This window comes from Delftia sp. ASV31 (assembly GCF_016428765.1).
Classification (GTDB): domain Bacteria; phylum Pseudomonadota; class Gammaproteobacteria; order Burkholderiales; family Burkholderiaceae_C; genus Comamonas; species Comamonas acidovorans.
This window is the reverse complement of the sequence record NZ_JAELTK010000017.1, coordinates 1-56984: the sequence shown is the minus strand read 5'-3', so window position 1 is coordinate 56984 and position 56984 is coordinate 1. Positions and strand designations below refer to the sequence as shown.

The 56984-nt window shown below is 67.1% G+C and carries 46 protein-coding genes, 1 pseudogene and 1 CRISPR repeat array (1 of these 48 running past the window's edge); of the genes and pseudogenes, 30 read left to right on the top strand and 17 right to left on the bottom strand.

The annotated features are described in order from the left end of the window. Together cas1c and cas2 are read left to right on the top strand one after the other, a co-directional pair. Nucleotides 1–831 carry the 3' portion of a type I-C CRISPR-associated endonuclease Cas1c gene (cas1c, locus tag JHD82_RS08745; RefSeq protein WP_199136020.1) on the top strand. 210 nt of this gene lie to the left of the window's left edge, so the window shows 831 of its 1041 coding nt (coding positions 211–1041); its start codon lies beyond the left edge, outside the window; the stop codon is at nucleotides 829–831. Nucleotides 832–960: 129 nt separating this feature from the next. Then, complete coding sequence (gene cas2 / locus JHD82_RS08740; protein WP_016453846.1) at nucleotides 961–1251, top strand: CRISPR-associated endonuclease Cas2; 291 nt, start codon at nucleotides 961–963, stop codon at nucleotides 1249–1251. Between the two features lie 182 nt (nucleotides 1252–1433). Then, nucleotides 1434–5431: a CRISPR direct-repeat array (repeat unit 32 nt; unit sequence GTCGCGCCCCGTGCGGGCGCGTGGATTGAAAC). Between the two features lie 160 nt (nucleotides 5432–5591). Here the strand turns inward: cas2 and JHD82_RS08735 are convergent. After that, nucleotides 5592–6392, bottom strand: coding sequence for an IclR family transcriptional regulator (locus tag JHD82_RS08735; RefSeq protein ID WP_199136018.1), 801 nt, complete (start codon nucleotides 6390–6392; stop codon nucleotides 5592–5594). Nucleotides 6393–6669: 277 nt separating this feature from the next. On the opposite strand from JHD82_RS08735, the gene JHD82_RS08730 reads away from it, so the two are divergent. The 10 genes from JHD82_RS08730 to JHD82_RS08685 all read left to right on the top strand — a co-directional run bounded on the left by JHD82_RS08730 (nucleotide 6670) and on the right by JHD82_RS08685 (nucleotide 16675). Then, a complete protein-coding gene (locus JHD82_RS08730; RefSeq protein ID WP_199136053.1) occupies nucleotides 6670–7674 on the top strand; it encodes a sugar ABC transporter substrate-binding protein in 1005 nt (334 codons plus the stop codon). 17 nt (nucleotides 7675–7691) lie between these two features. After that, nucleotides 7692–9221, top strand: coding sequence for a sugar ABC transporter ATP-binding protein (locus tag JHD82_RS08725; RefSeq protein ID WP_233174670.1), 1530 nt, complete (start codon nucleotides 7692–7694; stop codon nucleotides 9219–9221). Then, nucleotides 9211–10227 carry an ABC transporter permease gene (locus JHD82_RS08720; protein WP_199136015.1) on the top strand — a complete coding sequence of 339 codons (1017 nt, stop codon included), beginning with the start codon at nucleotides 9211–9213 and terminating at the stop codon, nucleotides 10225–10227. Before JHD82_RS08725 ends, JHD82_RS08720 begins: the two co-directional genes overlap by 11 nt. 64 nt (nucleotides 10228–10291) lie before the next feature. Further along, nucleotides 10292–11041 carry an SDR family oxidoreductase gene (locus JHD82_RS08715; RefSeq protein WP_199136014.1) on the top strand — a complete coding sequence of 250 codons (750 nt, stop codon included), beginning with the start codon at nucleotides 10292–10294 and terminating at the stop codon, nucleotides 11039–11041. Nucleotides 11042–11059: 18 nt separating this feature from the next. Continuing rightward, nucleotides 11060–11950 carry a fumarylacetoacetate hydrolase family protein gene (locus JHD82_RS08710; RefSeq protein ID WP_199136013.1) on the top strand — a complete coding sequence of 297 codons (891 nt, stop codon included), beginning with the start codon at nucleotides 11060–11062 and terminating at the stop codon, nucleotides 11948–11950. A gap of 7 nt (nucleotides 11951–11957) precedes the next feature. Continuing rightward, nucleotides 11958–13235, top strand: coding sequence for an L-fuconate dehydratase (locus JHD82_RS08705; RefSeq protein WP_199136012.1), 1278 nt, complete (start codon nucleotides 11958–11960; stop codon nucleotides 13233–13235). Between the two features lie 3 nt (nucleotides 13236–13238). Further along, nucleotides 13239–14156: an amidohydrolase gene (locus JHD82_RS08700; RefSeq protein WP_199136011.1), complete on the top strand. Its 918-nt coding sequence runs from the start codon at nucleotides 13239–13241 to the stop codon at nucleotides 14154–14156. Nucleotides 14157–14172: 16 nt separating this feature from the next. Continuing rightward, complete coding sequence (locus JHD82_RS08695) at nucleotides 14173–14949, top strand: SDR family oxidoreductase (protein ID WP_199136010.1); 777 nt, start codon at nucleotides 14173–14175, stop codon at nucleotides 14947–14949. Nucleotides 14950–14965: 16 nt separating this feature from the next. Continuing rightward, nucleotides 14966–15313: an L-rhamnose mutarotase gene (locus JHD82_RS08690; RefSeq protein WP_063326822.1), complete on the top strand. Its 348-nt coding sequence runs from the start codon at nucleotides 14966–14968 to the stop codon at nucleotides 15311–15313. A gap of 306 nt (nucleotides 15314–15619) precedes the next feature. Continuing rightward, complete coding sequence (locus tag JHD82_RS08685; protein ID WP_199136009.1) at nucleotides 15620–16675, top strand: porin; 1056 nt, start codon at nucleotides 15620–15622, stop codon at nucleotides 16673–16675. A gap of 23 nt (nucleotides 16676–16698) precedes the next feature. Here the strand turns inward: JHD82_RS08685 and JHD82_RS08680 are convergent, their stop codons facing one another. The 4 genes from JHD82_RS08680 to JHD82_RS08665 all read right to left on the bottom strand — a co-directional run bounded on the left by JHD82_RS08680 (nucleotide 16699) and on the right by JHD82_RS08665 (nucleotide 22629). Beyond that, entirely contained in the window at nucleotides 16699–18096 is a 1398-nt protein-coding gene (locus tag JHD82_RS08680) for an efflux transporter outer membrane subunit (protein WP_199136008.1), read from the bottom strand. 1 nt (nucleotide 18097) lies between these two features. After that, nucleotides 18098–20044: a MacB family efflux pump subunit gene (locus JHD82_RS08675; protein ID WP_012204236.1), complete on the bottom strand. Its 1947-nt coding sequence runs from the start codon at nucleotides 20042–20044 to the stop codon at nucleotides 18098–18100. Nucleotides 20045–20046: 2 nt separating this feature from the next. Further along, nucleotides 20047–21228 carry an efflux RND transporter periplasmic adaptor subunit gene (locus JHD82_RS08670; RefSeq protein ID WP_199136007.1) on the bottom strand — a complete coding sequence of 394 codons (1182 nt, stop codon included), beginning with the start codon at nucleotides 21226–21228 and terminating at the stop codon, nucleotides 20047–20049. A 189-nt stretch (nucleotides 21229–21417) separates the two neighbouring features. Then, a complete protein-coding gene (locus tag JHD82_RS08665) occupies nucleotides 21418–22629 on the bottom strand; it encodes an ABC transporter substrate-binding protein (protein WP_012204238.1) in 1212 nt (403 codons plus the stop codon). Nucleotides 22630–22951: 322 nt separating this feature from the next. Between JHD82_RS08665 and JHD82_RS08660 the strand changes: the two genes are divergently transcribed. Both JHD82_RS08660 and JHD82_RS08655 read left to right on the top strand, forming a co-directional pair. Continuing rightward, entirely contained in the window at nucleotides 22952–23638 is a 687-nt protein-coding gene (locus JHD82_RS08660) for a helix-turn-helix transcriptional regulator (protein ID WP_199136005.1), read from the top strand. Further along, nucleotides 23619–24155 (top strand): DUF6036 family nucleotidyltransferase, encoded by a 537-nt coding sequence (locus JHD82_RS08655; protein ID WP_012204240.1) that lies wholly within the window; start codon nucleotides 23619–23621, stop codon nucleotides 24153–24155. Before JHD82_RS08660 ends, JHD82_RS08655 begins: the two co-directional genes overlap by 20 nt. A gap of 43 nt (nucleotides 24156–24198) precedes the next feature. Here JHD82_RS08655 and mog read toward each other — a convergent pair whose 3' ends face one another. Together mog and yjgA are read right to left on the bottom strand one after the other, a co-directional pair. Continuing rightward, nucleotides 24199–24804 carry a molybdopterin adenylyltransferase gene (gene mog, locus JHD82_RS08650; protein ID WP_065346464.1) on the bottom strand — a complete coding sequence of 202 codons (606 nt, stop codon included), beginning with the start codon at nucleotides 24802–24804 and terminating at the stop codon, nucleotides 24199–24201. After that, on the bottom strand, nucleotides 24797–25474 hold the full coding sequence (gene yjgA / locus JHD82_RS08645) for a ribosome biogenesis factor YjgA (protein WP_034391380.1): 678 nt from the start codon (nucleotides 25472–25474) through the stop codon (nucleotides 24797–24799). Before yjgA ends, mog begins: the two co-directional genes overlap by 8 nt. A 66-nt stretch (nucleotides 25475–25540) precedes the next feature. Here yjgA and pmbA point away from each other — a divergent pair, with 66 nt between their 5' ends. Further along, a complete protein-coding gene (pmbA, locus tag JHD82_RS08640; protein ID WP_012204243.1) occupies nucleotides 25541–26950 on the top strand; it encodes a metalloprotease PmbA in 1410 nt (469 codons plus the stop codon). A 54-nt stretch (nucleotides 26951–27004) separates the two neighbouring features. On the opposite strand, the gene JHD82_RS08635 is transcribed toward pmbA, so the two are convergent. After that, nucleotides 27005–27844 carry a fumarylacetoacetate hydrolase family protein gene (locus JHD82_RS08635; RefSeq protein ID WP_199136003.1) on the bottom strand — a complete coding sequence of 280 codons (840 nt, stop codon included), beginning with the start codon at nucleotides 27842–27844 and terminating at the stop codon, nucleotides 27005–27007. A 358-nt stretch (nucleotides 27845–28202) separates the two neighbouring features. On the opposite strand from JHD82_RS08635, the gene JHD82_RS08630 reads away from it, so the two are divergent. After that, complete coding sequence (locus JHD82_RS08630) at nucleotides 28203–29930, top strand: methyl-accepting chemotaxis protein (protein WP_199136001.1); 1728 nt, start codon at nucleotides 28203–28205, stop codon at nucleotides 29928–29930. A gap of 54 nt (nucleotides 29931–29984) precedes the next feature. Here the strand turns inward: JHD82_RS08630 and JHD82_RS08625 are convergent, their stop codons facing one another. Next, on the bottom strand, nucleotides 29985–33356 hold the full coding sequence (locus JHD82_RS08625) for a mechanosensitive ion channel domain-containing protein (RefSeq protein WP_199136051.1): 3372 nt from the start codon (nucleotides 33354–33356) through the stop codon (nucleotides 29985–29987). A 372-nt stretch (nucleotides 33357–33728) separates the two neighbouring features. Here JHD82_RS08625 and JHD82_RS08620 point away from each other — a divergent pair, with 372 nt between their 5' ends. The 3 genes from JHD82_RS08620 to JHD82_RS08610 are packed head-to-tail and all read left to right on the top strand — an operon-like array spanning nucleotide 33729 to nucleotide 38591. After that, entirely contained in the window at nucleotides 33729–35651 is a 1923-nt protein-coding gene (locus JHD82_RS08620) for a PrkA family serine protein kinase (protein ID WP_012204247.1), read from the top strand. A 46-nt stretch (nucleotides 35652–35697) separates the two neighbouring features. Then, complete coding sequence (locus JHD82_RS08615) at nucleotides 35698–36966, top strand: YeaH/YhbH family protein (RefSeq protein WP_199135999.1); 1269 nt, start codon at nucleotides 35698–35700, stop codon at nucleotides 36964–36966. Next, nucleotides 36963–38591, top strand: coding sequence for a SpoVR family protein (locus JHD82_RS08610; protein WP_012204249.1), 1629 nt, complete (start codon nucleotides 36963–36965; stop codon nucleotides 38589–38591). The genes JHD82_RS08615 and JHD82_RS08610 overlap by 4 nt, the downstream gene beginning before the upstream one ends. Nucleotides 38592–38603: 12 nt before the next feature. Here the strand turns inward: JHD82_RS08610 and JHD82_RS08605 are convergent, their stop codons facing one another. Together JHD82_RS08605 and JHD82_RS08600 are read right to left on the bottom strand one after the other, a co-directional pair. Continuing rightward, entirely contained in the window at nucleotides 38604–38912 is a 309-nt protein-coding gene (locus tag JHD82_RS08605) for a hypothetical protein (RefSeq protein ID WP_012204250.1), read from the bottom strand. Nucleotides 38913–38974: 62 nt separating this feature from the next. After that, nucleotides 38975–40315 (bottom strand): ammonium transporter, encoded by a 1341-nt coding sequence (locus JHD82_RS08600; protein WP_199135997.1) that lies wholly within the window; start codon nucleotides 40313–40315, stop codon nucleotides 38975–38977. 229 nt (nucleotides 40316–40544) lie between these two features. Between JHD82_RS08600 and blaOXA the strand changes: the two genes are divergently transcribed. Beyond that, a complete protein-coding gene (blaOXA, locus tag JHD82_RS08595; protein ID WP_269848135.1) occupies nucleotides 40545–41345 on the top strand; it encodes a class D beta-lactamase in 801 nt (266 codons plus the stop codon). A 46-nt stretch (nucleotides 41346–41391) separates the two neighbouring features. On the opposite strand, the gene JHD82_RS08590 is transcribed toward blaOXA, so the two are convergent. From JHD82_RS08590 to JHD82_RS08580, 3 genes are all read right to left on the bottom strand, one after another. Next, on the bottom strand, nucleotides 41392–42132 hold the full coding sequence (locus tag JHD82_RS08590; protein ID WP_199135995.1) for an SOS response-associated peptidase: 741 nt from the start codon (nucleotides 42130–42132) through the stop codon (nucleotides 41392–41394). Nucleotides 42133–42201: 69 nt separating this feature from the next. Next, the gene (locus JHD82_RS08585) at nucleotides 42202–43005 is read right to left on the bottom strand and encodes a PhzF family phenazine biosynthesis protein (protein ID WP_199135993.1); all 804 of its coding nucleotides are present in this window, start codon (nucleotides 43003–43005) and stop codon (nucleotides 42202–42204) included. 201 nt (nucleotides 43006–43206) lie between these two features. Next, on the bottom strand, nucleotides 43207–44871 hold the full coding sequence (locus JHD82_RS08580; protein WP_199135991.1) for a hypothetical protein: 1665 nt from the start codon (nucleotides 44869–44871) through the stop codon (nucleotides 43207–43209). A gap of 176 nt (nucleotides 44872–45047) precedes the next feature. Here JHD82_RS08580 and JHD82_RS08575 point away from each other — a divergent pair, with 176 nt between their 5' ends. The 10 genes from JHD82_RS08575 (at nucleotide 45048) to JHD82_RS08530 (ending at nucleotide 53941) form a co-directional block, all read left to right on the top strand. Continuing rightward, nucleotides 45048–46016, top strand: a complete 969-nt coding sequence (locus JHD82_RS08575) for a LuxR C-terminal-related transcriptional regulator (protein WP_199135989.1) — start codon at nucleotides 45048–45050, stop codon at nucleotides 46014–46016. Between the two features lie 82 nt (nucleotides 46017–46098). Then, a complete protein-coding gene (locus JHD82_RS08570; RefSeq protein ID WP_199135987.1) occupies nucleotides 46099–46698 on the top strand; it encodes a TetR/AcrR family transcriptional regulator in 600 nt (199 codons plus the stop codon). 78 nt (nucleotides 46699–46776) lie between these two features. Continuing rightward, nucleotides 46777–47967, top strand: a complete 1191-nt coding sequence (locus JHD82_RS08565) for an FAD/NAD(P)-binding oxidoreductase (protein WP_016449746.1) — start codon at nucleotides 46777–46779, stop codon at nucleotides 47965–47967. Nucleotides 47968–48018: 51 nt separating this feature from the next. Then, entirely contained in the window at nucleotides 48019–48447 is a 429-nt protein-coding gene (locus JHD82_RS08560) for a DUF1641 domain-containing protein (RefSeq protein WP_099751647.1), read from the top strand. Between the two features lie 184 nt (nucleotides 48448–48631). Beyond that, on the top strand, nucleotides 48632–49543 hold the full coding sequence (locus JHD82_RS08555; protein WP_013803501.1) for an O-acetylserine/cysteine exporter: 912 nt from the start codon (nucleotides 48632–48634) through the stop codon (nucleotides 49541–49543). A gap of 255 nt (nucleotides 49544–49798) precedes the next feature. Beyond that, nucleotides 49799–50125 carry a DUF3649 domain-containing protein gene (locus JHD82_RS08550; protein WP_012204261.1) on the top strand — a complete coding sequence of 109 codons (327 nt, stop codon included), beginning with the start codon at nucleotides 49799–49801 and terminating at the stop codon, nucleotides 50123–50125. Beyond that, nucleotides 50122–51765, top strand: a complete 1644-nt coding sequence (locus JHD82_RS08545; protein WP_199135985.1) for a PepSY domain-containing protein — start codon at nucleotides 50122–50124, stop codon at nucleotides 51763–51765. The genes JHD82_RS08550 and JHD82_RS08545 overlap by 4 nt, the downstream gene beginning before the upstream one ends. Continuing rightward, nucleotides 51762–52094, top strand: a complete 333-nt coding sequence (locus JHD82_RS08540; protein WP_199135983.1) for a DUF3325 domain-containing protein — start codon at nucleotides 51762–51764, stop codon at nucleotides 52092–52094. The genes JHD82_RS08545 and JHD82_RS08540 overlap by 4 nt, the downstream gene beginning before the upstream one ends. 481 nt (nucleotides 52095–52575) lie before the next feature. After that, nucleotides 52576–53571 (top strand): HAF repeat-containing protein, encoded by a 996-nt coding sequence (locus tag JHD82_RS08535; RefSeq protein WP_307838083.1) that lies wholly within the window; start codon nucleotides 52576–52578, stop codon nucleotides 53569–53571. 43 nt (nucleotides 53572–53614) lie between these two features. Beyond that, nucleotides 53615–53941, top strand: coding sequence for an EF-hand domain-containing protein (locus JHD82_RS08530; protein WP_199135981.1), 327 nt, complete (start codon nucleotides 53615–53617; stop codon nucleotides 53939–53941). A 25-nt stretch (nucleotides 53942–53966) separates the two neighbouring features. Here JHD82_RS08530 and hpaI read toward each other — a convergent pair whose 3' ends face one another. From hpaI to JHD82_RS08515, 3 genes and pseudogenes are all read right to left on the bottom strand, one after another. Next, nucleotides 53967–54773 (bottom strand): 4-hydroxy-2-oxoheptanedioate aldolase, encoded by an 807-nt coding sequence (hpaI, locus tag JHD82_RS08525; RefSeq protein ID WP_199135979.1) that lies wholly within the window; start codon nucleotides 54771–54773, stop codon nucleotides 53967–53969. 30 nt (nucleotides 54774–54803) lie between these two features. Next, a complete protein-coding gene (locus tag JHD82_RS08520) occupies nucleotides 54804–56303 on the bottom strand; it encodes an NAD-dependent succinate-semialdehyde dehydrogenase (protein WP_199135978.1) in 1500 nt (499 codons plus the stop codon). 34 nt (nucleotides 56304–56337) lie between these two features. After that, nucleotides 56338–56984 (bottom strand): annotated as a pseudogene (locus JHD82_RS08515) (UxaA family hydrolase); the annotation flags it as partial.

Here is a 56984-nt window from a genome sequence, read left to right as displayed (position 1 = left end):
ACGCCCAACGGGCGCTTTCTTGCGCGGGTGGAGGGGCCTGTTTCCGGTAACGTGCTGCTGCGCCGTCAGCAGTACCGGGTCAGCGATGATCCGGACCGTTGCGCCGCCATCGTCCACAGCATCCTGCTGGGCAAGCTGCACAACCAGCGCGCGGTCCTGGGCCGGGCACTGCGTGACCACGGCGACAAGCTGGAGCCCGAAGCCGAGGCAGCACTGACGCACGCCTACAAGCGCCTGGGGCGCATTGCGGAAAAACTGCCCGGAGAAACCAGCCTGGACATGCTGCGTGGCTATGAAGGCGAGGCGGCGCAGGCCTATTTCGGCGTGTTCGACATGCTCATTCGCGTGGACAGCCCCGCCATGCGCTTTCAGGGGCGCAGCCGGCGTCCGCCGCGCGACGCGGTCAATGCCTTGCTGTCCTTTCTCTACACCCTCGTCACGCACGACTGCCGCTCAGCACTCGAAAGCGTGGGCCTGGACCCCGCCGTGGGCTTCCTGCACCGTGACAGGCCCGGGCGTCCCAGCCTGGCGCTGGACCTGCTGGAGGAATTTCGCCCCCTGCTGGCGGACCGGCTGGCACTGTCGCTGATCAACCGTAAACAGCTGGGTGAGCGCGACTTCCAGATCATGGACAACGGCGCGGTCCTGCTGACAGAAGCATCACGCAAGACCGTGCTGACCGCCTACCAGGAGCGCAAGCGCGAAGAACTGCGCCACGCCTTCATCGAAGAAAAAGCCGCCATCGGACTGTTCCCCTTCATCCAGGCGCAACTGCTGGCCCGCCACCTGCGCGGTGATCTCGATGCCTATCCGCCATTCCTTTGGAAATGAAAAATGGCCCCCACGCTTCCTTTGCTGCGCAAGGTCCGCTGCCTCCGGCCGGGCACCCCCTCGCCGGGCGTCCCCGAGGGAGCCTCTTTTTCATCTTGGGGGCCGGGCGATGAAAAATGAGGTGCGCCGATGATGGTCCTGGTGAGCTATGACGTCCGCACCCAGGACCCGGATGGTGCCCGCCGCCTGCGGCGCATCGCCAAGGCCTGCCGGGACTTCGGCCAGCGCGCGCAATACTCCGTCTTCGAAATAGAAGTGGACGCCGCGCAATGGGTCGCCCTCAAGGCGCGGCTGATGCAAATCATCGACCCTGCCCAGGACAGCCTCAGGTTCTACTACCTGGGCCAACACTGGCGCAGCAAGGTCGAACACATCGGCGCAAAGCCCGTGCTGGACCTCGACGCCCCCCTCGTCTTCTGAGCCTCCGCGCGAACCCCAAGTGACCGCCGCCTGCCCTTGAGGTTCGCGGCCGCGCAAGCTGTTGTTTTCAAAAGGGCGTGGGCGAGCGAATGGCTGAACGCCGATCCCGCAGCATGACAGTGCGGCCTGGTTCGCGGAAGCCTGGCTTTTTTCATAGCGGTGAAATTGCTCTATAAGTACCCCTCGCGCCCCGTGCGGGCGCGTGGATTGAAACTTGCGGGGGTGCTGTGAATGCGGGCATCCCAGTCGCGCCCCGTGCGGGCGCGTGGATTGAAACCTGGCATCGGGCGACAGCCCGCGACAGCAGGCGCTCGCGCCCCGTGCGGGCGCGTGGATTGAAACCTTGAACTCATCACGGGACGACTGCGCCCGGGTCTCGCGCCCCGTGCGGGCGCGTGGATTGAAACAACACCGGCCTGCGGCCGGGCGAGCTCCAGGCGGTCGCGCCCCGTGCGGGCGCGTGGATTGAAACAAGGCTCAACAGGCCCGTGACGCTGGGCAGTCGTGTCGCGCCCCGTGCGGGCGCGTGGATTGAAACAGCGGCACGCTCGCCCTTGAAGTACATCGTCACGTCGCGCCCCGTGCGGGCGCGTGGATTGAAACGAGTGCTCGACTACTACGAGCAGGTGGGCCAGCCGTGTCGCGCCCCGTGCGGGCGCGTGGATTGAAACCGCTGGGCATGCCAAGAAACGCCTCGCAAGCCTGGTCGCGCCCCGTGCGGGCGCGTGGATTGAAACAAGGACTCGTTCGATTGGACAACCCTGCCGCTGGGTCGCGCCCCGTGCGGGCGCGTGGATTGAAACGTTGTGTGTTTGGGTATCGCAGTGATGCGCCCCCGTCGCGCCCCGTGCGGGCGCGTGGATTGAAACACTCCAGCCACGGCGCCCTGCACCAGACCAGGCGCGTCGCGCCCCGTGCGGGCGCGTGGATTGAAACCAGAAGGATGCCAGTGGCAACTTCATGCAGGGCTGTCGCGCCCCGTGCGGGCGCGTGGATTGAAACTACCATCCCGTACTGGCTGCAGCCGTACTACCAGGTCGCGCCCCGTGCGGGCGCGTGGATTGAAACGTCTTCGTCAGAACGTCCATCCCCTGCCACCACGTCGCGCCCCGTGCGGGCGCGTGGATTGAAACAAGATCCGCAACCTGATCCGCGACAGCCTCTCGGGTCGCGCCCCGTGCGGGCGCGTGGATTGAAACCGCGAGAACTGGGGGCGGACCATGGCGCAAGGCAGTCGCGCCCCGTGCGGGCGCGTGGATTGAAACGAGGCCCCTGCCCACGGGGTTCTGCGGATGCTGTGGTCGCGCCCCGTGCGGGCGCGTGGATTGAAACAGGGTCTGGCCGTTGGTGAGCTGGGCCGGGCCGATCGTCGCGCCCCGTGCGGGCGCGTGGATTGAAACGCTCACCGAGGTGTCGCTGCGCTCGCCACCCTTGTCGCGCCCCGTGCGGGCGCGTGGATTGAAACCAAGTCACCACTCGCGTAATGGGCGTTGCCGCAAGGCCGCGCCCCGTGCGGGCGCGTGGATTGAAACGGTGGCCCCATCGTAAAAGGCATCCTCGCCAATTGTCGCGCCCCGTGCGGGCGCGTGGATTGAAACGTTGACATTGGTAAACCAGTCTTTGCTTGCACCCAGTCGCGCCCCGTGCGGGCGCGTGGATTGAAACTCGCAGCGCAGCGACCTGCTCTTGCGTCCTCCTGGTCGCGCCCCGTGCGGGCGCGTGGATTGAAACTGACTCCCGCATTATGGGCATCACACCGGACAGTGTCGCGCCCCGTGCGGGCGCGTGGATTGAAACACCCAGACACGCGGCCCCTAGCGCTCCAGGCATCGTCGCGCCCCGTGCGGGCGCGTGGATTGAAACATCCAGTAGGCGCCGATACCTGCGCCCCGGTGGAAGTCGCGCCCCGTGCGGGCGCGTGGATTGAAACTCGGACAGTTGGCCAATCGTCAAATCCAGCCTTGTCGCGCCCCGTGCGGGCGCGTGGATTGAAACGCGACGGCGGCATCGAGCGCATGAAGGGAGAGCGTCGCGCCCCGTGCGGGCGCGTGGATTGAAACTCTGCGCCCGGCTGCAGTCTCCTCTTCGCCGTTCTGTCGCGCCCCGTGCGGGCGCGTGGATTGAAACATCCAGGCGCTCGACACTCATCGGCAGCGGGTCGCGCCCCGTGCGGGCGCGTGGATTGAAACTGGCCCGTGCGCGAGAAGCTGTTCCTGGAGCACAGTCGCGCCCCGTGCGGGCGCGTGGATTGAAACGTTTCCAGCGGCACAGCCCGCAACGTCCACTTAGTCGCGCCCCGTGCGGGCGCGTGGATTGAAACCCCTTGGCTGCTGCCTGGGCTGCGGCGATGGATGGTCGCGCCCCGTGCGGGCGCGTGGATTGAAACCCGGTATCAGCCTCGCGCCCGACCACCGCCAGGCGTCGCGCCCCGTGCGGGCGCGTGGATTGAAACTTGCTGACCATGAGGAAGTACTCATTGATCAGGCGGTCGCGCCCCGTGCGGGCGCGTGGATTGAAACAAGCCTGGTATTGGCATGATTGGCCCGCTTGGCGAGGTCGCGCCCCGTGCGGGCGCGTGGATTGAAACTGCTTGCTCATATCGATGTCCTCTCAATGGTTCGGTCGCGCCCCGTGCGGGCGCGTGGATTGAAACAGGTCATCGAACACCATGCCGGTGACATTGATGTCGTCGCGCCCCGTGCGGGCGCGTGGATTGAAACGCGTGCGGGGAAGCGTAGAGCACTGTCGCTCGTACGTCGCGCCCCGTGCGGGCGCGTGGATTGAAACTATTTTCTGTTCGGCGTGGATGTAGCAACCGCGCAAGTCGCGCCCCGTGCGGGCGCGTGGATTGAAACCAATGGGCAGGGAGCGCGCATTGGCCAGCGAGCAGTCGCGCCCCGTGCGGGCGCGTGGATTGAAACAGAATCTGGCTGGCTTGAGATGGCATCGCCTTAACGTCGCGCCCCGTGCGGGCGCGTGGATTGAAACTGCGACACCGGCAACGAGCACCAGGCCGTCTATGACGTCGCGCCCCGTGCGGGCGCGTGGATTGAAACAGTCCTCTTGAGTTGGGTTTCCGTCGGTATTTCGTCGCGCCCCGTGCGGGCGCGTGGATTGAAACACGCTGGACCGCGTGGAAGTGCTCCTGGTCGGCTGTCGCGCCCCGTGCGGGCGCGTGGATTGAAACATCGAGACGGAGCTGGAATTCAGCGAAGACGAGCGTCGCGCCCCGTGCGGGCGCGTGGATTGAAACGTCGCGCCCAGGGACGGGCTCAGGTTCTCGGTGCTGGCGTCGCGCCCCGTGCGGGCGCGTGGATTGAAACTTCTTGCGCTCCGCTTCAGCCTCCTGCTTGGCGCGTCGCGCCCCGTGCGGGCGCGTGGATTGAAACAGGTCATAAGGCTTGCCCGAGGCCTTTGCGTTGGTCGCGCCCCGTGCGGGCGCGTGGATTGAAACGACGCATCCCAGTCGCCAATCCTGGGGGCTGGCCGTCGCGCCCCGTGCGGGCGCGTGGATTGAAACAAGTTCATCCGCAAGGGGTTGTAATGCAACTGAGTCGCGCCCCGTGCGGGCGCGTGGATTGAAACGTTATCTGGCTGATGAGATGGCCGGGCTGCGCTGTCGCGCCCCGTGCGGGCGCGTGGATTGAAACGTCAACCCCGACAAAGACCCAACACCCGGGCAATGTCGCGCCCCGTGCGGGCGCGTGGATTGAAACTCGCTCCTGCCGAAGGCTGTCCTATCGACCTATCGTCGCGCCCCGTGCGGGCGCGTGGATTGAAACACGACCATGTACGGTTGGGCGTTCGCCAACCTGAGTCGCGCCCCGTGCGGGCGCGTGGATTGAAACCTTTCACAAGGCTCGGCTCATGATTAACGCGCTGGTCGCGCCCCGTGCGGGCGCGTGGATTGAAACTGGAGCTGGTCCAGAGCGCTGTCTTTGATCTCCGGTCGCGCCCCGTGCGGGCGCGTGGATTGAAACCATGTTGGTGACGGGGGTAATGATGGCAACACCTGAGTCGCGCCCCGTGCGGGCGCGTGGATTGAAACGCCGCATCGCTGACGAGGCGACGGGCAAAAAAAGTCGCGCCCCGTGCGGGCGCGTGGATTGAAACAACTCTGTGTTCTTCACGGACCACAAGAAGAACACGTCGCGCCCCGTGCGGGCGCGTGGATTGAAACATGACGTGGCCTGCGCGCTGCAGCAGCGGGCGCGTGGATTGAAACTCGGAGGCCAGGTCCAGGGCCTGCATTTCGAGTTGTCGCGCCCCGTGCGGGCGCGTGGATTGAAACCCCTGCCACCACAGCAAGCACCACATGCATTTGGAAAAAATCGCCTGACTCATTCCTCGCCGCGCAGGCCGCCATTGAGAGAGAGTCCAGCCACTGCCTGCAGCAGGTACCCGCGTGCCTCATCTATCGAGGGACCTGCATGCCCATCGATCCGCCGAATATAGGGAGATGTCAGCACAGCCATGGCCTGACCATCGGGCCCGAGGATGGGACAGGAGATGTCCACCACACCATAGGACTGCAGGCTTTCGCTCTGCTTGTGGCCTTTGCTGCGTATCTGTTCCAGCATGTCGTGCATCTGCGCCTCGGGCAGTGGCACCTCGCCTTCCAAAGGCGTGTGCTCGGCCAGCATCTGCGCGCGGCGTTCGGGTGTCTGGCAGGCCAGCAGCACATGGCCTGACCCGGTGTCCAGCAGCCCGACGCGTGCGCCCAGCCTGATTGACAGGCCCCAGTTCCCGGGGCCCGGGACCTGGGCCACGATCAGGACATTGCCACGGTCATAGAGGCCCAGGTGGCAGGACTGCTCGGCCTGCCGCGCATAGGCATCCATGACGGGCAGCGCCTGGGTCACGAGGCGGTTGACGGGCGGGTGGCGGTGCGCCAGCGCGAACATCTTGAGGCTGAGCGCATGGCGGTCGCCGCCGGCTGAGCGCATCACATATTGCCGGGCCACCAGCCGCTCGAGCATGCGGTAGATCTCGCTGGGGCCCCGGCCCAGTTCCTTGACGATCTCGGCCCGCGTCAGGCCATCGGGGTGCTCGGCCAGCAGCTCCAGGATGTCCAGCCCCTTGTCCAGTGCCGGCGCGCGGTAGCGCTCGCTGTCTTCTGCGTTGTCCAGTGCTTTGCTCATGCGTGCAGATCTTACGTTCGGGATAGGACTGATCCTGTTTTGGACGATGCCTTGCGCATCGGGGCAATGCTCTGGGTAAACCATAGGTGCCGAGTTTGAATTTATTCATAAATAATAAATTCATGGATGAATGATTTTGCCGAGCCAAGGCATTTGGGTCATAGGCAAGAGGCGATCACGTCACACCGCCGCACCGCCGGAGCCCCGGCACACATGAGGAGGCCGTTCCATGGCAGCACTGCATGGCGTTTCCCAGGCACCGGCCAAACGGGTCGGCATGGCTTGGCGGTTCTCAGCCGCTGTTGCGGCGCTGGCATGCGCGGGGGCAGCGCTGGCGGCGGAACCCGGCGCGGCGCAAGGCAGGATCGGGGTCAACCTGCCGCTGCTGACCTCGCCGTTCTGGCAGGCCTACAACGGCTACCTCCCGCAAATGGCGAAGGCCCTCGGGGTCGACATCCTGGCGCCGGTGAACTCCAACCAGGACCCGGCCCAGCAGATCACCGACGTGGCCAATCTGATCAACCTCGGCGCCAAGGGGTTGGTGGTGGCGCCATTGGATTCGGCGGCCATTGGTCGCGCGCTCGCCTTGGCCGAGCAGGGGAAGATTCCTGTGGTGGCGGTGGACGTGGCGCCTACCCGGGGCAAGGTGGCGATGGTGGTGCGTGCCGACAACCGCGCCTATGGCACGCGGTCCTGCCAGTACCTGGGCGCGCAGGTGAAGGCGGGCAAGGTGGTGCAGATCATGGGCGACCTGGCATCGGTCAACGGCCGTGATCGGGCCGAGGCTTTCCGCAGTTGCATGAAGGATTTCCCGGCGCTGCAGGTGCTGGAGATTCCCGCGGCCTGGAAGTCCGATGCCGCCGCTGCCGCGCTCGATGGCCTGCTGTCCGCCCATCCGGACCTGAAGGGCATCTACATGCACGCGGGCGGCGTCTATCTGGCGCCTACGCTGCAGACGCTGCGGCGCAGGGGGCTGCTGTATCCGGCCGGCGATCCGCGGCACATCGTGGTGATCAGCAACGACGGCATCGCCCAGGAACTGGACGCCATCCGCAAGGGCGAGATCGACGCCACCATCTCGCAGCCCGCCGATCTTTACGCAAAGTTCGGCCTGTACTACATCAAGGCAGCGCTGGCCGGGCAGAAGTTCAAGCCCGGGCCCACCCCGCATGGCAGCCGCATCGTGGAGGTGGCTCCGGGCATTCTGGAGGACCAGTTGCCCGCGCCCGTCGTGACGCGCGAGAACGTGGATGACAAGTCGCTGTGGGCCAACCAGCCATGACGATGCTCCCCGGATTCATGGCTGACAGACCGGGCACGCCGGTGATGGAGGCGCGTGGGCTCGGCTTGCGTTTCGGCTCCACGACGGCCTTGCACGATGTGAGCCTGGCGGTCATGCCGGGCGAGTCGCATGCACTGGCAGGCCGCAACGGCGCAGGCAAGTCCACCTTGGTCGCCCTGCTGACCGGCCTGCACCAGCCCGGCACGGGAAGCATCCTCTTCAACGGCCAGCCCGCGCCTGCGGTGGCCGACCGCATGGCCTGGCGCCAGCATGTGGCCTGTGTCTACCAGCATTCGACCATCATCGGCGAGCTGTCGGTGGCCGAGAACCTGTTCATCAACCGGCAGCCGCTGCGCCATGGCTGGATTTCCTGGCGCGTGCTGCGGCGCGAGGCAAGGGCCTTGCTGGATGCCTGGCAGATCGATGTGCACGAGGATGCGCTGGCCCGGGATCTGACGGTGGAAGCCCGCCAACTGGTGGAGATCGCGCGGGCGCTGTCGCTGGGCGCGCGCTTCATCATCCTGGATGAACCCACGGCGCAGCTTGACCACGACGAGACGCGGCGGCTGCTCAGGCGCGTGCACGATCTGCAGCAAGGCGGCGTCACGTTTCTCTTCATCTCGCACCACTTGCAGGAGATCTATGAGATTTGCCAGACGGTCACCGTGCTGCGCGATGCGCGCCATGTGGTGACGGCACCGGTGGCGCAGTTGCCCCGGCAGGCACTGATCGAGGCCATGACCGGCGAGCGGGACAGCCTGGCCGGCTCGCCCTGCGCCGCCCACGCACCCCCGGCAGGCGGGGGCACAGGCGTTGCCCCCGTGGTACTGGAGCTGCAGCAGGTGTGCGGCAAGGGTTTTGAGGGCGTCAGCCTGCAGGTGCGGCGTGGCGAGGCGGTGGGGCTGACAGGCTCCACCAGCAGCGGGCGCACGGCCGTGGGTGAGGCGGTGGCGGGTCTGCGGCGCACGACGGCAGGCCGGATCCTGGTGTCGGGCCGCGTGCTGCCGCCCGGCGATGTAGGCGCCGCGCTGGCGCACGGCGTGGGTTGCGTGCCGCAGGACAGGCACCGCCAGGGCCTGGTGCCGGGGCAGTCCATCGCAGAGAACGCAACCATCACCATCATGGACAGGCTGGGCCGGTTCGGCTTCGTTGCGCCAGCGCGCCGGCAGGCGGCGGCGTTGTCGGCCATGCGTGCACTCGATGTGGCGGCCAGCGGGCCGCAGCAGGCCGTGTCCGGCCTGTCGGGCGGCAATCAGCAGAAGGTGGTGATGGCGCGCGCGCTGGCCAGCGAGCCCGATGTGCTGGTGCTCATCGATCCCACTGCGGGTGTGGATGTGAAGTCCCGGCAGGCATTGCTGGCCGTGGTGGAGGGTGAGCGAAGGCTGGGCCGGGCCGTGCTGCTGGCGAGCAGCGAGCTGGACGACCTGCGCATTTGCGACCGCGTGCTGGTGATGTCGCATGGCCATGTGGTGACCGAACTCGCCAGAGGCTGGGACGACGGTGAACTGATTGCCTCCATGGAAGGAGTGAGCCTGCATGCGCACTGAAGCCGTTGTCTCGCCGAATACGGCTGTGCCCGTGCCGGCCGCCCGGCGGCTCGCGCTGCACCGGCTGCGCGACTATGCACTGGTCCCTGCGTTGGCCCTGCTGTTCGTGCTGGGAGCCTTGACCAGCCCCAGCTTTCTGACACCGGCCAACCTGGTCAGCATCCTGGGGGCCTCGGCGGCCCTGGCGCTGGTGGTGCTGGCGGAGTCGCTGATCATCATCACGGGCAAGTTCGATCTGTCGGTGGAGTCCACGGTGGGCATTGCGCCGGCGGTGGGCGCCATGCTGGTGATTCCCGCAGCCTCGGGGGGCTTTGGCACGGAATGGCCGGTGGCGGCGGGGCTGCTGGCCATCGCGGCCGTGGGCGCATGCACGGGTTTTCTCAATGGCCTGTTGGTCGTCAGGCTGCGGCTCAATGCCTTCATCGTCACGCTGGCGATGCTGATCGTGCTGCGCGGCCTGCTGGTGGGCGCGACCAGGGGCGGCACCCTGTTCGACATGCCGCAGCCTTTCTTCGCCCTGGCCACGGCCACGCTGCTGGGGCTGCCGCTGTCGGTCTGGCTGGCGGCGCTGGCGTTCGGCACGGCCGCCGTGGTGCTGCGCCACCACCGGCTGGGCCGCGCGCTGTATGCGATTGGCGGCAACCCCCATGCGGCGCGCGCGGCGGGCATCAATGTGGACCGTATTACCTGGGGCGTCTTCGTGCTGGCCGGTGTGCTGGCCGCAGTGGGCGGGCTGATGGTCACGGGCTATGTGGGCGCGATCAATGCCAACCAGGGCAGCTCGATGATTTTCACGGTGTTCGCGGCAGCCGTCATCGGCGGCATTTCGCTCGATGGCGGCAAGGGCTCCATGTCGGGCGCGCTGTGCGGCGTGCTGCTGCTGGGCGTGGTGCAGAACCTGCTGACACTGGCCCAGGTGCCATCGTTCTGGATACAGGCCATCTACGGCGCCATCATCCTCGGCGCCCTGATGCTGGCCAGGCTCACGGGCGAGCAGCAGCAATAGGTGCCGGCCCCGCACATCGCCCATGCAGAACCTGGAACCTGTTTCCAAGGGAAAGGAAGGCTTCATGAGACTTGGCGGAAAACACATTCTCGTCACCGCAGCCGGGCAGGGCATAGGGCGTGCCTGCGCGCTGATGTTTGCCCGCGAGGGGGCCAGCGTGCTGGCCACCGACATCAATCTGCAGGCGCTGGCCGAGCTGGAGGGCAGGGATGGCCTGCGCACGCGGCGGCTGGATGTGACGGATGCGTCCGACATCCTGGCACTGGCCGGGCAGGAGAGGGCCTTCGACGCACTGCTCAACTGCGCGGGCTTCGTGCACCACGGCAGCATCCTGGACTGCAGCGACGAGGACTGGGCCTTTGCGTGGCAGCTCAACGTCACCTCCATGCACCGCATCATCCGCGCCCTGCTGCCTGCCATGCTGGCCCAGGGCGGCGGATCGATCATCAACATGTCGTCTGCGGCCTCCAGCGTGAAGGGCGTGCCCCTTCGCCATGCCTATGGCGCTACCAAGGCCGCCGTGGTCGGGCTGACCAAGGCCGTGGCGGCCGACTTCGTTACGCGGGGCATACGCTGCAACGCCATCTGCCCTGGCACGGTGGAGTCCCCGTCGCTGCAGGCGCGCATCGCCGGCCAGGCCCGGCAGCAGGGCGTGCCGCTGCAGCAGGTGCGCGCGGCCTTCGTGGCGCGCCAGCCCATGGGGCGGGTAGGCCAGCCCGAGGAGATCGCCGCGCTGGCCACCTACCTCGCCAGCGATGAATCCCGCTTCGTCACCGGCACGCTGAGCGTGATCGACGGCGGCTGGTCCAACTGAGCTGCACAGGAGCGCACCATGAAATTGCTGCGATACGGCCCCAGGGGCCATGAAAGACCGGGCCTGCTCGATGCGCAAGGGCGTGTGCGCGACCTCTCGGGCGTGGTGGACGACATTGCCGGCCCTGTGCTGCTGCCGGACAGCCTGGCGCAACTGGCCGCCCTGGACCCCTTGCAACTGCCCCTGGTGGAGGGCGTGCCGCAGCACACGCTGCGTCTGGGCCCCTGCGTGGGGCGGGTGGGCAAGTTCGTGTGCATAGGCCTCAACTACTCGGACCATGCGGCCGAGGCCGGCATGCAGGTGCCGCCCGAGCCCGTGGTGTTTGGCAAGTGGACCAGTGCCATCTGCGGCCCGGACGATGCCATCGAGATTCCGCCCGGCTCCGTGAAGACGGATTGGGAGGTGGAGCTTGGCGTGGTCATAGGCCAGGGCGGGCGCCATATCGACGAGGCCCGGGCCATGCAGCACGTGGCGGGCTATTGCGTGGTCAACGACATCTCCGAGCGCGAGTACCAGCTCGAGCGCGGTGGCACCTGGGACAAGGGCAAGGGCTGCGACGGCTTCGGCCCGCTGGGGCCGTGGCTGGTCACGGCCGACGAGGTGCCCGATCCGCAGGCGCTGCGCATGTGGCTGGATGTGGACGGCCGGCGCATGCAGGACGGCAGCACGGCCACCATGGTGTTCGGCGTGGCCTTTCTCGTCAGCTATCTGAGCCGCTTCATGAGCCTGCAACCGGGCGATGTGATCTCCACCGGCACGCCGCCGGGCGTGGGGATGGGCCAGAAGCCGCCCATGTATCTGCGTGCCGGGCAGGCCATGCGGCTGGGCATCGCCGGCCTGGGCGAGCAACGCCAGACCATGGTGGCGGCCCGCGTGCAAGCGAATCCCTCGACAACCGGCAAGGCATGAGAAGACCATGACGCGAATCCTGTCCCTGCGCGTGCTCGATGTGCGCTTTCCGACCTCCAGGCAGCTGGATGGGTCTGACGCCATGAACCCGGACCCGGACTACTCCGCCGCCTATGTGATCCTGGAGACGGACACGCCCGGCCTTGAGGGGCACGGGCTGACCTTCACCATCGGGCGCGGCAACGAGGTCTGCTGCGCCGCCATCGCGGCCATGCGCCACCTGGTGGAGGGCATGGAGCTCGACTGGATCCGGGAGGACATGGGGCGCTTCTGGCGCCACATCACCTCCGACAGCCAGTTGCGCTGGATCGGCCCGGACAAGGGGGCGATGCACCTGGCCACCGGCGCCGTGGTCAATGCCGTGTGGGACCTGTGGGCCAAGGCCGAGGGCAAGCCGCTGTGGCGCCTGGTGGCCGATTTCACGCCCGAGGAGTTCGTCCGCGCGCTGGACTTCCGCTACATGACGGATGCCCTGACCGAAGCCCAGGCGCTGGAGCTGCTGCATCGCCAGTCGCCGCGCAAGGCCGAGTGCATCGGCGTGCTGGAGCGCGAGGGCTATCCCTGCTACACGACCTCGGCCGGCTGGCTGGGCTATGACGACGACAAGCTGCGCCACCTGTGCCGCGAGGCGGTGGCCGGCGGCTTCAACCACGTCAAGCTCAAGGTGGGGCGCAGCCTGCAGGACGACATCCGGCGCGTGTCCATCGCGCGCGAGGTGCTGGGGCCGGACCGCCAGCTGATGATCGACGCCAACCAGGCCTGGGAGGTGGGGCAGGCCATCGGCTGGGTGCGGGAGTTGGCCTTTGCCAGGCCCTGGTTCATCGAGGAGCCGACCAGCCCTGACGATGTGGAGGGCCACCGCGCGGTGCGCGAAGCCGTTGCCCCGGTCCAGGTCGCCTCCGGAGAGATGTGCCAGAACCGCATTCTCTTCAAGCAGTTCATCCTGCGTGGCGCCATCGACGTGGTGCAGATCGACGCCTGCCGGCTGGGAGGGGTCAACGAGGTGCTGCTGGTACTCCTGCTGGCCGCAAAGTACGGTCTGCCCGTGTGTCCGCATGCCGGGGGCGTGGGCCTTTGCGAGTATGTGCAGCATCTGTCCATGATCGATTTCGTCTGCGTGTCCGGCACGCGTGAGGGGCGCGTGATCGAGTACGTGGACCATCTGCACGAGCACTTCGTGGATCCCTGCGTGGTGCGCAATGCGGCCTATATGCCTCCCGGTGCGCCCGGCTTTTCCATCACGATGAAGCCGGAATCTCTCCACAGATACCGCTTCCCGGCCTGAGCCATGGACGAAGCACCTTCCCTTCAGCGCATAGACGCGCATCTGCACTTCTGGCATTACAGCGCCCGGGACTATCCCTGGATAGGCGAGGGCATGCAGGCGCTGGCGGTGGATTGCACGCCGGAGCAGGTATTGCCGCAGTTGAAAGCCTGCGGCCTGACCGGCGCCATTGCCGTGCAGGCCAGGGGCAGTGTCGATGAAACGCGATATCTGCTGGATCTGGCGCGGCGGCACGGCGGGATTTGCGGCGTCGTGGGATGGGAGGATCTGGCCTGCGACGGCATTGGCGAGCGCCTGCAGTCCTGGCGTGCCGAGGCGGCGCTGTGCGGGTGGCGCCATCAGGTGCAGGATGAGCCTGATGCCTCGGCCTTTCTGCGCTCTGCGGCATTCGCACGCGGTCTGTCCGTGCTGCAGCGCCAGGGCTGGGCCTACGACGTGCTGGTGTTCGACCGCCAGATGGATGCGGCCGCCGCCTTGTGTGCACGGCATGACGCGCACTGGATGGTGCTGGATCACCTGGGCAAGCCGCCACTGGCCGGGCTGGCCCGGGACCAGCACAAGGGCCAGGCCCAGGCCGCGTTCGGCCGCTGGCAGGCATCGCTGCAGCGCTTCGCCCCGCTGTCGCATGTCGCGTGCAAGCTCTCGGGCCTGGTGACCGAGGCCGACTGGCGATCCGGCCTGCGCGAGCCTGACCGGGCCTGCCTGCTCCAATGCCTGGACACGGCCTTGCAGGTGTTCGGGCCGCAGCGGCTGATGTTTGGCTCCGACTGGCCGGTCTGCCTGCTGGCCGCGCCATACGCCACGGTCTTTGAGTTGGTGGATGGTTGGGCGTCGTCGCGGCTGTCGGTGTCCGAGCGCGAGGCGCTGTGGGGCGGCACCGCCGCGCGCTGCTACGGCCTGCAGCCGCAAGGCATGACCTGACCACATGGGAGGCAGCATGGACCTGAACCTGAAAGACAAGACCTTCATCGTCACGGGCGGTGCCAGCGGCATCGGGGCGGCCATCTCGCTGCGGCTGGCCGGCGAAGGTGCGGTTCCGCTGATCTGCGGCAAGGACACCATGTCCGCGCGGTTCGAGGCGCAGCTCATGGAGCTGCAGCCCCGGGCCCGCCACTTCCGCTTCGACCTGGTCGATGAACAGGCATGCGGGGAGATGGTGGCCCGCGCTGCGGCGGACTGCGGCCGCATCGACGGCCTGGTGAACAACGCGGGCATCAATGACGGCGTGGGCCTGGAGGCAGGGCGCGACGCCTTCGTGCGCTCGCTGCAGGCCAACCTGGTGCACTACTACGTCATGGCCCACCATTGCCTGCCGCACCTCAAGGCCAGCCGTGGCGCCATCGTCAACATCTCGTCCAAGACCGCGCTGACCGGGCAGGGCGGGGCCAGCGGCTACTGCGCGGCCAAGGGGGCCCAGCTCTCGCTGACGCGCGAATGGGCTGCCGCGCTGGCAGCCGATGGCGTGCGCGTCAATGCCGTGGTGCCCGCCGAGGTGATGACGCCGATGTACCTGCACTGGCTGGGCCGCTTCGACGACCCCGGGCGCCAGCTGGAACAGATCAGCGCCCGGATTCCGCTGGGCCGGCGCATGACGGCGGCCGAGGAGATTGCGGACACGGTCGTCTTTCTTCTGTCCGAGCGGGCATCGCACACCACGGGGCAATGGCTGTTCGTCGATGGCGGCTATACCCACCTGGACCGCGCGCTGACCTGACCACCATGGAGACACCATGCGCCAATGCCTTGCACTCGACCTCAGGGATGACCCGGCGCTGATCGCCCGGTACGAAGCCCTGCATCACCGGATCTGGCCGGAGGTGGCGGCGCATCTGCGCAGCCATGGCGTCACCGGCATGGAAATCCACCGCCTTGGCACGCGCATGGTGATGGTCATGGAAACCGATGACGCGGTGCATGACCCCCGCGCCATGTCCCTGGCCGCTGCCATCGACCCGAAGCTGCGCAAATGGGAGGCGCTGATGTGGACCTTCCAGGCGCCCACGCCCTGGACACCGCCCGGCGACAAGTGGACTCCCATGGCCTGCATCTTCCGGCTGGCAGATGCTGCGGCGGACTGAGCATCCGGCGGCCATGCCCCATCCCCGAACGTCGCTCCGCCCCCTTCCAGGGGAAAACACCGGGGCGCCCGCGCCGCAAATGCATAGGTGTGCGCATGAATCGTTCAGGCCCGGCGCCATCCCTGCGGAGAATTCATGAAAGCAGCCTGGAGGGCATCGCAACCACGGGACTGCATGCGCCCGCAAGAACAAGAAGCACAAGAACAAGAAAAAGGGCTGGCGACCGGTTTCAAGCTGCTCCCCATGGCAGCCGTGCTGCGGCCATAGGGGTTTTCGCCAATCGGCAATGTCAAGGAGGAGAGGGAGATGAATAAACGCATGATCCGCAGCGCTGGCCTGGCCGCGCTGGCGCTGGGCACGGCCCTGGCGGCCCAGGCCCAGAGTTCGGTCACGCTCTATGGGCGTGTGGTCGCGGGGGTGGACTACCAGAGCAATGTGTACGACCCGGCCACGGGGGGCTCTGGCAATCTGTGGCGGGCCGTGGGCAACCAGTGGGGCACGAGCATGCTGGGTTTCAAGGGGGAGGAGGACCTGGGCGGCGGGCTGCACGCGCTGTTCACGCTGGAGTCGGGTTTCAGCATCGACGATGCCAGGTTCAACGGCGCAGGGTTCTTCAACCGCCGCACCTTCGTGGGCCTGCGCAGCGGCTGGGGTACGCTGAAACTGGGCAAGGACCTGTCGATCTCGGATGCGCACTGGGCGCTGGACCCCACGGGCCAGCAGTTCATCGGCTCGGCCACGCTGGTGCGGGGGCGCAACTGGGGCGGGCATGACAACATGATCTCGTACGAAACGCCCAGCTGGGGCGGCCTGCGCGTGCTGGCGCTGACCGGCCTGGGCGAGCAGCCGCAGGGCGCATCGCGGCTGCGCAAGGATGCGCTGTCCGTGTCCTATACCGCGCCCACGTTCGAGTTGCGCGCCATCTACGATGTGGCCCGCGATGCCAATGGCCGCTTCAGCGATCTGTACACCACCTCCCGCAACCTGACGCTGGGCGGCACGGTGACGCTGTCCGCGCTCAAGCTGTTCGCGGGCTATGAGCAGCTGTCCGCGCCCGACAGCGCGGCCGGCGTGCCCAACAAGGCGCGGCAGTACTGGATGGGCGCGCGCTACAACGTTTCAGGCCCGCTGACGCTGATCGGGGCGGGCTACCGCACCACGGTCAACAAGGGCGGCGGCAGCGCCAACCTGTTCATGGCGGGCGCCGACTACGCGCTGTCCAAGCGCACGCTGCTGTATGCCAGCGTGGGCAATGTGCGCAATGGCGGCAATGCGAACTTCTCGGTGGAGACCACCAACAACAACCCGGCGCCGGGCGGTAGCCAGACCGGCTTGTACGTGGGCATGGCGCATTCGTTCTGACTCTGGGACCCTGGGTGGTGGCTTCAGGAAGCCGGCCACCCTCCACCTAGGGCCTTGTGCAGCGTGAGCTGGTTCTGCAGGCGTGCCAGGTGGAGCGCGGAAAGGGCCAGCTGCGCTGCGCGGCGGCGCTCCTGGGCGTCCAGCCAGGTGCGCAGCGGCACCTGGCCGGCGCGGTAGCGCGCCTCGTACAGCCGCGTGATTTCCACGGATTCCTGCGTGGCGCGCTGCTGGGCCTCTTCCTGGCGGGCCAGTTCGGTGCGGGCGGACAGGGATTTTTCCGTTTCGGCCAACGCGGCGTACAGCGTTTTGCGGAAGTTGACCACCGCCTCTTCGTACTGGCTGCGTGCAATGGCGGTGTTCAGCCGCATCTCGCGCACGTTGAGAAACGGCAGGGCCAGGTTGGCGCCCAGGGCCACCACGGGATTGGCCAGCACGTCGAGCAGGGTGCTGCTGGAGGTGCCCAGGCTGCCGGTGAGCGATAGCCGGGGGTAGTAGCTGGCGGCCGTGGCATCGCTGCCGGCCAGGGCGCCGCGCAGCCGCAGTTCGGCGGCGCGCAGGTCGGGGCGGCGTCCCAGCAGGTCGGCGGGCAGGCCTGGCTGCACGGCGGGCAGATCGGCCACGGGCAGCGCCAGGGGCTCGCCGCCGGGTGGCTCGGCGCCCTGCAGCAATTCGGCCAATGCCTGGCGCAGTTCGGCGCGGGCCTGGGTGTATTGGCTCAGCAGGGCCTGCTGCTCGGCCAGGGCCTGCCGGGCCTCGCGAAGCTCCAGGCCGGACACTGCGCCGCTGCGGTACTGGGCCTGCACCAGGTCGATGGTGCGGCGCACGTACTCCAGGCTTTGGCGTGACATGTCCAGGCGCTCGTTGGCCAGCGCCAGTTGCCAGTACAGGCTGGCCGTGGTGGTGGTCAGCGACAGCGCCACGGCATCCTTGTCCTGCACGCTGGCCTGTGCTTCGAAGACGGCGGCATCGCGCTGCGCGCCCAGCCGGTCGAACAGGTCCAGCTCCCAGGCCACGCCCAGTGTGGCGCTGGCGTTCTCCAGGGTGCTGCGCTGGCTGCCCGACAGCGGGCGGCTGGCGCCCGTGCCTGCGCTGCCGCTGGGCTGGGGCAGCAGCGCATGGCCTGCCAGTTGCGCCTGCAGCGCGGCACGCCGCACGCGGATGCCGGCCGTGGCCATGTCAGGATTGCGCGCCAGCGCCAGGTCAATCCAGGCATCGAGCCGTGGATCGCCGAAGCCGCGCCACCAGGCATCGGGCATGGGCGTGGGCGTGGGCGTGGGCGTGGCTGTCGGGGACGATGCCTGCGCATGTTCGAACTGCGCGGGCAGCGCCACCTGTGGCGCTTCGTAGGGGGTGCGCGTGATGGCGCCGCAGCCCGCAAGGGCCACGGCGCATGCCAGCGCGCTGGTCTTGAGCATATGCATGTCAATCTCTGGAGAGGGCCTGGACGGGGTCCAGGCGCGCCGCGCTGCGCGCTGGCAGAAAGCCGAAGGTGATGCCTATGAGCGAGGAGCAGGCGACGGCCAGCACGATGGAGGCGGCCGAGAACGACAGCTGGAAGCTGGAGCCCGACAGGCTCACTGCCAGGCCCAGGCTCAGCGCCAGAGAGACACCCAGGATGCCGCCCACGATGCAGACCAGCACGGCCTCGATCAGGAACTGCTGAAGGATGTCCGACTGGCGCGCGCCGATGGCCATGCGCACGCCGATCTCGCGCGTGCGCTCGGTGACCGACACCAGCATGATGTTCATCACGCCGATGCCGCCCACCAGCAGCGCGATCATGGCGATGGCCGAGACCAGCAGCGTCAGCGTGGTGCTGGTGCGCGTGATGGCCTGGCGGATCTGGTCGGAGTTCCAGACGAAGAAGTCCTTGGTGCCGTGGCGTTCCGTGAGCAGGCTGGTGGCCGCCTTCAGCGCGATCTCGGCCGGCACCTCGTCCTTGATGCGCAGCGTGATGCTGTCCAGGTGGTACTTGCCGACCAGGCGCGTGGCGGCTGCCGTGTAGGGCACGAAGAAGGTGGGCGTGGAGCCGCCGAAGCTGTTTTGCGCGGGGCGCAGCACGCCCACGATCTCCACGGGCATCTCGCCCAGCATCACCACCTCGCCCAGCGGGCTGGGGTTGCCGGGGAAGAGCGCGGTGGCGGCCTTCTGGTCGATGACCGCGACCTGGGCGTGCAGGTCCACGTCGCGCTGGTCGAAGAACCGCCCTGACGCCAGGCGCAGGCCCTTCACGCGGAAATGCTCGAAGCCCACGCCCGTCACTTGGGCCATGGCCGCGTTCTCGCGGTATAGCGCCGTGACGCTGACCGATACATTGGGCGTGGCGCTGTCCACGTAGGGCTGCTCGGCCAGGGCCTGGGCATCGGCGGCGACCAGGGTCTCGATGGCGGCGGCGCGCGTGTCTCCGAAGTCCTTGCCGGGGAAGATGTCCAGCGTGTTCGTGCCCAGCTCGCTGATCTGGTTCATCACCTGCTGCTGCGCACCGCGCCCCAGCGCCACCACCGAGACCACGGCAGAGATGCCGATGATGATGCCCAGCATGGTCAGGAAGGTGCGCAGGCGGTGCGCGTTCATGGCCCGCAGCGCCATGCGCAGCGCTTCGCCGAAGCGGTCGCCGAACATGCGCCAGGAGGCGGCGCGCGGGGCGGCTGTGGCCTCCAGCGGGGGCTTGCTTTCGTGCGGGGCGCTGCGCCGGTCCGCGATGATGGCGCCGTCGCTGATCTCGATCACGCGCGAGGCGTGGGCCGCCACGGCCATGTCGTGCGTGACCAGGATGATGGTGTGGCCGTCGGCATGCAGCTCCTGCAGGATGCGCATGACCTGCTCGCCGCTGGCCTTGTCCAGCGCGCCCGTGGGCTCGTCGGCCAGGATGACGGCGCCGCCGTTCATCAGCGCGCGGGCAATGGACACGCGCTGCTGCTGCCCGCCCGACAGCTGGCCCGGCCGGTGCTGCATGCGGTCGGCCAGGCCCAGGCGTTCGAGCAGGGCGGCCGAGCGCGCATGGCGGTCCGTGGGCGCCGTGCCGGCGTAGACCGATGGCAGCTCCACATTGCCCTGGGCCGTGAGGTCGGCCAGCAGGTGGTAGCGCTGGAAGATGAAGCCGAAATGCTCGCGCCGCAGCGCGGCCAGCGCATCGGGGCCCAGCTCGCCGGTCTCGCGGCCGGCGATGCGGTAGCTGCCCGAGGTCGGATGGTCCAGGCAGCCGAGGATGTTCATCAGCGTGGACTTGCCCGAGCCCGAGGCGCCGACGATGGCCACCATCTCGCCGGCCTCGATGGTCAGGTCGATGTCCTTGAGCACGGCGACCGTGGTGTCACCGGCGGGGAACTCCCTGCGCAGTCCCCGCATCTGCAGCAATGGCTGGTCCATGCTTACATTCCCATGGGGTCGGCGGCGGGGGCGTTGCTCGGGCCCGCCTCGCCGATCACCACCTGCTCGCCGGCCTCCAGGCCCGACAGCACCTGGGCCTGGGCATTGGTGCGCAGGCCGATGCGCACCTTGCGCTCGGCGACCTTGCCTTCGCCGTCGCGCACGCGCACGGTGTAGCTGTCGTCCTCTGCCCGGCTGCCCAGTGCGGCGGCCGGCACCAGCACGGCCTTGTCGGCCTGGGCCACGCGCACGGTGACCTGGGCGGTCATGGAGGGGCGCAGCTTGCCGTCCGGGTTGGGCACGTCGAACTGGGCGTTGTAGTAGATGGCCTTGGCGGCGGGCGTGGCCGCAGCGGGCGAGGCACCGCCGCCCGCGTCATTGACGATGGAGGTCGGTGCGGGCTCGATGCGCTCTATCTTCGCCATGTGCTTTTGGCGGTTGCTGCCCAGCGTGGTGAACCATGCGGTCTGGCCGAGCTGGATCTTGTCCACGTCGGCCTCGGCAATCTCGGCACGCACGGTCATCACGTCGAGCTTGGCCAGCATGACGATGGTGGGCGTGGTCTGGAAGGAGTTCAGGGTCTGGCCCTGCTTGGTGACCACGGCCACGATCACGCCGTCCATGGGCGCGACGATGCGGGTGTAGCCCAGGTTGATGCGCTCGGTCTCCACCTGGGTGCGTGCCTGCTCGATCTGGGCCTGCAGGGCGCCGACCTCGGCCTGGGCCGTGTCCAGCGCCGCCTTGGCTGCCTCATGGTCGGCGCGCGAGGTGGCGTCGGCCAGCAGCAGTTCCTGCTGGCGCTGGAAGGTGAGCCGGGCCTGGACGAGGGCCGCGCGCCGCGCGGCCAGCTGGGCCTGCAGCGCGGTGACCGAGGCCTCGGCATTGCGCAGCTTGATGCGCTGCGGCTGGGCATCGACCTCGGCGATCAGGTCGCCGGCCTTGACCTGCTGGCCCAGTTCCACATGCAGGCGCTTGACCTGTCCGGAGACCTGGGCGCCCACGGCAACCAGCTCCTTGGCATGCAGCCGGCCCACGGCCAGCACGGTCTGCTCCAGGTTGCCCACGGTGACGGCGGCCGTCGCGTACCGGGTGGCGGGCTTGGCGCTGGCCTTCCACAGTCCGCCCCCGGCGATGATGCAGGCACCCACCACGGCGCCAATGGTCCACTTGCGATTGAACTTCATTCTTCCCCTGCCGCGCGGTCGGCCGCAGGGGAAGAAGTTCCTGCCCGGCGCCGCGCCCAATGCTCGAACTTACCAGTCTGGCGCGGTTCGATGTCCCGGCATTGACCAAGGCATGGAGATTCAGTGGAGAAAAGCGAGGGGAGGGAGCGGCCGGGCTGCCCCCCGGCTCACCGCAAGTTCAGCGCCAGTTCAGCGCCAGTATTGGCACTTGCTCTCGGCCTTGGTGGTCCAGACCTGCTCGGCAGGCAGCTTCTTGACCAGCTTGTAGTAGTCCCAGGTGCCCTTGGATTCGGCGGGGGATTTCACTTCCATCAGGTACATGTCGTGCACGTAGCGGCCGTCCTCGCGCAGGTAGCCGCTGCCGAAGAAGTCGTCCATCTTCATGCCGCGCCAGGTGGCCATGACCTTGTCGGCGTCCAGCGTGCCGGCCTTCTCCACGGCCTTGAGCCAGTTCATGGTGGCCGAGTAGTCGGCCGCCTGGATCTCGCTGGGGCGGCGCTGGGTCTTGGCCATGAAGGCATCGGCGAACTTGCGCGAGGCATCGTTCATGTCCCAGTACCAGCTGGTGGTGAACTGCATGCCCTGGGTGTTCTTCAGGCCCAGGCTGTGCACGTCGGTGAAGAACACCAGCAGGCCGGCCAGCTTCATGTCCTTGGTCACGCCGAACTCGCGCGCCGCCTTGATGGAGTTGATGGTGTCGCCACCCGCATTGGCCAGGCCCAGGATCTGGGCCTTGGAGTTCTGCGCCTGCAGCATGAAGCTGGAGAAGTCGCTGGCGTTCAGCGGCGTCTTGACCGAGCCCAGCACCTTGCCGCCACGCGCCTCGATGATCTTGGTGGTGTCCGCCTCCAGCGCATGGCCGAAGGCATAGTCGGCCGTCACGAAGTACCAGCTCTTGCCGCCGGCCTCCACCACGGCCGCGCCCGTGCCCTTGGCCAGGGCCACGGTGTCGAAGGCGTAGTGCACGGTGTAGGGGCTGCACTGCTCGTTGGTCAGCGCCGAGCTGCCCGCGCCGTTGTCGATGAAGACCCGCTTTTTCTCCTGCGCCACCTTGGCCATGGACAGGGCCGTGGCCGAGTTGGTGCCGCCAAACACCAGGCTGATGCCCTGTGTGTCAATCCACTCGCGCGCCTTGCTGGCGGCAATGTCGGCCTTGTTCTGGTGGTCGGCCGTCAGCAGCTCGATGGGCTTGCCCAGCAGCTTGCCGCCGTAGTCGTCGATGGCCATCTGTATCGCCACGGCGCCGTTCTTGCCCTCGACATCGGCATAGAGACTGGACATGTCGGTGATGAAGCCGATCCGAACCTTGTCCTGCTGCGCCAGGGCCGGCGTTGCCAGTGCGGCGGCGCACAGTGCCAGGGCCAGCGGTGTCATCAGCGATGTCTTGGGGCGTTGCTGCATGAAGTCTCCTTGCTTTGGATGGAAAAAGCCCGCTGCTGTTGCGCAGGGGCCGGGGTGATTCCATGCTGGCAGGGACAGGGGCCTGCCGCATTGGGGCAAGCACGGGCTTGGTGGCCCCGGTGCGACAGTACAGCCGCTTGTCCTTGCAACGTGGCCGGCCCGTTGATTGATCGCCATGCGCTGCGCATCCCGGCCGTGGCTTGTGCGCGCGTCAGGACCTGCTTTTCCGTTCCTTGACTTGGAGATGCGAAAGCACTGGTCTTGAATTGATTTGTCTAGAAAAACAATCAAAAATATAGATTTTGCTTAAAATAATGGACAAATGAAAACACCGGAAAAGTCCACCCTTCTTCAGCGCCAACTGCTTTTGCAGTTCGGTGACCGGCTCAAGCGTCTGCGCAAGGAGCAGGGGCTGGGCACGGTCGAGATGGCCTCGCGCGTAGGCATATCCCGCAGCACGCTCGCTGCAGTCGAGTCCGGTGATCCCGGGCCATCCATGGGCACGTACCTGCGGGTCATGTCGGAACTGGGCATAGGGGGAGAATTGGCATTGCTGGCGGGCGACGCCCTGCAGCCCGCGCCCGCAGGAACTGCCGCAGCCCGTTCGCGCCATGCCAGGCCCGTCGTACAGGTTCTGGTGCGTGCGCAGGATGCGCGCCATGAAGTGCAGGATCTGCAAAGCTTGGCATTGCATGAAGAAGCCGTGCGCCTTGTGCGATCTGACCCGGCATTGCTGAAGCAGGCACAGGACACGTTGGAGCGGTGGTTGAGCCAGGGGGATTCGCATTCCGCCAGCCTGTGGAGGCAGTGGCAGGATGTCTTGCAAAATGGCCGCTGGCGCACCATCCTGGCCCGCACGCGAAGGGCCCAGGAACTGCGCCAGGCCTCGCCCCTGACATCGGTGCTGCCCGAACAGGTGCGCCAGCAGGTACTGGCGCAGGTGGGGGATCTCAAGCGGGGCGTTGCATTGGGAGATACAGGGCGGGCCTATGAACCGAGAGGATCTTGAGCACATCATTCGAGCGAGCGGGGATGTGACGAATGAGTATGAATTCGTCATCGTGGGAAGCCAGGCAATCCTGGGCTCCATCCCGTATCCCGAGCCGGTTTTCAAGATGTCCGCAGAGGCGGACATCTATCCGCTCAATGCTCCGGATCTGGCGGACCGGATCGATGGATCCATTGGCGAAGGCTCTCGCTTCCACGAGTCCAATGGCTACTACGCGCAGGGCGTGGGCCCGGACACGGCAGTGCTTGCCTCAGGCTGGCAAAACCGGCTGCACCGTATCCAGAACGGCAATACCAACGATCGCGTCGGCTATTGCCTTGATGTGCTGGATCTCTTTCTCTCCAAGGCCCAGGCGGGGCGCGACAAGGACCGGGTGTTTTGCATGGCACTGATGGAGCATGGCCATGTACAGGTCGATGCGGCACTGAAACTGGCAAGCAGCATGCCGTTGGGTGATGACGGCAAGCGGCAATTGCGGGCCCGGATTCAGCGGTGGTTCAAAGGGCTGAAAAAATAAAAAGCAGCCCGCAGGCTGCTTGTCGTTTGCCGTGTCCGCACGCTCAGGCCGCAGGTCGCGCGGTGCGCACTGCGCTCTTGGGGCGGAAGGCCTTGCACACGCTGTCATCCGTTTCCAGATAAGGCCCGCCGATCAGGTCCACGCAATAGGGCACGGCCGCAAAGATGCCGTTGACCGTTTGCGTGCCATCAGGGTTTTGCAGGCCTTGCAGAGTCTCGGCAATCGCCTTGGGCTGGCCCGGCAGGTTGATGATCAGGCTCTTGCCACGGATCACCGCCACCTGGCGCGACAGAATCGCCGTGGGCACAAAGGCCAGGCTGATCTGGCGCATCTGCTCGCCAAAGCCCGGCATTTCCTTGTCGGCCACGGCCAGGGTGGCTTCGGGCGTGACATCGCGCGGCGCGGGGCCGGTGCCGCCCGTGGTCAGCACCAGGGAGCAACCTGCATCGACCAGTTCGATCAGCGTGGCGCTGATGCCGGCCTGCTCGTCGGGGATCAGGCGCGGCTCGAACGTGATGGGGTTCCTGAGCGCGCGGGTGAGCCAGTCCTGCAGGGCCGGCAGGCCCTTGTCCTCATAGACGCCGCTGCTGGCACGGTCGCTGATCGAGACGATGCCGATGCGCACAGCGTCATGGACGGGTTCACTCATCGTCAGCTTCCTCGCCAGCGCCGTCACCGTCCTCGGCGGCCTCGCGGCCCGTGCCGCCCAACTGCTGGCGAACCAGCTGGAAGAGATCGCGGTAGGCGCGGCCCTTGCGCTGGGCCAGGCCGGTGGATTCCTGCACATTGGCCTCATGGGCGCCCGGCATGTCCTTGCGGGCCTGGCGGATCAGGGCGCGCAGCTGCTGGGTGTCGGTGTCGGGGAAATGGTCCAGCCAGATGGACAGGGCCGATTCCTCGGCAATCAGGCGGTCGCGCCATTGCTCGGCGGCGTGCAGGGCCATCTTCTCGGCGGCCGAGCCGTTGTGCTGCTCGTCCAGCGCGGCGCGCACGGCGGCGATCTCGGTCTCGTCCAGCTTGCGCATGAGCTTGCCGACGAATTGCATCTGGCGGCGCTTGCCTTCGAAATTGGTGATGCGCTTGGCCTCGGCCAGGGCATCGGCCAGCTGGTCGGGCAATTGCAGGCGCTTGAACAGGTCGGAGCGCAGCGTCAGCAAATCCTTGCCGAGGTCCTGCAAGGCGTCGGACTCGCGCTTGAGATCCGTCTTGCTGGAGTCGGGGGTGCCTTTGAGTTCGGCCTTGAGCTGCAGGTCGAGTTCGCTGCCTTCGGCAACGAAGTGACCTTTGACGTAGTAGCCTTTTTTGGGTTTGCGTGACATGGGGTAGGGGACAAATGCAGTGGCGGCGCGGAGAGCGCTGCAGTGGCGGCTATCATAGCCGCCGCTATGAAAAAACCCCGTCCCCGCTCGGCAAGCACCGCCAAACCGCAGGCTGATTCCGGCTTCAGCTACAGCCAACCGTTTTTTGAAGACTTGGTGGACCGTGCCCTGGTCCACGCCAAGAAGCTCGGCGCCACCAACGCCGGGGCCGAGGCTTCCGAGGGCTGCGGCCTGAGCGTGAGTGTACGCAAGGGGGCTTTGGAGACCGTGGAGCGCAACCGCGACAAGTCGCTGGGCGTGACCGTCTACCTGGGCAACCGCCGTGGCAACGCCAGCACCTCGGACTTCTCGGATGCCGCCATCCAGCAGACCGTGCAGGCCGCCTACGACATCGCACGCTTCACGGCCGAAGATCCCATGGCCGGCCTGCCCGATGCGGCCGACATCGCCCAGCCCGGCACCCACCGCGACCTGCAGCTGTTCCACCCCTGGGACCTCACCAGCGAGGCTGCGGCCGAACTGGCGCTGCAATGCGAGGAAGCCGCGCTGCGCACGCACAAGCGCATCACCAACAGTGAAGGCGCGGGCGTTTCGGCCCAGCAAAGCCATTTCTTCAGCGCCCACACCAATGGTTTCCGTGGCGGCTACGCCAGCTCGCGCCACAGCCTGTCGGTGGCGCCCATCGCCTCGCTGCCCGGGCGCAATGGCGAGATGCAGCGCGACGCCTGGTACAGCTCCATGCGCAACGCGGCCGACCTGGCCTCGCCCGAAGCCGTGGGCCGCTACGCCGCCCAGCGCGCCCTGAGCCGCCTGGGCAGCCGCAAGATCCCGACCACCGAATGCCCGGTGCTGTTCGAGTCCACGCTGGCCGCGGGCCTGCTGGGCAGCTTCGTGCAGGCCGTCAGCGGCGGCGCGCTGTACCGCCGCAGCACCTTCCTGCTCGACTCGCTGGGCAAGCCCGTCTTCCCCAAGCACATCGACATCACGGAAGACCCCTTCATCCTCGGCGGCAAGGGCAGCTCGCCCTTCGACGAGGAAGGCGTGCGCGTGCAGGCCCGCAAGGTGGTGGATGCCGGCCGCGTCGAGGGCTACTTCCTGTCCAGCTACTCGGCCCGCAAGCTGGGCATGAAGACCACCGGCAATGCCGGCGGATCGCACAACCTGGTCATGACCTCGCGCCGCACCAAGGCCGGCGACGACCTGCCCGCCATGCTCAAGAAGCTGGGCACGGGCCTGTTCGTGATCGAGCTCATGGGCCAGGGCGTGAACTACGTGACCGGCGACTACTCGCGCGGTGTCAGCGGCTTCTGGGTGGAAAACGGCGAAATCGCCTTCCCCGTGCATGAGATCACCATCGCCGGCAACCTCAAGGACATGCTCAAGGGCATCGAGGCCGTGGGCGCAGATGCCTACAACTACGGCGCCAAGACCGTGGGCTCGATCCTGATCAACCGGATGAAGGTGGCGGGCAGCTGAGCGCTGGCTCAGCTCAAGAATAAAGCGGCTTCTTGAAGCCGCTTTTTTGTGGATCTACACCACTCGCTGCCTCTGCACGCCCAGCCCCTCGATCCCCAGCTCCATCACATCGCCAGCCTTCAGATAGCGCGGCGGCTTCATGCCCATCCCGACTCCCGGGGGCGTGCCGGTGATGATGAGGTCGCCGGGCTCCAGCGTCATCACGCGGCTGCAGTGGCTGATGAGTTCGGCGCAGCCAAAGATCATGGTGCGCGTGCTGCCGCTCTGGCGGCGCTCCCCGTTCACATCCAGCCATAGCTGCAGGGCCTGCGGATCGGGCACTTCGTCGCGCGTGACCAGCCAGGGGCCGATGGGGCCGAAGCGGTCGAAGCCCTTGCCCTTGCTCCATTGGCCACCGCTGCGGTCGATCTGGTATTCGCGCTCGGACACATCGTTGGCAAGGCAGTAGCCGGCCACATGCTCCAGCGCATCGGCCACGGACACATTGCGCGCGCGCTCGCCGATGACGATGCCCAGTTCCACCTCCCAGTCCATGCGCGTGCTGCCCTCGGGCAGGGGGATGTCGTCGTCGGGGCCGCAGGCGCAGCTGGGCCATTTGGCGAAGAGGATGGGCTCCTTGGGAATGGGCATGCCGGCTTCCTCGGCATGGTCGCGGTAGTTCAGGCCGATGGCAACGAACTTGGACATGCCGCTCCAGGGCATGCCGATGCGCACCGGGCCTTGCACCAGGGGCAGCCTGGCGGGGTCGATGGCGGCCAGGGCCCGCAGCGCCTCGCGGCCCAGCAGGCGGGGCGTGTAGTCGTCCAACAGGGCGGACAGATCGCGGATCTGGCCTTTGGCATCCAGCAGGCCGGGCTTTTCCTGGCCCTCGGGGCCAAATCTCAGCAGTTTCATGAAGTTTCCTCTTGAGTTCCTGGAGTGGGGCGCTCTGCCGGCTGCAGGTGCTGTTGAGCAGCTGCAGGTGCGCAGATGCCGGCGCCCATTGTGAGGAATGTCTCGCACAGTCTGGGAATGACAGTGCCTTGTCGGTGCGCGGGATATCCATGCGCCCACTGCCTCCGATCACGGCGGCTGGCAGCCCGATCCCTGCATGTCGGCAAGGCGCTGTCCTACTGGATGTGCAGGGTTTGGGAAGGCGACACGACTGATTCAAATTGTCAAATTTGTTCCTGGATGTGTTTCTTCCGTGCCAGCAGTCTGGCCGGTTTGCGTGGGTGGTTCGAGGGAGAGCGACGTGGGTTTTCTGAGGCGTATGAAGTTGGGAACCATGCTGGGCATGGGTTTTTTCGCGGTGATCGTGGTTTGCGTATGCGTGGCGGCCTTCGGCTGGATGAAGTTGCGTGACCAGGGCGAGCAGCTGCGTGTGCTGGCCGAGGACCGCATGGGCAATCTGGCCCGGCTGCAATCGCTCAAGGACAACGCCAATGCGTCGGCACGGGTGGTGCGCAATCTGGCGCTGATCACCGATCCGGCGCAGATGGCCGAGGAGAGCCGCCGGCTGGATGAGGTGGTTGCCAGGAACGGCCTGGTCATGAAGGAGTTGGACCAGCGCCTGCAGACCGAGCAGGCGCGCCGGCTCTTTGCCGACATACGGCAGGCGCGCCAGCCTTTCGTGGAGACCATGCGCCAGGCCGGTGACCTGGGCCTGGCCAACCAGGGCGATGCCGCCAGGGATCTGATCATGGGGCGCCTGCGCTCCTTGCAGACGACCTATTTCGATGCGGTCGAGGCGCTGGTCGACTACCAGAAGGCACAGACGCAGGCCACGGTGGACGGCTCCCTGCGCCGCGTGGCCGAAGACGGCGTGGCCATGCTGGTGCTGACGCTGCTGGCCGCCGCGCTGGGCGGTCTGGTGGCCTGGATGATCACCAGGACGGTCAAGCAGCAGCTGGGCGGAGAGCCCTCCTATGCCGCCGGGGTGGCGCGCCAGATCGCGCAGGGCGATTTGTCCGTGCGGGTGCAATTGGCGCCCGGCGACACCTCCAGCCTGCTGCGCGCCATGGAGGACATGCGGGCCGGCCTGGCGCGCGTGGTCGCCGATGTGCGGCAAAGCAGTGAATCGATTGCGACCGGCGCCAGCCAGATTGCCTCGGGCAATGCGGACCTGAGCCAGCGCACGGAAGAGCAGGCCAGCAATCTGGAGCAGACCGCCGCCTCCATGGAGGAGATGAACGCCACCGTCAAGCTCAATGCCGATACGGTGCGTACCGCCACCCAGTTGGCCGCATCGTCCAGCCAGGCTGCCGCCGGTGGCGGCGAGATCGTGCGCCGCGTTGTGGCGACCATGGAGCAGATCACCGCGAGTTCCCGGAAGATCGAGGACATCATCGGCGTGATCGACTCCATTGCCTTCCAGACCAACATCCTGGCGCTCAATGCCGCCGTGGAGGCGGCGCGGGCCGGCGAGCAGGGGCGCGGCTTTGCCGTGGTGGCATCCGAGGTGCGCAGCCTGGCCCAGCGCAGCGCGGGGGCCGCCAAGGAGATCAAGGCCCTGATAGGCGAGAGCGTGTCCAAGGTGGATGAGGGCTCGGGCCTGGTGGGCGAGACGGGTTCCGCGATGAAGGACATCGTCCAGCAGGCGCAGCGCGTTGCCGACCTGATCGGCGAAATAGGCGCGGCCACGGCCGAGCAGGCCGACGGTGTGGCGCAGGTGGGCGATGCCGTCGTACAGCTTGACCAGGTCACGCAGCAGAATGCGGCCCTGGTCGAGGAATCGGCGGCGGCTGCCGCGAGCCTGAACGCGCAGGCTGCCAGGCTGGTCGATCTGGTCAGCCTGTTCAAGCTGGACGGGGTGTCCTCGTCCGTGCCCCTGCCCGCGTCCTCACCGGCCCAGGCACCAGCGCCAGCCGCCGCAGGCAGCAAGGGCGGCCAGCGGACGATGGCGTCCGCAGCCGCACCCAGGGTTGCTGCAGCGCCTGCCAAGGTCACCCCGCTGCGCAAGGCGGGCGAGCGTGTGGACGAGAACTGGGAAGTGTTCTGACCGCGAGCGGGGCAATGCCGCTCTGTGCGCGTGGAACCGGGGGACTTGTCGGCCTCATGCCGTCGGATGGGATGGGGTCTGCCCAGGTGCCTGCCCCGGTGCCTGCCCCGGTGCATGGGCCGGCATGTTGCGCACATGCAGGTCCAGCTGCGGGAAGGCCACGGCAATGCCAGCGTCCTTGAGCCGGTCATTGACGCGGCGGTTGAGGTCGTGGCGCACGGGCAGGCGGTCTTCGACCTTGCCCACGTAGGCGCGCAGCTCGAAGCGCTGGCCGTTGCCTTCCAGCGCCATGAACCAGCAGTTGGGCTCGGGTTCGCGCAGCACCTGGGGGTGTTCCCTGGCAATGGCCAGCAGCATGTCGCGCACTCGCTCGGGGTCATTGCCGTGGGCCACGGGCACGTCGATCACCAGGCGGGTCACGTCGTCGCTCAAGGTCCAGTTCGTCACCTGGCCCGTGATGAAGGTCTTGTTGGGGATGACGATTTCCTTGTTGTCGAAGTCCAGCACCGTGGTGGCCCGCGTGCGGATGCGCGTGACGGTGCCGGTGAGGGTGTCGATGGTGATGACATCGCCCACGCGGAAGGGCCGCTCCACCAGCAGGATCAGGCCCGAGACGAAGTTGGCGAAGATCTCCTGCAGGCCGAAGCCCAGGCCCACGGTGAGCGCGGCGACCATCCACTGCAACTGGCCCCAGCGCAGGCCCAGTAGCGTGAAGGCGCTGACCGTGCCCGCGATGGTGATGGCGTAGCGCGCCAGCGTGGCCAGGGTGTAGCGCGCGGAGCTGCTGATGCGGTTGGAGGCCGACAGCGTCACTTCCAGCAGGCCCGGCAGGTTGCGTGCAAAGCTGAAGGTGAGCAGCAGGATCATCACGCCCAGCAGCGCGTCCATCAGGCTCACGGGGGCGGCATGCGCAATGCCGTCGGCGCCGGTGTTGGTGGTGTACCAGAGCACCACGCTTTCGGAGCGCAGCAGCGCAGGCAGCACGGGCAGCCAGGCGTAGACCAGGGTCAGCACGACCAGCACCTGCTGCAGCAGGCCCAGCAGCCTGTGCGCCTGGGCGCCCACGGTGACCAGGGCCATCTGGGTGGCTTCGTCGGTGGGTGCCTTGCCGGTGTCCACGCCCGAGCCGCTCTGCGCCAGCCTGGCGGCTTCGCGCAGCCGGTTCAGCGCCAAGCGCCGTTCGCCCAGCAGCAGCCAGCGCCGCAGCAGGTTGACCACAACCTCGACCGCGCCCAGGAACACGAAGCTGGCCATCAGGGCCTGGATGAATTCGGTGGCCGTGTAGACATAGCCGAGCACGATGCCCACGGCCAGCGCGCTGAGCATGAGCATCAGCACCACGCTGACGATCTGGCCCCAGTGGATGCCGGGCCGCTTTTGCTGCATGACACGGCGAAAGTACAGCCAGGCCATCCAGGCCAGGCCCAGCGACAGCATGAGGATGGAGATGCGGCCCCAGGTGCTGATGGCGTGGTTGTCATGGCTGTAGAAGGCCAGGCCGCCCAGCAGTTCGGCAGGCACGATCAGCCAGGCGGCGCGGCGCACCATCTGGCGCAGCATCTGCACGCGAGCGGCCGGCCAGCCGAAGTGGGCCAGTGCCAGCCCGCCTGGGCAGAACAGGGCGTTGAGCAAGGTGGCCACGAAGATGAAATCGCTGAGCTGGACCAGGGTGGCGCCCAGCGGCTCCAGCGCCGTGCCCACGGTTTCCGGGCCTTGCAGCAGGCTGCCCAGCGCCGCGGCCGCAAAGCTCCAGGGCAGGGTGTAGAGCAGGCTCCAGCCCAGCGCGAGCAGGCTCAGCCCGAAGTTGTCGCGCATGAAGTCGCCCACGCGCACGGCGATGGACTGCAGCTGGCGCAGCGCGTAGCGGCGCAGGCCCAGCAGCAGGGCCACGATCAGGCCGACGGCGCCAAAGGCCCAGGGATCGTTCCAGATGCTGGCGGCCAGGGCGCGCGCGGTTTTCCAGGGGGAGCTGCTGCCTTCGATGTCCTGCTCCAGCGCCTGCCACTCGCTGAGCCAGGTGCGGTCCATGGGGCGGTGGCTGGGGAACCACAGCAGTTCCTTGTCCAGCACCTGGCGCAGTTCATTGCCGCTGCGCAGGGCGGCGCGCAGGGCTTCATCGGTCTGCTCCAGCACGGCAATGCGGCGCAGCAAAACGGGCTGCAATTGATCGGTGAGCGCCACCTGCCGGGCCAGCAGGGCGGTCTGCTGTGCCGAGGTGGATGCATTGCTGGCCGTGGTGGCGCTGGCTGCAGGTTCAGGTGCCGCCACACCGCCTGCATCCGCAGCGTCGGCCGGGGCCTGTGCCGCCGTGTCCGCGCCGGGGTTCTGGCGCCATTTGCTGGAGTTGAACAGCATCAGCCGCAGCTCGGCCAGCTGGCGCTGCACGGCGCGGTGCCTGGACTGCAAGGTGTTGCCGGAGGACAGCTCCACGCGCTGCTGCCACAGCCACTGGCCCACGGCCGCGCTGCCACCGCCCAGCCGCAGGCGTGCCTGGGTGTCGCGCAGCGTGGCGCTCAACTGGTCGCGGACATATTCGTCATTGGCCAGGGTCTTGCGCTCCTGCGCCAGTTCATTGGAGTTCTTGAGGATCTGCGCGGCCAGCGCCGCATTGCGCTGGGCCAGGTCGCGTATGGCGGGATCGGCGGCGGAAGCGTGCTGGGCGGCCAGCTCCATCTCCTGCACCTGCTGCTCCAGTTGCTGGCGGCTGCGCTCGGCAATGCGCTGGGTCAGCCAGGCGGCGCGCGGCATGCGCTCGAGCAGCTCGCGGCGCTGGGCCTGCAGCTGTGCGGCCAGCAGGCGCTGGCGGGCTTCGATGGTGGACTGCTCTTCCTGGCGCAGCGCCAGCTCCAGCAGGGCGCGGCGGTGCTCTGCGCTGCGCCGTGCCTGGCGGGCCTGGGTGAGGTCGGGGGCTTCGCCGGGCTCGGCGGTCACGGGCTCGGCGTTTTCCTGCGCACGTTGTTGGAGGATGGACAGATCGATGCGTCCCGGGCCGGGCTGCGAGACCAGGTTGGCCTGGTCGGCCGCGGATTTTTCGATGCCCACCTTGAGTGCGGCGATGGCATCGCGCTCATCGGCCAGCAGCCGCTCCAGCACTTCCTGGCTGGCGTTGGCGGGAACGCGTTCCTTCCAGCGATCGAACAGGCTGCCCAGCTGCTCGTCGCTCAGCGGCGCGGGCAGGGCAGGCACGGGCGTGCGTGCCCTGGCGCGCAGGCGGTCCAGTTCCTGCGCCAGCGCATCGGCTTCCTTTGTCGCCGATGCGGCGGCATCCAGTTGGGCCTGAATGGCATTGCGGCGTTCCTTGTCGGACGCGGAGCCACCGCCCAGCGTGCCCTGCAAGGCACCCAAAGGGCCTGCTGCCGGTGCGGCCTTGGCCAAGCCCGGTGCCAGCAGGGCGAGCACCAGGCATATGGCCCGCAGCAGGTGCATCGGCGTCACGGCAGCCAGTTTGCGCGATGGGCGACCGGCGGCAAGTATGGGGTTGTCGGCAGGAGACATCGGTTCTGAATTCGGGCCTGTGCCGCTGTGTGAGTGCGGACTATCATTTGTCAAAAGTGGGAGCGTCAGGCGCTGTATTCACGGGCCTTGCTGCAGGCCCGGCTGGCTCAAGCCCCTGTCCCGGCGCCGCAAAAAGCGGAGTAGTCCAGGAACCTGACATTGTGACCTCGCGCGCAATGCAGACATGTGGGACGTATGAGCTATTCAAAGCCGATGCAAGGTGCTACAACAGTTCCACACGGTAGCGAATGCCTTGCAACTTCGCGGCACTGTTCGCCCTCGGGTGCCGCCGGGAGAGGTCGTATGGATGTCATCAGCAACTCGGCTGCACGTTACGTTCGCCTTCGCGAAGAAGAGATGTCGCTGGACGAATTTCTCGCCCTGTGCCAGCGCGATCCCATGGCTTACGAAGGTGCTGCCCAGCGCATGCTGGCAGCCATCGGCGAACCTGAAATGGTGGACACGCGCAATGATCCACGCCAGTCGCGGCTGTTTGCCAACAAGGTCATCCGGCGCTATCCGGCCTTCGCCGAGTTCTACGGCATGGAAGACTCCATCGAGCAGGTGGTGAGCTTCTTCCGCCATGCGGCCCAGGGCCTGGAAGAGCGCAAGCAGATCCTCTATCTGCTGGGCCCCGTGGGCGGTGGCAAGAGCTCCATCGCCGAGCGCCTCAAATACCTGATGCAGAAGGTGCCGTTCTACGCCCTCAAGGGCTCGCCCGTGAACGAGTCGCCGCTGGGCCTGTTCGACCCCGTGGAGGACGGGCCGCTGCTGGAGGAGCAGTTCGGCATTCCCCGGCGCTGCCTCAACCATGTGCTGTCGCCCTGGGCCGTCAAGCGCCTGGAGGAGCTGGGCGGCGATATCCGCCAGTTCCGCGTGGTCAAGCGCTATCCCAGCATCTCCAGGCAGGTGGGCATTGCCAAGACCGAGCCCGGCGACGAGAACAACCAGGACATCTCCAGCCTGGTGGGCAAGGTGGACATCCGCAAGCTGGAGAACTTTGCCCAGGACGACACCGACGCCTACAGCTACTCGGGCGGCCTGTGCCTGGCCAACCAGGGCCTGCTGGAGTTCGTGGAAATGTTCAAGGCGCCCATCAAGGTGCTGCACCCGCTGCTGACGGCCACGCAGGAGAGCAACTACAAGGGAACGGAGGGCTTTGGCGCCATTCCCTTCGACGGCATGGTGCTGGCCCACAGCAACGAGAGCGAGTGGAAGGCCTTCCGCAACAACCGCAACAACGAGGCCTTCCTGGACCGGGTCTACATCGTCAAGGTGCCGTACTGCCTGCGTGTTTCCGAGGAGGTGCGCATCTACGAGAAGCTGATCCGCGAGTCGTCGCTGGCCAGCGCCGTGTGCGCGCCCGGCACGCTCAAGATGATGGCCCAGTTCGCCGTGCTCACGCGGCTGAAGGAGCCTGAGAACTCCAGCATCTTCAGCAAGATGCAGGTGTATGACGGCGAAAGCCTCAAGGACACGGACCCGCGCGCCAAGAGCTTCCAGGAGTACCGCGACTATGCGGGCGTGGACGAGGGCATGTCGGGCATCTCCACGCGCTTCGCGTTCAAGATCCTGTCCAAGGTCTTCAACTACGACAGCACCGAGGTGGCGGCCAACCCGGTTCACCTGATGTATGTGCTGGAGCAGCAGATCGAGCGCGAGCAGTTCCCTGCCGAGCTGGAGACCAAGTACACCAGCTACATCAAGGAATACCTGTCGCCGCACTATGCCGAGTTCATCGGCAAGGAAATCCAGACCGCCTATCTGGAGAGCTACAGCGAGTACGGCCAGAACATCTTCGACCGCTACGTCACCTACGCCGACTACTGGATACAGGACAGCGAGTACCGCGACAACGATACCGGCGAGGCCTTCGACCGCAACGCGCTCAACGCCGAGATGGAGAAGGTCGAGAAGCCCGCGGGCATTGCCAATGCCAAGGACTTCCGCAACGAGATCGTCAACTTCGTGCTGCGCGCGCGGGCCAACAACCAGGGCAAGAACCCCAGCTGGACCAGCTACGAGAAGCTGCGCGTGGTGATCGAGAAGAAGATGTTCTCCAATACCGAGGAGCTGCTGCCCGTGATCAGCTTCAATGCCAAGGCCAGTGCCGAGGACGCGCGCAAGCACGAGGACTTCGTCACCCGGATGGAGGCCAAGGGCTATACGTCCAAGCAGGTGCGCCTGCTGTGCGAGTGGTACCTGCGCGTTCGCAAGAGCAACTGACGGGTGGGTGCGCCGCCCTTCGGCGCGCCCGGGCTGGGGGGAACAGATGGCATTGCAAATCATCGATCGCAGGCTGGCCGGCAAGAACAAGTCGGTGGGCAACCGCGAGCGCTTCGTGCGCCGCTACAAGGCGCAGATCGCCGAGGCGGTGCGCCGCGCGGTGGACAAGCGCGGCATCCGCCACATGGAGGAGTCCGAGAGCGTCTCCATCCCGCGCAAGGACATCCGCGAGCCCGTGTTCCACCACGGGCAGGGCGGCGTCCATGACACGGTGCACCCGGGCAACACCGAGCATGTGCGCGGCGACCGCATTGCCCGGCCGCAGAGTGGAGGCGGCGGCGGTGGCTCCCAGGCCAGCGACAGCGGCGAGGGCGAGGACGACTTCACCTTCACCCTGACCAAGGAAGAGTTCATGGAACTGTTCTTTGAAGACCTGGCCCTGCCGCGGCTGCTGCGCACCCACATCGGCAACACCATGCAGTACAAGACGCGCCGCGCCGGCTACAGCCACGACGGCACGCCGCACAACCTGGCGCTGCTGCGCACCATGCGCGGCGCCCTGGGCCGGCGCATTGCGCTGACCAAGGCGCCGCACCGCGAACTCAAGGCACTGGAGGAGCAGCTGCAAGCGCTGCTGGCGCAGGACGATGGCACCAGCGAGGCGGCGGCCGAGCTGCAGCAGCGCATTGATGCGCTGAAGCTGCGCATGGGCACGGTGGCTTTTCTCGACCCCATCGACCTGCGGTTTCGCAACCGCACGCGCGTGCCTGCGCCCATCAGCCAGGCCGTGATGTTCTGCGTGATGGATGTGTCCGGCTCCATGGACCAGGACCGCAAGGACCTGGCCAAGCGCTTCTTCATCCTGCTGTACCTGTTCCTGACGCGGCACTACGAGAAGATCGACATCGTCTTCATCCGCCACCACACGCAGGCGGCCGAGGTCAGCGAGGACGAGTTCTTCCACTCCCAGGAAAGCGGCGGCACGGTGGTCAGCAGTGCGCTGGTGCTGCTGGACCAGATCATCCGCGCGCGCTATCCGTCCGCGGACTGGAACATCTACGTGGCCCAGGCCAGCGATGGCGACAACTTCGGCGACGACGGCTCCAACTGCCGCAACCTGCTGGTCGAGAAAATCCTGCCGCTGGTGCGCTACTTCGCCTATGTGCAGGTGGTGCAGGAAGAGCAGAGCCTGTGGCAGGAGTACAGCCAGGTGCTGCCGCTGTTCTCGCACTTCGCCATGCGCAAGGTGTCGGACGCCAGCGAGATCTATCCCGTGTTCCGCGACCTGTTCAAGAAAGAGGGGGTATCGGTATGAACCTCTCTCACTATCCCGTGCTGGCGCCCCGCCATGCCACGCCGCAGTGGAAATCCCATCTGGCCAGCGACCGGGCCCAGCGCATCGTGCCCTCCGCTCCGCTGCCGGCGGGCGCGCGGCCAGCCGAGCCTCTGCCCGATCCCAGCGACTGGACCTTCGAGCTCATCGAACGCTATCACGCAGCGATTGCGGCCACGGCAGAGCGCTACGGCCTGGACACCTATCCCAACCAGCTGGAAGTGATCTCGGCCGAGCAGATGATGGACGCCTACGCCAGCGTGGGCATGCCGGTGGGCTACCGCCACTGGAGCTATGGCAAGGAATACATGGCGACGGAGCGGCGCTACCGGCGCGGCCACATGGGCCTGGCCTACGAGATCGTCATCAACTCCAATCCCTGCATCAGCTATCTGATGGAGGAGAACACCACCGCCATGCAGGCCCTGGTGATCGCCCATGCGGCGTACGGCCACAACAGCTTCTTCAAGAACAACTACCTGTTCGGCATGTGGACGGATGCGGGCAGCATCATCGACTACCTGGTCTATGCGCGCGACTTCATCTCCCAGTGCGAGGAGCGCCATGGCCTGACGACGGTGGAGCAATGGCTGGACTCCTGCCACGCGCTGTCCAACCTGGGCGTGGACCGTTACCGCCGCCCCTCCAAGAAAAGCCTGGCGCGCGAGCGGGCCGAGCGCGAGCAGCGCGAGGCCTATGCCCAGCAGCAGGTCAACGAGCTGTGGCGCACCCTGCCGGCCCGCCCCGGCAAGGACAGCGCGGCGCAGCACAGCGAGCGCTTTCCCAAGGAGCCCGAGGAAAACCTGCTGTACTTCATCGAGAAGAACGCCCCGCTGCTGGAGCCCTGGCAGCGCGAGATCGTGCGCATCGTGCGCAAGATCGCCCAGTACTTCTATCCGCAGCGCCAGACCCAGGTGATGAACGAGGGCTGGGCCACGTTCTGGCACTACACCCTGCTCAACACCCTGTACGACGAAGGCTGGCTGACCGACGGCGTGATGATCGAATGGCTGTCCTCCCACACCAACGTGATCTACCAGCCCCCGGCCGGCCACCGCGCCTACAGCGGCATCAATCCCTATGCGCTGGGCTTTGCCATGTACCGCGACATCCGCCGCATCTGCCAGGACCCGACCGAGGAAGACCGCCGCTGGTTCCCCGACCTTGCCGGCACGCCCTGGCTTCCGGCGCTGCACCATGCCATGCAGAACTTCAAGGACGAGAGCTTTGTCGGCCAGTACCTGAGCCCGCAGCTGATGCGCGACATGCGCCTGTTCTCCATCCATGACGATGCCAGCGAACGCGAACTGCTGGTCAGCGCCATCCACGACGACGACGGCTACCGCACCCTGCGCCAGACCCTGTCGCAGCAGTACGACCTGGGCGCGCGCGAGCCCAATATCCAGGTCTGGAACGTGAACCTGCGCGGCGACCGCTGCCTGACCCTGCGCCACACGCGCTACCAGGGCCGGCCCCTGTCCGACGATGCGCTGGAAGTGCTCAAGCACGCAGCGCGCCTGTGGGGCTTTGGCGTGCAGCTGGAAAGCGTCAACGGCGATGGCGACGCGCCCGTGCTGCTGCACTCCGTGCCCGCTCCACCGGCCTGATCAGGCAAGACACTAGCGCAGCGTGCCCACGTACTTGCGGTTTTCCGCGCGCTGGCGCATCAGCTCGCCGGCGCGCTGCATGAGCGGCGAGCGCTCGGCGGGCCCGGCCAGCGCGGCGTTCCAGGCGGCTTCGAAGCGGTGGGTCCAGTCCACCAGTTCGGGCGTGCTGCGCGTCCCTTCCTGCTCCCGGGCGAAGCGGATGATTTCGGCGGCGTACTCGGCATTGGCCGCCAGCCATTCGGTATCGGTCACGCGGCCGCAGCTTCTGCGCAGCAGCACATGCAGGTGCGCGGCGATGGCCAGGAGTTCGCTTTCGGGCATGTAGTGGGCACTCCTTCGGTTTGACGATCATCGGGCGCCGGGCCGCTTTGCGGCCCGGCCGTTCATCCACTCAGGCGCTCGCGGTGCAGCGCCAGGTCCAGTCCCTGCAGCTCGCTTTCCTCATCCACGCGCAGGCCGATCAGCATGTCCAGCAGCCACAGCAGCACCGCCGTGGCCACCAGCGTGAACAAGGCCACGGCCAGCACGCTCACGGCCTGGGTGAGAACGCTGCCCTGCACGCCGCCGATCTGCGGGCTGGCAAATACGCCGGTCAGCAGCGATCCCACGATGCCGCCCACGCCATGCACGCCAAACACATCCAGCGAATCGTCCGCGCCCAGCAGCCGCTTGAGGCCCGTGGCGCCCCAGTAGCAGGCGACACCGGCGATCAGGCCGATGCACAGCGCCGACAGCGGCGTCACGAAGCCGGCCGCCGGCGTGATCGCCACCAGGCCGCCGACCAGCCCCGAGCACAGCCCCAGCAGCGTGGCCTTGCCGCGCACCACGTACTCGGCCAGCGACCAGGCCAGGGCGCCCGCGCTGGCGGCAATGTGGGTGACGGCCAGCGCCAGCGCCGCCCGGCTGTCCCCGGCCAGCGACGAGCCGGCGTTGAAGCCGAACCAGCCCATCCACAGCAGGGCCGCGCCCATCATGGTCAAGGCCAGGTTGTAGGGCTCGAAGGGCTCGTGCCCGTAGCCGCGGCGCGGCCGCAGGAACCAGGCGCAGACCAGGCCGGCCACGCCCGCGTTCACATGCACCACGGTGCCCCCGGCAAAGTCCAGCGCGCCCATGCGCGCCAGCCAGCCCCCGGGCTCCCACACCCAGTGCGCCACCGGCGCATACACCAGCAGGCTCCACAGGCCCACAAAGATCAGCATGGCACCGAAGCGCATGCGCTCCACCCAGGCGCCCACCAGCAAGGCGGCGGTGATCACGGCAAAGGCCAGCTGGAACATGGCATAGGCCGCTTCGGGCACATGCGGCGCCAGGTGGCTCACGGCCACCAGGCCCTTGGCGGCGTTGAAATCCAGCCCCGCGAACCAGGCGCGCGAATCACCACCTATCCACGCATTGCCGGGCGTGAAGGCCAGCGAATAGCCCAGTGCAAACCACAGAATGCTCACCAGGCAGGCAATCGCCACCACGCTGGCCATGGTGTTGAGCACATTCTTGCGGCGGACCATGCCCGCATAGAACAGCGCAATGCCGGGCAGCGTCATCAGCAGCACCAGCACCGTGGCCATCATCAGCCAGACCGTGTCCACGGCGCTGATGGATTCCACCGCCGCCAGCGACGGCCGGGTGATCGCCTGCTCGGCCGCCTGCGCCGTCTGCGCCGCACCCAGGACCGCGACCCATCCTCCCGCCACCAATGTTCTCAATGCCCGTGCGCACCTGTGCATGCAATGACTCCCTTGTTTGTTGTGGTCATGGGGCCGTCTGCCGTTGCCGCCATGGCTGCGTTGGCCGGCCTGCAGCGGCCTTGCACAAGTCGTGCCAGCGCACGCGGGGCCCTTGGGGCCCGCGCGATGCAGCCGGAACACCAAAACGGGAAAACCGCGAGTCAAAACAGGGCAGCCGGGCGGGCGGTGCACCATCGCCGTGCGGTGGTGCAGCTCTTAAACTGCCTGCATGAATCGAAGAAATCTGATGTGCGCCGCGCTGCTCGCCTGTCTGTCACAGGCGGCGCTGGCGGCTGCCGAACTGCAGGACAAGCCCGAGTGGGACCGCTTCTTTGCCGATGCCAAGGTCGATGGCAGCATCGTCGTGGTCGATGCCAGAGGCCAGGCCGAAGCCGTCTACGTCCACAACCGTGACCGCGCGGCGCGGCGCTACTCGCCCGCTTCCACCTTCAAGATCCCGCACAGCCTGTTCGCGCTGGACGCCGGGCTGCTGCGCGATGAATTCCAGCGCATTCCCTGGGATGGCGTGAAGCGCCAGTTGCCGGCCTGGAATGCCGATCAGGACCTGCGCTCGGCCATGCGCAACTCCACCGTCTGGGTGTACGAAGGCTTTGCCAGGGAGCTTGGCAGCGCGCGTGAGGCTGCCTACATGCGCAAGATCGACTACGGCAATGCGCTGGCCACGGGCGAGGCGCCTTTCTGGGTGGAGGGCGACCTGGCCATCTCGGCGCTGGAGCAGGTGGCTTTCCTGCAGCGGCTGTACCGCAATCGGCTGCCATTGCCGGTGGAACACCAGCGGCTGGTGAAGGACGTGATGATCAACGAGGCAGGCCCGGACTGGATACTGCGCGCCAAAACCGGCTGGACGGGCCGTATCGGCTGGTGGGTGGGCTGGGTGGAATGGCCGGCCGGCCCCGTGTTCTTCGCCATGAACATGGACACGCCCCACCGGCTGGCCGACCTGCCCAAGCGCCAGGACATCACGCGCGACATCCTGCGCTCCATCAACGCGTTGCCCAAGGCGCCGTAGCGCGCGGGACAAGGGCCATGCGCCAGCCCATCAGCCCGTCAGCCCGTCAGCCCATCAGGCCTGGAGGCCGCTTGTCGGCCTTGCGCTCCACCGGATTGGCGGTGAGCCAGTTGGAGGGGTACTGGCGCATGAACTCGCGCGCCTTTTCCACGCGCGCGTTGAGCCAGGCGTCGTAGGCGCCTTCGTTGAGAATCGCCGGCATGCGCTTTTCCGCGCCGGGCTGCTGGTAGCGGTGCAGCAGCGCATGGCTGTTGGCGTTGACGGTGAGCAGGGCGTAGCTCAGCAGCACCACGCCGTCCGGGCCCGTCCACTGCGCCCACACGCCGGCCACGCCCATGGGCTTGCCGTCGATGCGCGAGATGCGCGTGGGCAGGGCCTTGCCGTTGCGGTAGTCATCCTCGAAAAAGGCGGCCATGGGCACGATGCAGCGCTGGCCATTGAGCCAGGCATCGCGGAAGGCCTGGGCCGTGGACACCGTTTCGGAGCGCGCATTCACCAGCTTGAGCGCACGCAGCCGGCCGTCCGAAGCTGACTTCACCCAGTGCGGCACAAGGCCCCATTGGGCGGCAACCAGCTCGCGTGCGGCAGGGGTGGGTGCTGCAGGCGGTGTGTCGGGAGCTGCAGGTTCTGCCTGCTCAGTGGCTGCCTCTGCAGCCACGGCGACGCTGCGGATGAAAAAGCCGGACTTGCGCGGCGTCATGTTGCGCTCGCTGGCCGCGGGCGCTTCCACGTCGAAGGCGTCGCGGTAGGCGTCGGCTTGCGACAGGGATTCGTAGTGGGTACTCATGCGCGGATGGTACCTGCGTGCCGGGGCGAAATGGGGGAGTCGTGGGCGGCGCCGAACTTTCCCCCGCAATCAGACGGTGATCGTTCCGGTCAGGTAACGCGCACAGTGGCCGGCCACCTCGACGCTGGCATCGGTCACTTCGCAAAACAGCGTGCCCGTGCGGCGCGAGGCCTGGTGGCCGATCAGACGGTTCTTGCCCAGCCTGCCCGCCCAGTAAGGCGCAAGCGCCGCATGGATGGAGCCGGTGACGGGATCTTCCTCGCCGCCATTGGCGGGCCAGAAGTAGCGGCTGACGAAGTCATACGAGGCGCCCGCATCCGCAGGCGCCGTCACCACCACGTCCAGCGGGCCCAGCGATTTGAGGCGTTCCAGATCCGGCTTGACGGTGAGCACGTCGGCCTCGGCGGCGTAGACCGCCACGTAGGCCTGCTGGTTCACAAGATAGGCCGTGGGTGCGGGCGTGAGGCCTTCGCGCAGCGCGGCAGGCGCCTCATCCACAGGCTTGGCATCGCGGCGCGGGAAGGTCATGACGATGCGTCCGCCATCCTCCTGCGTGGCGGTGACCTTGCCCACGGCAGCGGCCCAGAACGTGATGCTGCGCAGCGCCGGGTCGGCCTCGAACAGCACGAAGGCGCTTGCCAGCGTGGCGTGGCCGCAGAACGCGATCTCCGTGAGCGGGGAGAACCAGCGGATCTCGAAGGCGTCGCGATCGGCACTCCAGACCAGGAACGAAGTTTCCGAGAGATTGTTCTCTGCGGCAATGGCCTGCAGCGTGGAATCGGCAAGCCATGCATCCAGGGGAATGATGGCGGCCTGATTGCCCTTGAATCGTTCCGATGTGAATGCGTCGATGACGTGGATGGGGAGTTGCATTTGCAAAAGGCCTTTGGGTCGGATTCGTGTGCAGCCCGTCATTGTTGTCTCTGTCTCCAATGGCTGCGCGCGGATTCTACGGTCCCGCAGGACAGGGCTGAGGCACGCATGCCCGGCATGCCGTCCCACGCGGCTGCGGGGCGCCGCGTGGAATGCCTCGCCCCATCCCTTGCTTGAAATGCCCGCTCCCGGCTGCAAGGCTCACTCAATGCCCAGAACCGTTTTCATGGCAATCCAGGCCACGCCGTTCAGGCGGGTGGAATAGCTGAGTGCCTGATCTTCACTGGCAATGGCGGCAGGCAGTCGATAGCCGAATACGCTGCCGTCGAATTCCGTATAGCCCCGCGTCACGCCTTGCATGAAGGTCTTGCCAGGGAAGTCGGCAAAGCTCAGCAGGCGCACGCCCTGGGAGGTGGAGAGGGTGTAGGCGCTTTGCGAATGCACGGTGCAGGCGCCCAGATCGCTGTAGGCCGGAGGGGTGGACTCACAGCTGTAGAACTGGGCGTTGGCCGCATCGATGAAGGCTACGCGCAACACATGGTTGGCATCGACCGGCCCCGCCGCACCGACTGTCGAGGCGCGCACGGTGGCTGGGGTCGACAGGTTCACCGCGCTGGCCGGGCGGCCGGCAATCATGGCTTCCAGCGTGGCGAAGCCGAAGCGGTCCGTGGCCGTGTTGTTGATGAAAGCTGGTGATCGGCTCAACTGCACCGACAGTGCGGTGCGCATCTGTGCGCCCTGCGGAAAGACGGCCGAGCCCAGCGTGGCGGGGTCCATTTCGATGGAGCGGTCATGGCGGATGCCCTCGGCCTGCAGCGTTGTGTCTCCGGCACGCAATTGCGTGATGACTTCGGCCATGGGCTTGCCGCTGACGTCCTGCGAAGCGGTGGTAAAGCCCAGATAGGCGGTGGACTGGTTGCACAGCAGTGTGCGCGAGGGAACGCCCTGCGTCGTCAGGCGCGGCAAGGAGGTGTCGCAGCGCGTCCAGCCGGTGCTGGTGAGCGTGACGGACGGGAACAGCGCTTCCTGCGTACTGGGCGCACCGTTGGTTTTTCCGCTGCGTGTCTCGAACTGGTGGGCAAAGCCGTCTGCCTGGACGACGCCGTCGGACCTGCGTTCACGCACGGAGTAGTTCTGCGCGTTGCCGTAGTTCAGGAACGCCAGTTGGTTCGATGCCACGGCCGCTGCGCCAGGTGCCGTCACCTGGATAGGCACGCCCAACTCAAGCGCGTAGGCGGTGACCTTGGCGGCTGTGCGCGCGGTATCCGCAAGCACGGCGGTACTGGAGGCCGCGTCGCTCTGGTAGTCGTAGATCCTGGCGGCGTCGATGCCGAGCTGGCGGGCCACTGCAGCCTCGGCCACTTCCCTTGCCGTGCCGGCCGCGATGGCCTTTTGCACCAGGCTGGTCAGTGGATTGATCTGCGCGGATTTGCCAGCCGGTGCAGACAGCACGAACGCCTTGGCTGTGGCGGTGCTGGTGGGGTCCGCAGCGTCCACGGATTCGGGTGTGATGCGAGCCAGCACGGGAGCCTGGTTGAAGGCAGCGGTGGCTGCCGCATCGCCGGGTTGATAGGTCAGGCTGAACTTGCCGTCGCTGCCGGTGGCCGCTGCGCTGGGCTCGCCCGTGTCGCAGGCTGCATTGGCGTTCAGATCCACGCAGACTGCAGCGTTGCGCACGGCCTGGTCGATGGCGACGGTGCCTGACAGCGTGATGGCCGGCTGTGTCACGGTGCCGCCGCCGGTGCCCCCGCCGCTGTCGGTGCCGCCGCTGCCTCCTCCACAGGCGTAGAGGCTGGCAACAAGGCCGCACAGCAGCATAGGGCGCACGGCGGGAAAGGAGGTGGAGGCACGGGAGTGAATTTGCATGGTGTCGGTACAGGAATGTGTGTGGCAAGCCAACTCTATTTGTGACACGCAACAAACAAAATGATGCAATTGCACTATCCTGAAGCGCTGCCGGGGTGGGACAAGAGGGCACAGCACGCGCAACACCCGCCTGTGCAGTTGTTCTCAACGTATCGAAGAGAGGCAGGCAAGCCGCCATGGACGCTGCATACAACCACCTGCTGCTGAACCTCTACCGGCTATCGCACGAGCAGCCTGTCGAGCATTTCCAGGACCAGGCGCTGGACCTGCTCAAACCCGTGCTGCCCTTCGACTCGGCCATGTGGGGCTCGGCCACCATGACGACGGCCGGCATCGATATCCACACCATCCACCTTCACCTGCAGCCGCCCGAAATGCTGCAGGCCTATGAAGAGGTCAAGCACCTGGACACGGCGGCGCAGGCCATCACCAGGCACCCCAGCGAGACGCTGGCCTTCGAAGCGAGGACCTGGTTCGGTGGCAGGCACCAGGGGGCGCTGCGCGACTACGGCAGGCGCTTCGAGCAGTCGCACTTCTTCATCGGCGGGATGGTGAACCCGGCCACTCTTTACACGCGCTGGCTCACGCTGTTTCGCGCCCGCACGGATGCGCATTGCACCGAGGGCGAGCGCCAACTGCTGGCCGCGCTGCTGCCCCATGTGCAGCAGGCGCTGGAACTCAACCGCCTCACGCATCTGGGGCAGCTTCGGCTGGACCTGGCCCGTGATCCGTTGGGCTCGGCACTGGCGGACCCGCGCGGCATCATCCACCACATGGACGTCGTCTTCGAGCACGCCTTGCGCGCCGAATGGCCGGGCTGGCAAGGTCCTCGCCTGCCTGCGGCCGTGCAGACTGCGGCACAGGGCGGCGCCCATCGTCTGGTGGCCCACACCCTGGTCATCACGCTGTTCACGCAGCACGGCCTGCTGTGGTTGCGAGCGCGCCCCCGGTGCGCAGCCGACGGGCTGTCCCCCCGCGAAGCCACGGTTGCCCGGCTTGTGGTCCGGGGCCTGACGCACAAGCAGATTGCGGTCCAGCTCCAGCGTGCTCCTGCCACGGTGCGCAACCAGATCCGCTCCATCTACGAAAAGCTGGGCATTGCCAACGTGGCGTCGCTTGCCGAGGCACTCCGGCTGATGGATTGAGGCCAAGGTCCAGGAAAACCCTGCTGTGGTTTGCAAGCCATGGTCAAAAATAGAATGAAGATTCGTTCTACGATCATTTCCCATGCAAGACGAGGCCTGGACCTTCTTTCCCCATGCGGGATCGCGCCATGTGCAGACGCTGCGCGTGGCGCTCAGGCTGTTTGTGGAGCGGGGCTTCTTCAATACATCGATACAGGACCTGTGCGCCGAGGCCGGCGTGTCCATCGGTTTCTTCTACAACCACTTTGCCGACAAGGAAGGCATTGCGCGCGAGCTGTACCGGCATTTGCTGGCGCGCATGAATGTGCTGCTCGACGATATCGAGGAGCGGCACGCGGGCAGCGCCCAGCGCTGCCGCGAGGTGCTGCGCATGCTGTTCGGGCTGGCCGAGGCCGAGCCCGAGGCCATGGGCTTCGTGGTCAATGCGCGCCACCGCGAGTTTCTGCCCGACGAGCAGGCCATCTGCTCGGCCTCGGCCTTCGTGCGCATGCGCGGCTTCGTGTTCGCCGGCATGACCGAGGGCGAGATCCGCCAGATGGAGCCCATGGTGGCGGCCAGCCTGATGTATGGCAGCGCGATCCGCATGATCTGCCTGCGGCTGGACGGCATCATCGACACGCCCATAGAGCCCCTGTTCGACGCGCTCTGGGACGGGGTGTGGCGATCGCTCAAGCCTGACTGAGCGGCGCATTTTCCGGCGCTGGCGCCGTGCGGCGCCAGCGGTTGTTCCACTGAGGCGAAAGCACAAGGAGTAGCAGGGATGGCGCATCACATCTTGATCATCGGAGGGGGCATTGGCGGCACCATGACCGCCAACCACCTAGTCAGCAAGCTGTATCCGGAGGTGGTCACGGGCAAGGTGCGCATCACCATGCTGTCGAACTCGCCCTGGCACTACTACAAGCCGGCCTTCATGTACGTGGCCTTCAATGCCTTCTTTCGCGACGAGTTGCGGCGCAGGCAGCGCGGCCTGCTGCGGCCCGAGATCGACTTCCAGGTGGAAGAGGTGGAACGCTTCGACTTCGCGCTGCAGGCCGTGCACTGCAGGAGCGGCAAGCGCTTCGGCTACGACCATCTGGTGATCTCCACGGGCTGCGTGCCCTCGCCCGAGCGCATCGAAGGCCTGGCCGAGGCCGGCGACCACTTCTACCAGCACGCGCCCGCGCGGCAGCTGGCCGACAAGCTGGCGCGCATAGAAAAGGGCCGCATCTTCGTCACCGTCACCTTTCCCAAGACGCCCAATGTGCCGCACCAGTGCGGCATCGCGCCCATAGAGACCACGCTGATGCTGGACGACCTGCTGCGCCGGCGCGGCGTGCGCGACAAGGTGGAGATCGTCTACACCTATCCCACGGTCTCGCAGCTGCTGCGCAACTGCCTGTTCCTGCAGAAGGACACCTGCGAGATCCTGCCCACGGTGTTCGAGCAGCGCGGCATTCGCCACCAGCGCGGATTCACGTTGGCGCGCGTGGACCCCGAGGCCAAGGTGGCCCACTCGGAGGAGGGCCAGGCCGAGGACTTCGACATCCTCATGGCCACGCCGCCCATACGCGCCGTGCAGGCCGTGCGCGACTGCGGCCTGTCGCAGGCGCAGGACGGCGAGGGCTGGCTGCCCACCGACCACGAGACCATGCAGGTGCTGGGCCAGAGCCATGTCTATGTGCTGGGCGATACGGTGGACCTGCCGGTGAGCAAGGCCGGCGGCGCCTGCCACAACCAGTCGCCCGTGGTGGTGAACAACATCGCCTCGCAGATCCGCTTCGGCCGCACCAGCGATGCCTACGACGGGCGCGTGGTGGCCATCGCCCAGATGGGCCTGGACGGCGGCATGCCGCTTTGGTACGACTACCAGGTCGACGTCAAGCCCACGCCGCCGACCAAGGTCGGCTCGATGATGCGCAAGGGCTTCAACCGCGGCATGTACTGGGCCGTGGCCCGCGCCCTGGTCTGAGGCCAGGGCCTTTGCATTGTCATTCCAAGCACGAAGTCAAGGAGCACCGAGATGAACATCGCTTCCGACATTCCCGTGGCGCAGCCCGCCGCCGGCGGCCTGCTGCAGGACGACGCCGCGCTGCAGGGGCTGGCCGAGCTGGTGGGCAAGCTGGAGCCGCTGCTGGCGGGCCGGCGCCTGAACCGCGTGGTCGATCTGCTGTCTGCCACGGCGGACCTGGTGGACATGGCAGACGACTACATGGTCGAGAAGGTCGCCAAGGCCTTCGAGGATGGCGTGGGCGGGGCCTGGGCCGCGGGCAATGCCGCACGCATGGCGGCGGCCCAGGTGCAGGCCATGGAGGAAACGCCCACCCTGATCGGCCTGATGCGCATGGCACGCGAGCCCGATGTGCGGCGCGGGCTGGCCTTCATCCTGGCCATGGCCGGCGCGCTGGGGCGCCAGCATGCCCACGATCCCATCGACTACGCGGCGGACTGAAACGCAGGGCCGAGCCACGGCCGCCCGGCAGCGCACGGGCTGCGGTGGTACAAACGCCGGGGGCGGATGTGATCCGCCCCTTTTCTTTTTGCCCATTGCCCGCCATGCCTTCTTCCTGTTCCTTGCCGGTGCTGCCGGCCGCTGTCCCTGACCATTGCAGGCCCTGCCGCACCGAGGGCAGGGCATGACCGCGCAGCACCTGAGCCGTGGCGACTGGGCGCGTGCGCTGCTGGTCATCCTGATCTGGGGCACCAACTTCGTGGCCATGAAGTTCGGTCTGCTGACGCTGTCGCCCATGCTGCTGAGCGCGCTGCGCTTCGTGGTGGCGTCGCTGCCCTTTTTGCTGTTCGTGCGCCCGCCCAAGTCGGTGGGCTGGCGCTATCTGGCCGCCTATGGGCTGGTGCAGGGCGTGGGCCAGTTCGGCATGCTGTTCCTGGGCCTGAAGCTGGGCATGCCGGCCGGCATGGCCTCGGTGGTGCTGCAGACGCAGGCCTTCGTCACGCTGCTGCTGGCCGCCTTCCTGCTGGGCGAGCCCGCGCGCCTGTGGCATTGGCTGGGCCTGGTGGTGTCGCTGGGCGGGCTGGTTGCCATTGGCAGCGCCCATGGCGAGGGCGACAACGCCATGACGCTGGCCGGCTTTTTGCTGACCGTGGGCGCAGCCTGCATGTGGGCCGTGTCCAACATGATCACGCGCTATGCGGCGCGCAGCGGCCCCTACGAGCCTTTCCCCTTCATCGTCTGGAGCAGCATCTTTCCCATTGCGCCGCTGATGGCCCTGGCCGTCTGGACGGATGGCGCGGATACGGTCGTGCAGCAACTGGCGGGGATCGACCTGACCGCCGTGGCCTCCATCCTGTACCTGGCGCTGCTGGCCACGCTGCTGGGCTATGGCCTGTGGACGCGCCTGCTGCAGCGCTATGCGGCCGGCACGGTGGCGCCGCTGTCTCTGATGGTGCCCGTGGTGGGCCTGGTCTCGGCCATGCTGCTGCTGGGCGAGCGGCCTACCTTCATGCAGTGGATGGGCACGCTGGCCGTGCTGGCGGGCATGGTGATCAACCAGTTCGGCGGGCGCTGGCTGGCGGGGCGGGCGCGATAGGGGAAAAGGCGCCAGGGAGATGGCCGGGGCCGGTGGCAGGAGGCCGGCTTTGCATTTCTTTAAATGACTCGGGTAATAAAAATCATTATCATTCCCGCTCTTTGAAAGGCGGCGTGCTTCAGGCGCGCTGCCAACGCCCGGCGCCGCACAGACCTTGAACTGTTGTGGCGCCTTTGTCCGTCCGGGCCTGCGCGCGGTGTCTGCAGCGGCCGCGGCGTCCATGACGGGCAACGATCCGCAAGAAAGGTCATCCCCATGCAAGCCTCGACCCCGGGAGGGTCCTCTCCATCCTTGCTGCGCTACCGCGTGGCCGTGGCCTCGCGCGCCTTGGCGGCGATCGGCGGCGGCTATCTGCTGTCGGCCGCCTGCGCCGCCACGGGCGCGCGCGCCATGGTCTGGCTGGGCGTGGAACGGGCCGATGCGGCGCTGGGCTCGACGCTGCTGGCCTTCATCATCTACGCCGTGGCGGCCATGTGGGCCTTCGGCTGCGCCAGCGCCTGGCGCGCCTGGGCCGTGATCGGCCTGCCGGGCGCGGGCCTGGGACTTCTGGCCTGGATGCTGTCGAACGGAGCCGCCGCATGAGGGCAGACGGCAAACCCGAGGGACTGCGCCAGTCCATGTCCTGGCTGCACACCTGGAGCGGCCTGCTGCTGGGCTGGCTGCTCTACGCGGTGTTCTTCACGGGCACCCTGAGCTATTTCCGCGACGAGATCAACGACTGGATGCGGCCCGAGCTGCACGGCTCGGTGCAGGACGCCGACACCGCGCAGCGCGCACTGGACGCCATGCAGCGCATCGCGCCGGAGGCCACGACCTGGACGCTGGGCCTGCCCGGCCCGCGCCAGGTGGCGGTGGCCGCATCCTGGCGCGAGCCCGGCGCCGCCACGGGCCGCGCAGGCACCAAGCGCGCCGAGATCGACGCCGCCACGGGCGAGAAGCTGGAGCCGCGCGAGACACGCGCCGGCAACTTCTTCTACCGCTTCCACTTCGAGCTGCACGCCATGCCGCGCATCTGGGGCCGCTGGATCGTGGGCTTCGCCACCATGCTGATGTTCGTGGCCATCATCACGGGCGTGATCACGCACAAGAAGATCTTCACGGACTTCTTCACCTTCCGCCCGCGCAAGGGCCAGCGCTCCTGGCTGGACGCGCACAACGCCACGGCCGTGCTGGCATTGCCGTTTCACATCGTCATCACCTTCAGCGGCCTGGTGCTGCTGATGTTCATGCTCATGCCCTGGGGCATACAGGCGGCCTACAACGGCGACACCAATGCCTACTTCGCCGATGTGCGCGGTGCGCGCGGTCAGGCGGCCAACCAGGGCCCTGGCGCGCGCGGCGCCGGGCAGGAGCGGCAGGCCGCCGCGCTGGCCGATATCGCGCCCATGATGGCCGAGGGCGCGCGCCGCTGGCCCGAGCACGGTGTGGGCAGCATCACCGTCACCGCGCCCGGCACCTCGCGCGCGGTGGTCGAACTGCGCGAAGGCGGCGGCATGAGCCTCATCAACCGGGGCCAGTCCGAGACCCTGCGCTTCGACGGCGTGACCGGCCAGTTGCAGGCCAGCCCCGAGGCGCCCGCCATCTCCTGGGTGCGCGCCACCGGCAACGTGATCACCGGCGTGCACCTGGGCCGCTTTGCCGAGCCGGCCACGCGCTGGCTGCTGCTGCTCAGCGGCGTGGTCGGCACCTTCATGGCCGCGTCCGGCATGGTGCTGTGGGTGGTCAAGCGCATGCCCGAGCGCCGCAAGCTGGGCCGCACGCCCTTCGGCCACCGTCTGGTGGAGGTGCTCAACGTGGGCTCCATCGCGGGCCTGTCGGTGGCCGTGGCCGGCTTCTTCTGGCTCAACCGCCTGCTGCCCGTGCCCATGCAGGGGCGTGCCGACTGGGAAATCAACGGCTTCTTCATCATCTGGCTGCTGTGCCTGCTGCATCCGCTGCGGGTCTCGCACCGCAATGCCTGGCTGCAGCAGATGGCGCTGGCCGCCGTGCTGTATGCGCTGCTGCCCCTGCTCAACCTGCTGACGGGCGGCGCATCGCTGGTGCAGACCCTGGCCAACGGGCAGTGGAGCATCGCCAGCTTCGAGCTGCTGATGCTGGGCCTGGCCGCCATCCACGGCGTGGTGGCCTGGTGGCTGCTGCGCGGCAAGCCGGCAGCCGCTGCAGTGCCCCGCACGCAAGCCCGCGCCGCCAGCCATGCCCCCGCGCTGGAGCGCGCGTCATGATGATTCTTGCCACCCTTTGCCTGGCCTTTGCAGGCTTTGCCGTCATCGCCGCTTCCATGGACCGGCACCAGGACCAGCTGGGCACCGAAGGCCTGGCGCCCGCGCGCCTGAAGGCCTGGCGGCTGGCCGGCTACGCGCTGCTGGCCCTATCGCTGGCGCCTTGCCTGCTGCGCTGGAATGCCTCGGTGGCCTTGGCCGCCTGGCTGGGCCTGCTGACCTTTGCGGCCCTGGCCCTGGGCCTGCTGCTGACCTATGCGCCGAAGTTCGCGCGGCGTGTGGCGATTGTGGCTGCCGCCGCAGGATTGGGGACTTGGCTGCTGCTGGGCTGAGCGGGCAGGTCTTTCCCTTCGCTTTTTCCTGTTTTCCTTTGAGTGAATCACACGGCGGGGCCCCTTGCGGGCCTCGCCCCATTGCTGAGCATGCAAATGGTGCGGACCTCCTATTAATTGTGATTTATCAATAACAATCACATATTTGTGCGCAGAGATCGCTGCGTGATTGAATATCAATATTCAGCATCTGATTTCAATCCATCAGTCAGAAACAAGTTCGATTCGTGTTGTCAAACTGTGGTTCTTTGGCAGGAGAATGCGTATGACTGTTCCGGCATTTTATTTCCCTCTGGTTTTGACTGGCGGCTTGATGCTTGCCTCCAGTATGGCTCAGGCAGGACCCATGCAGGATATAGGGACTGCCTCGGGTCCGCAGTGCGCAGGCCTGGATGTCAATAATTCCGGATATGTGGTGGGCGCCTGTGCAGAGGCCAATGGATCTGCCTCGGGATTTGTTGCCCTGGCGCCCGGCAGCGCGGTGGATCTGGCACATCTGGTCGATGGTCGCAATTGCGTGGCAGGCGCCATCACCAACGTGGGCCGTCTGGTCGGGTGGTGCATGAACAGCAATTCGCTGCCCACTGGCGTGGTCTGGAATGCCACGGCGCCCACCACCGTCCAGGCCCTGCAGGCCCTTGTGGGCGGCGTGCGCACCAAGGTGACCGCGCTCAGCCAGAGTGGCGCGGTCGCGGGTGTCAGCCTCAATGCCGACAACACGGCCTTGCCGGTGATGTGGCGCAACAACGAAACCACGGCACGCACGCTGCCGGCCGGCCTGCTGGGCCTGGTCGCCACGAACTGCGTGCCCGCCGATGTGGACGACCATTCCGTGAATCCGACGATGCCCAATATCGTCGGCAACTGTCCCGGCTCCAGCGGCCGGCCCCAGCCCGTGCTGTGGTCCCCGGGGCTGCTGGGAACCTACGCCTCCGCCGCGCTGCCGCTGCCTGCCGATGCGCTGCACTGCCGCGCTTCCCAGGTGGTGAACTCGCGCATCCTGGGCCATTGTGATTTTGGTGCACAGGGCGGTCATGCCGTGCTGTGGAGCAATCCGGCTTCGGCGCCGCTGGTTTTGTCCACGGGCGCCCAGCGCAGCAGTGCCAAGACGCTGAACGCCAATGGCCGGGTCATCGGCAAGTACAGCAACACCAACGGCGACCCCGTTCCCTTCCACTGGGACACCACGACCAATGTGCGCACCGACATCCCCGCGCCAACCGGTGGCATGCATGCCTCGGTGTCTGACATAGGCGACAACGGCAATGTGGTGGGCAGCAGCGAGATGGGCGACGGTACGCGCCATGCGTTCAAGTGGACCCTGGCCGGAGGATCGGTGGACCTGGGTACGCTGCCGGGTGGCAAGAACAGCGGCGCCATTGCGCTCAGCCAGGATGGCTGCTATCTGACGGGCGGCAGCGAGACGGGCTCGGGGCAGGATACGCATGCGTTTGTGCAGAACCTGTGTGCGCCTTGAATGAATATGCCTCTTTTCATATTTTCAATGAATGGAGTGTTTCATGAATAAATCCAATGGAGCAATTGGTGGCTGGGCTGCCTTGATGCGGGAAATAAGCATTGTTGCACAGGTCAGATATACGGTATTTCTGCCTTTTGCTTGTGCAATGATGGTGTTGCCCGTTCCTGGTGACGCCAAAGATCTTCGGGAAGCGTACCGTCTTTATGACAAAAATGGCGTTGCCTTCACTCCTATTACAGACTTGAGGAAAGTTTTAGGGGACCAACTCACGGAGGAGGAGCTTGACGAGCTGATTGCGGAGATTGACTCGGATGGCTCAGGCCCCGTGGATCACGATGAATTCATGAAAATCATGATAGACGAGTGACCCGCGCATGTGCCGCCCCATCTTCTCAATACGCGGCCCCGGGGTGCGGCACAGCCTGGGCCAATGGCGAGTTCTCGAACTGCCCCCGCAGCCTGCGCGCCGCATTCGCAAACAGCAGCACATCCACGCCCACGGCCACAAAGCTGCAGCCCAGGTCCAGGTAGCGGCGGGCCAGGGCGGGGTCCGAAGTCAGGGTGCCGGCCGCCTTGCCGCTGGCGATGATGGTCTTCATGGCGGCTTCGATGGCTGCCTGCACTTCGGGGTGGCCGGGGTTGCCGCGGTGGCCCATGGAGGCGGCCAGGTCGGCGGGGCCGATGAAGACGCCGTGCACGCCATCCACCGCGCAGATGGCCGGCAGGTTCTGCAGGGCGCTCACGGTCTCGGCCTGTACCAGCAGGCAGACCTCGTCGTCGGCCACCTGCAGGTAGTCGGCGCGTGCGCTCCATTGCGAGGCGCGGCCCACGGCGCTGCCCACGCCGCGCACGCCCAGCGGCGGGTAGCGCGTGGCGGCCACCACGGCGCGCGCCTGTTCGGCCGTGTCCACCATGGGCACGAGCAAGGTGGTGGCGCCTATGTCCAGCATCTGCTTGATCAGGGCCGTGCTGCCTTCGACCACGCGCACCACGGCCTGGGCCGGGTGCGGGGCCACGGCCTGTAGTGCGGCCAGTGTGCTGCGCACGTCGTTGGGCGCGTGCTCGCCGTCGATCAGCAGCCAGTCGTAGCCGCAGGTGGCGGCCGCCTCGGCCAGGTAGGGGTCGGCCATGGACAGCCACAGGCCGATGCGGGGCTGGCCTGCGGCCAGGGCGGTCTTGAAGGGGTTATGGGCTGGCATGGTGTCCGGTGATTTCGTTGAGGGAAACATTCAGTCCAGCAGGCCCTGGCAGACGTACTTGGTGTGCAGGTAGTCGTCCAGGCCGTGGGTAGAGCCCTCGCGGCCGTAGCCCGACTCCTTGACTCCGCCGAAGGGCGCTGCCTCGGCAGCCAGTGCGCCTTCGTTGATGCCGACGATGCCGGTCTCCAACGCATCGGCCATGCGCCAGATGCGGCGTGCGTCGTTGCTGTAGAAGTAGGCGGCCAGGCCGAAGGGCGTGTCGTTGGCTGCGGCGATGACCTCGTCCTCGCTGTCGAAGACGGTGAGCGGCGCCACGGGGCCGAAGGTTTCCTCGCATGCGCAGGCCATGGAGGCATCGGCGCCCGTGAGCACGGTGGGCGCGTAGTAGTTGGCGCCCAGGGCATCCAGGCGCCTGCCGCCCGTGAGCACCCTGGCGCCGCGCGCCACGGCGTCCTGCACATGGCGCTCGATCTTTTCCACGGCGCGCGCATTGATCATGGGGCCGATCTGCGAGGCCGGGTCGCTGGCCGGGCCCACGTGCAGCGCGGCCACGCGCGCGGCCAGCTTCTGTGCAAACGCGTCGTGCACGCTGCGGTGCACGAAGACGCGGTTGGGGCACACGCAGGTCTGGCCGCCATTGCGGAACTTGGCGGCCATGAAGCCGTCGACGGCGGCATCGATGTCGGCGTCCTCGAAGACGATGAAGGGCGCATTGCCGCCCAGCTCCAGCGAGAGCTTCTTGAGCGTGTCGGCGCTGCGCCGCGCCAGGTGCTTGCCCACGGGCGTGGAGCCCGTGAAGGTGATCTTGCGCACGCGCGCATCGTCCAGCCAGACATCCACCACCTCGGGCGTCTTCTCGCGCGAGGCCGTGACGATGTTGAGCACGCCGGCCGGCACGCCCGCCTCCTGGGCCAGCAGCACCAGGGCCAGCGAGGTCAGCGGCGTGTCTTCCGCGGGCTTGCAGACCACGGTGCAGCCGGCGGCCAGCGCGGGCGCGATCTTGCGGGCGATCATGGCGGCCGGAAAATTCCAGGGCGTGATGGCGGCCACCACGCCCACGGGCTCGCGCAGCGCAAACATGCGCCGGCCAGGCACGGGCGCGGGAATGATCTCGCCGTTCATGCGCGTGGCCTCTTCGGCAAACCATTCGATGTAGCTGGCCGCGTAGGCGACCTCGCCCTTGCCCTCGACCAGGGGCTTGCCCTGCTCGCGGCTGATGAGGCGGCCCAGGTCGTCCTGGTGGGCCAGCACCAGGTCGTTCCAGCGCTTGATGATGGCGGCGCGCTGTTTGGCGGGCGTCCTGCGCCAGGCGGGGAAGGCGGCATGCGCGGCGTCCAGCGCGGCGCGGGCCTCGGCGGCGCCGGAGTCGGGCACCTCGGTGATCAGTGCGCCCGTGGCGGGGTCGGTCACGGCCAGGCGTGGGGCAGGTGCGGCGGGCGTGGCCGTCTCAGTCGCAGTCGCGGTCGTCCATTGGCCGGCGATGAAGTTGGCGCTGCGCAGCAGCTCGGGGCGGGTCAGGGTCAGTGGCATGGGATCGGTGGATGCAGGTGTTGTAAGGGGCGGCTCAGCTCACGATGCCCAGGTGCCAGGGCACGAACTCATGGTCGCCCAGGCCCAGGGCCTCGCTCTTGGTGGGCTCGCCGCTGGCGTGCCGCAGGATCTGCGCGAAGATGCGCTGCCCCATCTCGGGCACGCCGCATTCGCCGTCCACGATCAAGCCGCAGTTGATGTCCATGTCTTCCTCCAGGCGGCGGTACATGGGCGTGTTGCTGGCCAGCTTGATGGTGGGCGCGGGCTTGCTGCCGAACATGGAGCCGCGCCCCGTGGTGAAGCAGATCAGGTGCGCGCCGCTGGCAATCTGGCCCGTGGAGGCCACCGGGTCGTAGCCCGGAGAATCCATGAAGACGAAGCCCGGCTCGGTGATGGGCTCGGCGTATTCGTAGACGGCGCGCAGCGGCGTGGTGCCGCCCTTCATGGCCGAGCCCAGCGATTTCTCGAAGATGTTGGCCAGGCCGCCGGCCTGGTTGCCGTGGCCGACCACGCCGTTGAACTGCGCGTTCTGGCCGGCCGCGTAGCGCTCCCACCAGGCCAGGCGGTCCAGCAGCTTCTGCCCCACGGCAGGCGTGATGGCGCGGCGCGTGAGCATGAATTCCACGCCATGGATCTCGGGCGTTTCCGACAGGATGGCCGTGCCGCCGTGGCGCACCAGGA

Excerpts from the sequence above, each read along its gene's own strand:
- cas2 (WP_016453846.1), top strand. The coding sequence starts at position 961 with ATGATGGTCCTGGTGAGCTATGACGTCCGCACCCAGGACCCGGATGGT.
- JHD82_RS08625 (WP_199136051.1), bottom strand. The coding sequence starts at position 33,356 with ATGCACCTGCTGCGGGCCATATGCCTGGTGCTCGCCCTGCTGGCACCG.
- JHD82_RS08575 (WP_199135989.1), top strand. The coding sequence starts at position 45,048 with ATGGACGCTGCATACAACCACCTGCTGCTGAACCTCTACCGGCTATCG.
- JHD82_RS08550 (WP_012204261.1), top strand. The coding sequence starts at position 49,799 with ATGCAAGCCTCGACCCCGGGAGGGTCCTCTCCATCCTTGCTGCGCTAC.
- blaOXA (WP_269848135.1), top strand. The coding sequence starts at position 40,545 with ATGAATCGAAGAAATCTGATGTGCGCCGCGCTGCTCGCCTGTCTGTCA.
- JHD82_RS08560 (WP_099751647.1), top strand. The coding sequence starts at position 48,019 with ATGAACATCGCTTCCGACATTCCCGTGGCGCAGCCCGCCGCCGGCGGC.
- yjgA (WP_034391380.1), bottom strand. The coding sequence starts at position 25,474 with ATGTCACGCAAACCCAAAAAAGGCTACTACGTCAAAGGTCACTTCGTT.
- JHD82_RS08670 (WP_199136007.1), bottom strand. The coding sequence starts at position 21,228 with ATGAAGTTCAATCGCAAGTGGACCATTGGCGCCGTGGTGGGTGCCTGC.
- JHD82_RS08620 (WP_012204247.1), top strand. The coding sequence starts at position 33,729 with ATGGATGTCATCAGCAACTCGGCTGCACGTTACGTTCGCCTTCGCGAA.
- JHD82_RS08605 (WP_012204250.1), bottom strand. The coding sequence starts at position 38,912 with ATGCCCGAAAGCGAACTCCTGGCCATCGCCGCGCACCTGCATGTGCTG.
- JHD82_RS08545 (WP_199135985.1), top strand. The coding sequence starts at position 50,122 with ATGAGGGCAGACGGCAAACCCGAGGGACTGCGCCAGTCCATGTCCTGG.
- JHD82_RS08725 (WP_233174670.1), top strand. The coding sequence starts at position 7,692 with ATGGCTGACAGACCGGGCACGCCGGTGATGGAGGCGCGTGGGCTCGGC.
- mog (WP_065346464.1), bottom strand. The coding sequence starts at position 24,804 with ATGAGTGAACCCGTCCATGACGCTGTGCGCATCGGCATCGTCTCGATC.
- JHD82_RS08720 (WP_199136015.1), top strand. The coding sequence starts at position 9,211 with ATGCGCACTGAAGCCGTTGTCTCGCCGAATACGGCTGTGCCCGTGCCG.
- JHD82_RS08580 (WP_199135991.1), bottom strand. The coding sequence starts at position 44,871 with ATGCAAATTCACTCCCGTGCCTCCACCTCCTTTCCCGCCGTGCGCCCT.
- JHD82_RS08715 (WP_199136014.1), top strand. The coding sequence starts at position 10,292 with ATGAGACTTGGCGGAAAACACATTCTCGTCACCGCAGCCGGGCAGGGC.
- JHD82_RS08555 (WP_013803501.1), top strand. The coding sequence starts at position 48,632 with ATGACCGCGCAGCACCTGAGCCGTGGCGACTGGGCGCGTGCGCTGCTG.
- JHD82_RS08540 (WP_199135983.1), top strand. The coding sequence starts at position 51,762 with ATGATGATTCTTGCCACCCTTTGCCTGGCCTTTGCAGGCTTTGCCGTC.
- JHD82_RS08675 (WP_012204236.1), bottom strand. The coding sequence starts at position 20,044 with ATGGACCAGCCATTGCTGCAGATGCGGGGACTGCGCAGGGAGTTCCCC.
- hpaI (WP_199135979.1), bottom strand. The coding sequence starts at position 54,773 with ATGCCAGCCCATAACCCCTTCAAGACCGCCCTGGCCGCAGGCCAGCCC.
- JHD82_RS08530 (WP_199135981.1), top strand. The coding sequence starts at position 53,615 with ATGAATAAATCCAATGGAGCAATTGGTGGCTGGGCTGCCTTGATGCGG.
- JHD82_RS08680 (WP_199136008.1), bottom strand. The coding sequence starts at position 18,096 with ATGCATATGCTCAAGACCAGCGCGCTGGCATGCGCCGTGGCCCTTGCG.
- JHD82_RS08600 (WP_199135997.1), bottom strand. The coding sequence starts at position 40,315 with ATGCACAGGTGCGCACGGGCATTGAGAACATTGGTGGCGGGAGGATGG.
- JHD82_RS08705 (WP_199136012.1), top strand. The coding sequence starts at position 11,958 with ATGACGCGAATCCTGTCCCTGCGCGTGCTCGATGTGCGCTTTCCGACC.
- JHD82_RS08695 (WP_199136010.1), top strand. The coding sequence starts at position 14,173 with ATGGACCTGAACCTGAAAGACAAGACCTTCATCGTCACGGGCGGTGCC.
- JHD82_RS08690 (WP_063326822.1), top strand. The coding sequence starts at position 14,966 with ATGCGCCAATGCCTTGCACTCGACCTCAGGGATGACCCGGCGCTGATC.
- JHD82_RS08700 (WP_199136011.1), top strand. The coding sequence starts at position 13,239 with ATGGACGAAGCACCTTCCCTTCAGCGCATAGACGCGCATCTGCACTTC.
- JHD82_RS08665 (WP_012204238.1), bottom strand. The coding sequence starts at position 22,629 with ATGCAGCAACGCCCCAAGACATCGCTGATGACACCGCTGGCCCTGGCA.
- JHD82_RS08590 (WP_199135995.1), bottom strand. The coding sequence starts at position 42,132 with ATGAGTACCCACTACGAATCCCTGTCGCAAGCCGACGCCTACCGCGAC.
- JHD82_RS08615 (WP_199135999.1), top strand. The coding sequence starts at position 35,698 with ATGGCATTGCAAATCATCGATCGCAGGCTGGCCGGCAAGAACAAGTCG.
- JHD82_RS08565 (WP_016449746.1), top strand. The coding sequence starts at position 46,777 with ATGGCGCATCACATCTTGATCATCGGAGGGGGCATTGGCGGCACCATG.
- JHD82_RS08635 (WP_199136003.1), bottom strand. The coding sequence starts at position 27,844 with ATGAAACTGCTGAGATTTGGCCCCGAGGGCCAGGAAAAGCCCGGCCTG.
- JHD82_RS08585 (WP_199135993.1), bottom strand. The coding sequence starts at position 43,005 with ATGCAACTCCCCATCCACGTCATCGACGCATTCACATCGGAACGATTC.
- JHD82_RS08660 (WP_199136005.1), top strand. The coding sequence starts at position 22,952 with ATGAAAACACCGGAAAAGTCCACCCTTCTTCAGCGCCAACTGCTTTTG.
- JHD82_RS08685 (WP_199136009.1), top strand. The coding sequence starts at position 15,620 with ATGAATAAACGCATGATCCGCAGCGCTGGCCTGGCCGCGCTGGCGCTG.
- JHD82_RS08610 (WP_012204249.1), top strand. The coding sequence starts at position 36,963 with ATGAACCTCTCTCACTATCCCGTGCTGGCGCCCCGCCATGCCACGCCG.
- JHD82_RS08735 (WP_199136018.1), bottom strand. The coding sequence starts at position 6,392 with ATGAGCAAAGCACTGGACAACGCAGAAGACAGCGAGCGCTACCGCGCG.
- JHD82_RS08520 (WP_199135978.1), bottom strand. The coding sequence starts at position 56,303 with ATGCCACTGACCCTGACCCGCCCCGAGCTGCTGCGCAGCGCCAACTTC.
- pmbA (WP_012204243.1), top strand. The coding sequence starts at position 25,541 with ATGAAAAAACCCCGTCCCCGCTCGGCAAGCACCGCCAAACCGCAGGCT.
- JHD82_RS08730 (WP_199136053.1), top strand. The coding sequence starts at position 6,670 with ATGGCTTGGCGGTTCTCAGCCGCTGTTGCGGCGCTGGCATGCGCGGGG.
- JHD82_RS08710 (WP_199136013.1), top strand. The coding sequence starts at position 11,060 with ATGAAATTGCTGCGATACGGCCCCAGGGGCCATGAAAGACCGGGCCTG.
- JHD82_RS08655 (WP_012204240.1), top strand. The coding sequence starts at position 23,619 with ATGAACCGAGAGGATCTTGAGCACATCATTCGAGCGAGCGGGGATGTG.
- JHD82_RS08570 (WP_199135987.1), top strand. The coding sequence starts at position 46,099 with ATGCAAGACGAGGCCTGGACCTTCTTTCCCCATGCGGGATCGCGCCAT.
- JHD82_RS08630 (WP_199136001.1), top strand. The coding sequence starts at position 28,203 with ATGAAGTTGGGAACCATGCTGGGCATGGGTTTTTTCGCGGTGATCGTG.